The sequence below is a fragment of the Paenibacillus sp. 1-18 genome (assembly GCF_000520755.1).
Lineage (GTDB): Bacteria > Bacillota > Bacilli > Paenibacillales > Paenibacillaceae > Paenibacillus > Paenibacillus brasilensis.
In genome coordinates this window covers 1-51,997 of the sequence record NZ_ASSB01000067.1, presented here as the reverse complement: position 1 = coordinate 51,997, position 51,997 = coordinate 1, and the positions used below count along the sequence as shown (strand labels likewise).

Below are 51,997 nucleotides of genomic sequence, written 5' to 3'. Positions count from 1 at the left end.
CGCCGCTTTTCAGTGTTACGGATGCTTCAGCAGCTGTGTCATCTGCCAAACGGTAAGCCAGCAGTTTTTTCGGACCGCCCAGCAAAGCCAGATACAGTGTGGAATAGGCTGTCGCACCGTCCTCACTGTCGCCGGAGAAGATTTGGTTAATGGCCGTTTCGCTGCAAATATCTACAAACTCACGTACAGGTCCCCAATTCGCCTTGACGGGTACAACCACCGTACCGCGTGAGCCACCTTGGATCGCTGAAGCTGCTGCTGCCTGAAAGTTCATATACAAACCCGGTAATACCGGTTTATTCGTGTTTTCCCATGTTCCGCCTGCCATAATTAGTCCACCTTCGCTTTCATAAATTGTTCGATTTTAGTGTGTGCTTCTGCTACCGTGAACAGCTTGTCCTGTGCGCCAAAAAAGGCGCCTGCCAGCACCTCTTCCTTCACGGAAAACAATGGTTCCGCGTGTTCCTTCAGCTCCTCCAGCGTATAGCGGGGGCCGCCTGCTTCCTGCCCGGCATATAGCGGGGACTTCTCGTTTTTTTCCAAGGTCAATCGGACCTCCTCATTTCAAAATAGGATGAATTTCCACTCTGCGGATCAACGCCGCTTCCTCAGCCGGGCGCATACGTCGCTGTACCAGCGTCAGCCGGAGCTGACCGTCTAAAATCGCATCCGCCTGCAAATCGGCCGAAGCTTCGTCCGTAGACATATAACGGCCTTTGTCCTGATCCAGTGGAAGCTGAATTTGAGCGGCAAAGCCCTCGACCAGCGCGGAAGCTGCGCGGTTCTCCTCAGCGCTGTCTGGAGCAATAATATGCCCGATGAACCGTTTACGTAGCTCATACATGGAGGCTCCCGCCATCCGGGTTTCGCAGCCGCTCAGCCGCCATAGAACCGCGTGTCGTCCCGGCTGTGCAGGCCATGCATCGGCATATACTGACCACGATTCGCCCAGTTGCTTCTGCGCCCAGCGGGTCAAGGCTGCCAGCCATTCATCCGGCTGTGCGGCGCTACTTGTCGGAATGACTGAGCTCCCTGCCGTTTCAGGCACATACACGCCAAAACGCAGCGTTCTATACGCTTTGCCCGTGACGGTGTCCAGCTTTTCTGCATCTCGCACGCCCAAATAGTGGGCGGTAAAAGCCGACGTATCCTCACCTTGGCCTGTCACCGGTTCCCGGTGCAGTCCGGCAATCAGGGCATTCGCCCATACATCGGCCTGCGCCAGCCCGGCTTGTCCTGCGTATAGCTTGATACGTACAACCTGCCGATAGCCAGCCCAGGAAGACTTCCAGATTTCCTCGCCCAGCGCCATAACAGCATACGGCTCCTCTGCCGTCTGCGACGGTGGCTGAACATCGTATACACGCCCTTGCAGCGCCGGAACAATTTCAATGAGCTTTTGCTTAAAGGCTTGTCTCATCCTGCTGCATGCCGCCTTTGCGTATCCTGCACTAGCATATTGCGGCTACTTATCCATGCTTTTTTCCACTTTCGTGTTCTCATCCGGCGCAGCCTCATACTCATGCATTGCAGCATCCCTTGCTTAGGCAACACGACTCCTCCTTTCTGTAGAACGATTTCCCGGGAATCAACAGAGATAATCACCGCATAAAAAAACCGGCCCTATTGGCCGGCTAACATTTGACTGTGTGTGTCTTCGGTATGCTCTCTTGTCTTGATTCCCGATGATATAATCTTACACCCTAATAACGAATGCGTTGCCGAAGAAATGGACGATAAAAGCAGAGACCGGGGATGAAGTTAGGCGGTTTTTTGAGAACACATGTTCGTATTATTGAAACTGCGTTAAATCTATCTAATGGTTGGTGTTGCAAAAAAATAACCGCCCTCTAAAAAGGCGGTCAATTAGTTTTCTTCAATGAATTATAAATATGTACAGCATACCTGGTGATCGCTTCATCGTAATTCGGATACTTATACTCGAGGCTGCTTGCCACAGCCTTGGAGTATTTTCTAAACAATTCATAACAAGCAAATAAAGACTGCCACATTTCCGGATAGCCATTTTCAGAGTAGGTGGATAGCAATACTTCCCAATCCTCTTTGGGAAGATAACGATTTATAAATTTGTAATTCTTCCCTACGCTAAAAGTATAGCCTTGCTCTGAGCCAATTTGCCAGGTCATCATTCTGAGCAAATTAGGTCGTGCAATCTCATGTAAATGGTCAATCGCAAACAGGATTTCTCTTCTCGCCAATCCTTTGACTACGTAGGTGGAAACCATCCAAAACTCATTGCAGCAATCATCAAATTCCCTTGCGGTCGGCTTTTTAATCCAATATTGGCGGTCGTTTGCGATCACCTCATTTTGGATAAGAGCGTCCTTATCAAGCACAACCTCAACTAAGCCGTCGCTATTTTTAAAATAATCCTCCATCTCGTTCATGGGGATCAGTGTCAGATCTAATTTATTTCCATCCTCAAAAAGAATGATATATGAAAACCAGTTACCTAGTTCTGGTGGGAAAAGCTCCATATCCTCGGGTGTTTGCATCATAAGCCTATTCCCAAAAATATGAAGCCATTGATCGCTTTCCTTGAAAGAATCCATATCTGTTACAAAGTAAGAAATGTCATAATCCTGGAATGTATCGGGGGGAATATTTTTGTTCGTACGTGATCCTTCCAAAGTAACCAATCGTATTCTATCGTCATTCATGGCAAAATCTACAAGTATATTCATCATTTCTTGTTCACTTCTCAAGACTTCATTTCTCAATGCAGTAGTCCTCCGTTCCAGCCTTTAGTCATGAGCCTCATTTTCTTGTTCAATTCCTATTCGTCGTTGTATTTCATACTCCCTGCTGTCCAAGTTAATGGAATCAAGGCTATGACCCCTAATTTCAGGAAATCAGAGCCTTTTAGAGGAGACGTACTGTAAGCCATACTATTTACTAACCGAGCTTTCGATCCGCGCCCTTCTGCAAGCCTGCCAGATTCAAAACGCCTTGGTCTGCCAGCGCAAGCGCCATTTTGTAAAAAGCACGTGTGCGAAGCTTCGTATACGTATCCTTGCTGACCGGCGGGTCCAGTACATAATTGTAAACCTTGTAATCAAACACATCGTCATCCTTTAAATAACGCTCACGGATGAGCAGCTGTTCGCGCTCATTCAAGCGACTGACTACAGCATCGACCATTTCGCAGTAGGCCAGGCGGGCGGCGGGAGCATCTACATTATATACGGCAGTCCGGGCCGTCGGATCGCTGGTCACATTCGTTGGTCCGTTCGGTCGATCCGTATAGCCAGCCGTAATAAAGCTTTCCCGATCCATAAAGGTTATCGTTTTATAAATCCGGTACTTCTCAAACACGCCCTCCAATGCATTCTGCGTTTTTCGACGATCCAATTCAGGTAAGTTATTTTTCATTTACAGCAGCACTCCTTATCTTATGCCTTTTGACAATGATGTAATTTTTAGCGATCACAATTTCTTAGTTTACATTTTGTTCGTGTTTTGTTCGCATCTCGAGTATAACATAACATTATTTAGGATATCTATCCATCGTCAAAAAAAGCGGTAGGGTCCCAAAAACAGGATGTTCGCTTTATTTTTCTATGCCTTTTGGCATATTACGTGCTTTTCCTCTTTACCTAATGGTATAATGGAACTAATCTATGATTCTATTGCAGAAGGGAGCCTCCTTTGTGGAACAGCCAGCATTCGGAACCTACTTAAAGCAGCAGCGCGAACAAAAGCAATGGAGCATCAACCAATTGGCAGATGCCGCAGGCATTAGCAATTCGCAAATTTCCCGCATTGAAAATGGGCTGCGCGGTATCCCCAAGCCCTCTACTCTCCGCAAAATAGCGGACGCACTCGGCGTATCCTATACCGAAATGATGAAAGTCGCCGGCTATTGGGGAGACGACGATTCAATAGAGCAACATTTACACGAACCTGATCGTTCTACTGTGCCGGAATGGGCTACCTCCAAGGATCGCCGGGATTTCAAGAAAATGCTGGAGGAAGACGACGAATTAATGTTCGACGGCATTCCGCTGGATGAGACAGACCGTCAGCGCATCAAGGATGTGTTAACAGGTCTGTTCTGGGAAGCCAAGCAAATGAACAAGCATAAGAAGCCGCAAAAGCCCCGGGCGGGCAGAGATCAAGGATAGCAGGTGATCGTATGAAAGAACTCATTCACAAACTCGTCCGAAAATACCGTACCAACTGCCCCTTTGATATTGCAAAAGCACTGGGTATCCATATTCGTTATTCCGATCTGGGCTCCACAACCAAAGGGCTGTATTACCACAAGCTGCGCAGAAAATTTATCGTCATCCACGATGGTCTTACACCGGAATGGAAACGGTTTGTTTGTGCGCATGAATTGGGGCATGACCGACTGCATAAAGGCATTAGCCGCTTTTTTATAGAGGAGCATTCCTACTTTTCTCCAGGAAAATTTGAACAGCAAGCCAACCGTTTTGCTGTACTTTTGCTGAGTGAAGGAAAACCGCCGCTGGCTGACGAAACGCTGGAGCACTATTTGCCCCGGATTGGGCTGCCCAAAGAGACTGCTCTTTTTTTTAACCACAAAACAGAACATTAGTTCTTGTCTCGATTATTTACTGTTTATTGCTTCCTCCTCAATATAGGTGATTTGACGACGGCTTTAACAACCGATATATCAAAAATTTTTAGTGCTTTGATATAAAATAGAAGTTATTTTTACAATCATCTGATAAAATGTGGACGTAAGCGTTTGCTCTAATTCATTCATTTTATAGGGGGTTGAAGGAACAACATGAATTCATGGAAAAAAATCTCGTCACTCTTGACGACCGCTGCGCTTCTGTTCGGATGTCTTGGTACGGCGGCAGCAGACCCGGCAGCCAATGCGGGAACAGCGAATACGGCTACTGCTCCGGTCAGCGGCAAGCACATCACCATCCTACATACGAATGATACCCATGCCCACGTGGTCGCAAACGACAAGGAAATGGGCTTCGCCAAGCTGGCGGGCATCATCGACCAGTATCGCGCTTCCAATCCCAATACCTTGCTGCTGGATGCCGGGGATACCGTTCATGGAACGACCTTCGCTACTTTGGTTAACGGTGAGAGTATTGTGAAAGTGATCAACAAGCTGCGCTATGATGCAATGGTTCCGGGCAACCATGAGTTTAATTATGGCTGGAAGCATCTGGTTGAGCTGAGTAAGGAAATTCAGTTCCCCGTGCTGAGTGCCAACATTAAGCAAACAGACGGAACACGTTTGTTCAAACCGTATGTCATTAAGGAAGTGGATGGCGTTAAAATCGGCATTATCGGTCTGACTACGCCTGAAACAGCATATAAGACCAATCCCAAAAATGTGGAGGGGATTCAATTCACCGATCCTGCGGCTGAAGCCAAAGCAGCTGTAAACGAAATCCGCAGCAAAGTGGACGTCGTCGTAGTTCTTGGTCATTTGGGACAGGATGCATCCAGCACGGACACCAGCCTCAAGGTCGTTAAAGAAGTGCCAGGCATTGATATTTTCATTGATGGACACAGCCATACCGTACTCGAAAAAGGGCTGGTCGGTGACAACGGCACGTTGATCGCTAGCGCAGGCGAATACACCAAGTATCTGGGTGTTGTGGATCTATGGGTCGACGGCGGCAAGGTTACCCAAAAGCAAGCCAAGCTGATTGACTCGACTCAAGCTGCCGATGTTCAGCCCAACGCTGAAATTGCTGCATTGATCGCCTCCATTCAGAAGGATCAGGAACCTATCCTCAAAGAAGTTGTAACGCAAACGAGTGTAGATTTGGAAGGAGCGCGTGAAAAGGTACGTGCGAGCGAAACCAATCTTGGCGATTTGCTCACCGATGCCATGCGTGACGTTTCGGGTGCAGACGTAGCTTTAACTAACGGCGGCGGCATCCGGGCTTCCATCAAGACAGGAACGGTAACCAAAGGAGACATCATCACCGTGCTGCCTTTTGGAAACCAGATTGTTACCCTGAAGGTGAAAGGCTCTGACATTCAGGCAGCACTTGAGAATGGCACAGCCTCCTATCCGGAGCCAAGCGGAGGCTTTCCGCAGGTATCAGGTATCTCGTTTAAAATAGACACCTCAGCAGCCAAAGGAAGCCGTGTTCATTCCGTTCTGATTGGCGGCAAGGCGCTTGATCCTGAGGCAACGTACACATTGGCCACCAATGACTTTACTGCTGTAGGCGGTGACCAATATACGATGTTCGCTAAATATCCGCAGGCAGGTATGTTCGGATCGCTGGACGAGGCGTTAATCCGCTATATGCAAAAAATTGGCTCCGCCAGCCTGAAAGTACAAGCAGACGGCCGCATTCAAGAAGCCAAGGCAGACGTGAAAGCCACCGTCCCTGCCACACAGCCTGTGCCAGCTGCACCAATCGCAGCACCAGCACCTGTGCAGGAAAAACCGCAAGCCGTCTCTACACCGGCTGCGAAACCAGCACCAGCGAAGCCGGCACCGGCAAAGACCCAACCAGCCAAGCCACAGCAGGCCTCCGCTTCTGCCCAGGCTGCTCATAGCCATGTGTATGTTGTAAAATCCGGGGATACGTTATATGACATTTCCCGCAAATACGGTACCACCTGGCAACAGCTGGGGAGGTTGAACAAGTTGAAAAATCCTCACCGCATTTATCCGGGACAAAAGTTGAACCTCCCGGCCTAATTTCAACAGTTTGTCAGAAGATTTAATGTATGCGATAGTCCAAGCTTATTTGGACATCGCATATTTTTTTATAAAGCAAGCCTTTAAACCGCTGACAAGTTGTGGACCGAGAGGTATGATGGAGAAGAGCCATATTCAAGCAGAGAACATTCATCCCGGTATTGATCGGGACCAGTCAGGTGTGTGGAAGGAGTCCAGAAATGCAATACATTATTTATGATCTTGAATTTACCGTTAGCCGTAACGCCAGATATTCCTCTGAAATCATTGATATCGGTGCTGTCAAAGTCGTTCAGGGAGACGACGGTCTATACGTTGTAGATACGTTTCACAGTTTTGTAAGACCCTCAAATCGACCTGTACTGTCCACGGATACCGTTCAGTTCACGGGCATTACTCAACGAGATATTGATGCCGCCCCGCTCTTTCCCGAAGCTGTGAAGCAATTTGTTGCCTGGCTCGGTACGGATTCACCCTATTATTTGTGTGCATGGGGGCCGGATGACCGTCAAAAGCTGGTATCCCATTGTCGTACCCATCATGTAGATCTTGGATGGATTCATAATACGAATGATATACAGAAGCAAATCTCCCGTCTGTTTGGTTCGGGCGGTAAATACCGTCAGCTGAGTCTGTCTCAGGCGCTGGAATTGTGCCACATTGACTTTGACGGTCAGCAGCACCGTGCACTGGACGATGCCATTAACACCGCTCAGGTTTTTATGCATCTTTTTGATCGTATTTCATTAGTGAATAACGCTGCTGACGATGAGGAAAACCGAGGCTCAAAGCTCGTATATTCCTCGCCGGAGGAAGAACAGGAGCATTACAGTCCATTTGGCAATCTCGCCAACCTGTTTAAGGACCATTAAGCAGATAGCTCCCCGGCCCGTTCCGGGGGATCTCCCCCTGTTATTCTTGATTTCCTGCCTTTTTATCAAAATAAAATGCCCCCCAGGTCCGCAGCATTTCCTGCATTCGCTTGCGGTACCGCAAAGGCTCCAGAATCTCAGCCTCTGCTCCATACGAGGTGAGCCAATCCAGAAATTCACGGTCATGATTGACCGTCACCTCAAACAACAAGCTCCCATCCGGCAAATCCTTGAGTAAAGGCTTGATGAATAATTCCTCTTCTTTGACCCGATATACAGACTCGGCAGAAAATCGCACCACAAACCGAATGTTTTGATTTCCTTTGGTAACCGACCAGGTCCCTTTAAAAAACATTTCCATCTCTGTCGTATTCTTTTGAAACGTATACGGCAAAATTCTCATATTCCGAAAGTGGCTGATCCGAAAGGTTCTCATGGCGGATTGCTTATGACAAAAACCAAGCATATAAAACCGCCGATCCTGCGGAACCAAACAATAAGGATCTACTTGAACCAGTGACACATCTTCATTTTGAGGTGAGCTGTATTCCGCTTCAATCGTCTGCTGCGTAAGACTTGCCAAAACAATCAGCCTGAGCAGATAGGGCTGGTTTTCCCGATCAAGTGTCGAGCCGAGCCGAATGATATTTTTCATCTCCTGCGCGAAGCTCGTCTGGTCTATCTTTTTTTTCTGACTAGAGGCCATCACTTTCTCATAAGCACTTTCAAAAGCCGGCGGCAAAAGAGGCTTCACCGTTTCCATAATATCTCCCAGCTTGGCAAAAGCCTCTGCCTCTTCTTCCGTCCAATTCAGAGGATACAAAGCAAAATTGCTTATAAATATGTACCCTTTGCCATGCCCCATGTTCGTAATTGGAATATGCATAGCACTAAGCGCCTCCATATCTCGGTAGATGGTACGTTCTGATGTTTCGCAACGTTCCGCAAGCTCTCTTGCCAATATCCCCGGATTTGCCTGAACAATAGTAATAATCCGCATTAAACGTATCAACCGATCAGTCAAGGAAGTCTCTCCTTTACAAAAAAATAGTAAATTAGACTCACTACGTTACACAAATAAACTAGCATAATCACCTATTTCATAATATTAATTTCGTTTAACTAAACGTTTACTACCGAATCCGATTGATCAAAAAGGACTTTAGAACTATGATAATGATTTGATCCAAAAGTCCCGTTCCATTTATTACGTATGGCTAGAAGTAACTCAGCTTCCTTCAGGTAATCCATATCATCGGTTCTTGCTGCTCGTATTAGCAATTCGTCTGCTTGTCTGTTAAGGATAAACGCACCTCGCTCATGATCACCTTTCTCGTACATACGCAATGCCTTTTTTACAATCATGGACGTCTCATTCAGCTTTATGTATTTTTCCACCATCGGATGGGGTGGAACGCTCAGCAGGCCCAGATGATGCGTGTAATTGATGTAGATTTGGTCCGACCTAACCAGCGTTCGCTTTTCCTGAGATGGCTTACGCCAGCTCCACTCCATCAATCCAATGGTATGTCTTCCGGATGAGTGAGCCGGTACAGAGAACGTCAAGGCAGCCTGTCTGTAGTTTCCCCGCCGCACATCCCCACAGTGGATGACCATGCGATCTCCGTCTTCTGAGCGTTTGAAACCGAGTCTCACCCCTTCGACTTTTAGTAGACTTACCCCGTTTTCGGGAATGAACTGGAGTTGAAGGTCACACCCCGCTGTTTTCAGGATTAGATTCCCTTTTCTTTTACGAATAGCTCCATAGCCCCATTCTATCAGTAGATTTACTTGTTCGGCCCCATTCGCTGATATAGACTCTTTTTCCCATGTGTACGTTACATTGACCATTGACTTTACCACTGGTAATTTCCCCCTAAAAGAACATGTAACTCTAAATTAACAGTGTTATCTGACACTATACTGTCAGGGAACGTACGTTTGCTTGTGAAAATTATACATGGTAATCTTTATGAAGGGGGACCTGCTTCGACAAATAACAATTTAAGCCATTAAAATTGCATAAAAACGCAAAAATAGCCCGACTTATGCCGAGCTACATTATAGTCTGCTTCCATATTTTATATCTTACGAAATTGTAGTTTCTGTTAAAGAAACTTTCGTCTTTTTGTAATTTTCGGGTATAGGTGCAAACGTAGTGCTATCCACTATGAGTTCCTTTGCTAATGGTTTTCCATTGACCGTGATCTTTAAAATTTTATAATCTTGCTCTCTCTCGTTCATCTTTCATTTCTCCTTCTATAAATCTACTCTTCCTATATTTTCGGTTTGATATACCCGTTTTGAGGTACACTTAACCTATATATCGACTTTTTTTGAGAATATTTTTCCATAATGATCGTCCGTTTATTCTGAAATCTGCATCCTAATCCGTATACTGTACGTAACCATGAGATATGGGTAAATGATGGGTACTATCTTATCTTGGTGTATCAGAAGGGGGAACGTCTTTTGACACGACAAACCTGTCGCATTGCTTTCTACCGCCGTGTTGTTTGCACGGCTATAGCGCTCCTGTTTATTTTTGGGGTAACTCGTGTGCCCGGGGCATATGCTGCCTATTGGGACGATGTATATCAAGGCTTTGAGCAATTTTCCCGCCTGCCCGGCGATGTATATCAGCTCAAGGAAGGCTACCGGCAAACGCAGGAAGTGCTGCAAAAGGCCCGTGGCAGTATAGAAGCCTATCAAGAGCAAAACGCCCAACTGCTGGAGCAAAATCGTAAGCTGACCGACACCGTTACTGAGCTAAAAAACCTTCAAGCCCAGCGCGATCAGGCTTCACACCGAAATAAGATGCTTTTGATCACGGCTGTAATTCTGCTGGCTGGCTATTTTATAGGCATCCGCCTGTTGCGTTACGGGATGCGTCGACGTTCGGGAAGATACTAGCTGCCTGAAAGGATGAAACGTCTGAATGGACATACAAGCAGGACATTACCATGATGAGAGCATCGGTTCGGTTGTAACGCTCAATCTAGCGGAAGGAGAAAAGATGCACGTTCTGCATCCGCAGCAAATTATCGCTTACCGTGGCCCCAGCTCAGGTCGCAGTGACAAGCTGATGAATATAAAGGGCATGTATCGCAAGCACAAGCTGATTCAGGCCGATTTCACAGGGGCTTGCCGTTTGATTGCCGCACTTCCGCCCGGCTTTAGCCTAAAAATGATTGAGCTTGAAGGAGGCGATGATCTGCTATACGATTTTCGCAATTTGTTCTGGTACAGCTCTGGAATCCATATGCGTACCAAACTGCTGAGTATGAAAAACATGCTGTTCAGCCGCGATGTTATTAAAATGAAATTTGACGGTGTGGGTCAAATTGGTCTTTTGACTCAGGGTTTGGTATGTCAGGAGCAGCTTCATCCGACAGAGCCGATCTATGTCGATGCGAGCAGTGTCATCGCCTATCCCGAAAACGCCAATCTGGAGCTGACCGTGTACGGCAACCATCTCGCCAGCCAGCATATGAACTATCATTTTAAAATGACTGGACAGGGTACTGTGCTTTTTCACGCCGGGGAGCATCATCGACGTCTCCAGCAGGATATGAACGACGATGGCATCATCAAACGATTTTTAAGGGAAGTTATTCCCTTTGGCGGAGTGTTTATCAAATAGCCCTGCCATGCTATAATGGCAATGCTATTAGCAAAATAGTCGGTCCCTGTGGCCAACACTATAATGAAGAAAATCCGTGCATCATGCATGGGAGAGGTTCGCGAACTCCCTCTATAAAAAACTAACGATGCTTTGTCCTCCGCATGAAAAATGAACTCGCGGGGCAAGGCCTGTTTTTTGTTGAAGTCGGTTCAAGAACTCTCCTTCTTCCAAGTGACAAGACTCTGCGTCTTACACGATTCCAAGAAGATCGAGAGGTTTTTTTATGTTTGCAAACGAAAAAGCGGTCGTCGTATTCAGCGGCGGTCAAGACAGCACAACCTGTTTATTTTGGGCAAAAAAACATTTTGCCGAAGTAGAAACCGTGACGTTCGATTACGGTCAACGCCACAAGCAGGAAATTGAAGTAGCCGCCGGAATTGCTCACAAGCTGGGTGTTCGGCAAACGGTGCTGGATATGAGCCTGCTCAATCAACTAGCCCCTAATGCCCTCACGCGCACCGACATTGACATTACGCAAGAGGATGGCGAACTGCCTAGTACATTTGTAGACGGTCGCAATCTGCTGTTCCTAAGCTTCGCCGCAGTACTCGCCAAGCAAAAAGGAGCGCGCCACATCATTACTGGCGTTTGCGAGACGGATTTCAGCGGTTATCCTGATTGCCGGGATTCTTTTATCAAATCACTGAACGTCACACTCAACCTTTCGATGGACTATCCCTTTGTGATTCACACCCCACTCATGTGGTTGAATAAGGCTGAAACCTGGAAAATGGCCGATGAGCTGGAAGCTTTTGAATTTGTAAGAACCCGTACACTAACATGCTATAACGGTGTCATCGGGGATGGCTGTGGCGAATGCCCTGCCTGCAAACTTCGCCGCGCCGGACTGGAGCAGTATCTCGCGGTTCGCGGAGCTTCATCCCAAGGAGCTGAAGGCCATGCGTGAACCGGGTACCTTTCATATTGTCGACAAGCTCCAGCAGTTCGGGACAGATATTGAACACGCTCAGCTGCGTTATCACCGCAAACGTGTACTGGTCAGCAAACAATTTACGTTTGATGCAGCACATCATTTGCATTGCTATGAAGGCAAATGCAAAAATCTGCACGGACATACCTATATTGTAGTTTTTGGCATAAGCGGCATACCGGGCGAAACAGGCCTAACGCTGGATTTTGGCGATATCAAAACAATCTGGAAAGAACGGATCGAGCCTTATTTAGACCACCGTTACCTGAACGAGACGCTGCCCCCAATGAATACAACGGCGGAAAACATGGTCGTCTGGATCTTTGAACAAATGGAGTCCGCCTTGACCTCGGAGGCATACCGCTCCCGCGTGGAAGGTGGACGCACCGAATTTGTGCGGCTGTTCGAGACACCTACCAGCTACGCCGAATTCCGACGGGAGTGGATGCTGGATGAATAATAGTACCGTGACAGCTCACCAAACAACAACGCCCTCTCGTGTGACCAAAACAGCTCCCATCCCCGTACTGGAGGTGTTTGGTCCCACCGTTCAGGGCGAAGGCATGGTCATTGGGCGTAAAACGATGTTTGTTCGTACCGCAGGCTGCGACTACCATTGCTCATGGTGCGACTCTGCCTTTACCTGGGACGGCAGTGCCAAGGATCAGATTCGTCGTCTCCATGCCGCAGACATTTGGCAGGAGCTGAAAGCGATCGCCGGTGAACGGTTTTCGCATGTGACCCTTTCCGGAGGCAATCCCGCCCTGCTGCCACAGCTTGGGGAGCTGGTCGCCCTGCTGCGCAGTCAAGGCATTGCCACCGCCGTCGAAACACAAGGCTCCCGTTGGCAGGAATGGCTGTACGATATCGACGAGGTGACCTTATCCCCCAAGCCGCCCAGCTCTGGCATGTCGACCAACTGGGACGTGCTGGATGGTATCGTCGCCCGTCTGTCGAATCGGAAGAGGACTGATGGGAAAACGGTTGGAGAGTCCAGGTCTACGACACACATCTCAACCGCAGCATGCACAGAGGAAGCCGCTAATGAATCTGTGAGAACCTACCATGGAGCATGCAGCTTGAAGGTCGTCATATTTGATGACACCGATCTCGCATATGCACGCACCGTTCACGAGCGCTACCCGCACATTCCTCTGTTCCTCCAGACTGGCAATCCAGACGTGAACACAGAGAACACCGAACAGATCGCGGAATCCCTACTCCATCGTTATGAGTGGCTTATCGACCGTGTCATGGACGATTCCCAACTTAACGACGTAAGAGTACTCCCACAGCTCCACACCCTTGTATGGGGCAACAAACGCGGCGTATAGCACATAAATGTAATATATTCCATATGACCTGTATGTGATACACAAAATACGCCAATATCTTTGAAGCGTACTTCGACATCCAAGCTACAAAATAAGAGAAACCCTCGTCCGTGAGGACGGGGCTTCTCACAAGATGAAGCTCCTTCTATGAAGGAGCGAACTTTTCACTTCTGCCCATCCCACATGCAAACGAGTAGGGACTTTAGGGTGGTAACGGCGGTCGGAAGCGGAGCGGAGGATTTGAAGCTGGAGAAGCGTTAGCGTTCGCCTTTGAAATGGGATTCTAACCTATACATCTGTCAATTATCAGAAAGAATCCCATTTCAACAGCGATCGGAAGCTCAAATCCTACGCGGAGCGACACGAACCTCCCCACCACCATAACTCCCATCTCGTTTTCTTAAACTAATCTTAAGGAGCCTAACCCAACATGACCGGAAGAAAACCCGAAGAAATGACCGACGTTACCCTGCTTGGCAACCAAGGCACACAATATACCTTTGCCTATGATCCTGCCATTCTCGAAAGCTTTGATAATAAACACCCGTACCGCGATTATTTTGTAAAGTTCAATTGCCCGGAGTTTACCAGCCTGTGCCCGATTACAGGACAGCCTGATTTTGCAACCATCTACATCAGCTACATTCCCGATATTAAAATGGTAGAAAGCAAATCCCTCAAGCTGTACCTGTTCAGCTTCCGCAACCACGGCGATTTCCATGAGGACTGCGTCAATATCATCATGAATGACCTGATCAAGCTGATGGACCCGCGTTATATCGAAGTGTGGGGCAAGTTTACGCCACGCGGCGGTATTTCCATAGACCCGTATACCAACTACGGCAAACCGGGAACCAAGTATGAGCAAATGGCGGAGCATCGCATGATGAATCATGATATGTACCCGGAGACGGTAGATAACCGTTAAGATTTTTATTCTCGCTACACTTACTCATCATTAAACAATGAAGTGCACCTCCAGAATAGGCACTGGATAACCTCATGGTTGATCCGGTGTATTCCAAAGGTGCACTTTTTAATCGTCCTGTTTGGTTATTTTGTGAGCTTTAACTGAGCGCTGTCCGCTTTATAGATAATCTTTACTTTATATTTACTTGGCAAACCTACTGTTTCAATGGAAGAAAATGCTCCATTTCTTTTACCATAGGTTAAAATTGTGGCACCGCTAGCCGGTACAAATTTGTTAGAGAAATTCAGACGTAATTTTCCGTTAAGCTGGGCTGTTCCCTTAATATTGAGCACGTCATTTTTACTGTCCAGGTTGAGCTCAAGTGATCCCTTGGCTGTTTGCTTGTAATTACCGCCAATAACGAGCTTGCCAGAAGTATTGGTACGGAGAGTGCCTCCATTATTCGTAACATCACCCCTTCCGAAGGCCGTTTCAGAGTTCCCCTCCAGAATGCCTTGCTCGAGCTGTGTACCGCCGGAATACGTATTGTTGCCCATGAGCTTCAGCGTACCTGTTCCCTTTTTAGTCAGCTTTCCAACGCCGGAGATATTGTTGCGCCAGCGATCCAATGCATTGAAGCCGCCTTTGGAGGAATCCATAGTCACGGTAACATGATTGGCAAAAGCACCATAACCGTCCGCGGCGGAAAACAGATTAAGCCGTCCCCATCCCTCGGCATCGTCAAGCACGGGGGAACCGGAAGGAAGACCTGTAGTAGCCAAAACCCAGCGGCGTTGTGTGCTATCAAGGTAAGGCAGACGTGTCTCCAGCAGCACCTCCGCTCCCTTAGGCACCGTCATTGGCGTAGTCGTCGGATTAATCTGGCTAAATCCGTATGTCAATCGCTCGGTGTGGCTCTTTTTGTTGGCAGCGTAATTGTTGAACCGGTCAGGCGCTGTACCCTTTTGCGTTAACAATTTGCTGTGAGCATCCTGATAAGCTGCTTTCTTCAAACTGCTATTGGCCGGATCAGACAGGATGGCAGCCGCCGTCGCCGTTGCCATGACACGCCCTCCCATCACATCAAATGGCGAATGCATACCAGCAACAATACGATTGTTGCCCAGCTCCGAAGCTCGTGTAAGCAGTTCCTGGTAACGCTCTGGTACAGCATAGGCTATAGCGATAGCGCTGAGATACGCAGCATTGGTATGACCACTAGGAAAGCCGCCATCCTTGCTCGGGTCCGGATTTTGAGCTGGCAGCAAAGTCGGAACTACAACTGAATTATCGCTCCAGCGAAACGGACGAGGGTAGCTAAAGTACGCCTTAGCTGAGCTTGTCGAAGAGTAATCCCCACGCAAGGTATTTACCAAATTCACGATATTGCCAAGACTGGAGCTTGTACTGCCTGCATTGGTTCCCTCATCTTCGTATTTTTTAGTCAAGGCATCTGCCGGTATGTCGTTGATTGTTGTAGTTGCCCCCGCGTTCTTTCGATATACATCGGTAAGCGAACCCAGACCGTAGAGCTTTGTTTTGTAAAACAAAGGTGCAACCGTTGTTTCAGATAAGCTGATAACGAAAAAGGCATCTCAAAAGCCGATTATGCGACTCTTTGAGACACCCTCTTTGGAAGCGCCATTACCTCATACAACATGGACCTCCAGGAAAGTCATGCAATGAAGAGTATATAGCAGCATGGGTTAGCAGTACCGAGTAAAGGCAGGTTTCCCCCCCCTTTCAGCCATTTGCTGCAAACGGATCGCTTCCTATATCTTAAAATATACATACATAATTGGAGGTTGTCATGACTACTAAATCTGCTACAAAAAAAGAAGCGGGTCAATCGCTCCCTCTGCCGGGACCCCAAGCGAAGGGCACCGTTTTTGCGATTCTGATTGCGATCAGCTTCGTTCATCTGTTCAATGACTCGATTCAATCGGTCATTCCTGCGATCTTTCCGATCTTAAAAGAATCCATGAGCCTGAGCTACACGCAGATCGGCTGGATTTCATTCGCCATTAATTTTACAGCTTCGATCATGCAGCCGGTCATTGGCTTGTTTTCAGACAAGAGACCTACGCCCGCGATCCTTCCGATCGGCATGGGCTTTACGCTGACAGGCATGCTGCTGCTCGCCTATGCAGCCGATTATAAAGCGGTGCTGCTCGCGGTGATCTTCGTCGGTCTGGGATCAGCCGCCTTTCATCCGGAAGGCTCGCGAGTATCTCATATGGCGGCTGGACCACGTCGGGGGCTGGCTCAGTCCATTTTTCAGGTTGGCGGCAATGCGGGCCAGTCGCTGGCACCCATGCTTACGAGCTGGATTTTTATCCCGTTAGGGCAATTTGGCGCCATCTGGTTCACAGGTATTGCTGCAGCCGGGATTGTGGTCCAGTCATTCATCGCCCGCTGGTATGGTAACGTCCTGCGCACAGAAGGCTATGCGCGCAAAAAAGCGGCAGCTCGCCGCATGAAGCCCGAAGTACGCAAACGCATTATGTTTGCCATGATTGTTCTCATTCTGCTGGTATTCGTGCGTTCGTGGTACTCTACCTCCGTCGGAAGCTACTATTCGTTTTACCTGATGGAAGTGTTTAAAATGCCACTGGCTGATGCACAGCTGTACATCTTCCTGTTCCTCGGAGCTGGTGCACTAGGCACCTTCTTTGGTGGCCCTCTGGCGGACCGTTTTGGTAAACGCAACATGATTTTCCTGTCCATGGTATTGGCCGCGCCTCTCGCACTATTGCTGCCTTATGCCAACCAATTCTGGACTGCTATCCTGTTGCCGATCATCGGATTTATTATGCTGTCGAGCTTTTCAATTACGGTCGTATATGCCCAAATGCTCGTACCCGGCAAAATCGGAACCGTCTCCGGTCTGATCACAGGCCTCGCTTTTGGCCTTGGTGGGGTAGGTGCGCTCGTGCTCGGGAACTGGATTGACAAAGTAGGCATCACGAATATCATGTTCCTGTGTGGCTTTTTGCCGCTGCTCGGGATTTTGACCTTTCTGCTTCCTACAGATAAAACCCTGAACCGCTGGGCCGAAGAAAATGGAGCCGAAGTGTAACAGGCAAGCGAAAGCTGCTACGTATATCACCATCTGCGAATTCGTGTGGCGGCCATCCCGGCCGCTTCACACCTTCGTAGTCGCATAACCTGAATCCCCAAGCAACCAAGATCATACTCTCTTGTATCCCAAATAATCCAGTTAGCTCTCTTTTTCCGCCAAACGCATCAGAATACGACGCTTTTTGTATAGCATTTTACCCGCCTCAGCTACGTCACGAATGGCGCGCCTCAATGGTTTTCAGCTCATGACGCAATAGATCCTGACTTTCACGATATGGTTCAGCCCGCTTCATAGAAGTACACGTCTCCTTTTTAACCATGCTTGTTTATGTATGGGTTATACATAAGTAAAGTGAGTTCAGGTTTCTCTTTTTGTACATTTTTTAAGTTTAGCTTGTATAGCCCATGAGATGTTATAGTATGTTAAAAATTATACGGATCGGAGTGTAACCATGAATAAATCCACATACACCTCACAGGCTGCTTCTACCACTGACGTAGAGCTTGTTCCTTACCATTGTAAGCATGATGCCATTTTACATACGTTTTATCTGCCTGAGGAACAGCGACAGTTTACGGGAATGCCGGATGAAATGCTGGCACTGGCCAAGCAGGACCCGCACCGTCATCCTGTCGTCATTACGGCTAACGGAAGACCTGTTGGATTTTTCATTTTATACGATGGAGACGATCTGGCGGATTATACGAATACTTCCGAGGCTCTGCTGCTGCGTGCTTTCTCCATTCATTACGCAGATCAAGGACAAGGGTACGCTAAACATGGGCTGCTGCAACTGCCCCAATTTATTCTCAAGCACTTTCCAGATGTTCGTGAAGTTGTACTGGGGGTCAATACCCGCAATCGGCCTGCTCAAAAGCTTTATCTCATGTGTGGCTTTCAAGATGAGGGGGACACCAGGATGGGGCTGCACGGATTGCAGCATATTTTGAAAATGAGTCTGCATCGCTAACCTCTATGCGCCCTCACCAAACAAAAAACTCTCGGTGCTAGCACCGGGAGTTTTTATCATTCGATTTCTCCTAACGAAAAGCTCAGCTTGTAATTACCGTACTGCGTCAATTCATCCAGCATGGTATTAAGCTCTGACTGTGACGACATGCGCAAGCGCATCCAGTAACAGCCCTCCCCACTAACCCGGTGAATTTCAACAATAGAGGGATGCTTCCGAGCAAAAGCCAGAAAAGCACTATGAACGGTTCCTGAATTCAAAAATACCGTAATAAAGGCATGAATGGTCTGCCCAATTTTTTCAGGATTCCAGCGTAGAGTATAGCCTTCGATGATGCCCGCATCTTGCATTTTTCGAACACGCGCTCCTACCGCTTGACCCGTAAGATGAACGAGCAAACCAATCTCCTTGTGCGATAAAGAGCTATCTTCAATTAGGTGATGAAGAATACGCAGGTCGATCTCATCGGGCACAAATAGTTCCATAGCCATTTTTCCTTTCATCGTGAAACGAGAATGCTTGTTTTCCTTTCAGCAGGCCATAGCCTGCATCTTTTACGTCAGATATGATTGTAACAGAAAGAACGAACTGCCGAAAATATCCGGCTAAAAAATTCTTTCGATTATACAAAAGGAGCTATCCATATATGAAAATCACACTGATCCGCAATGCAACCCTATGGCTGGAATATGGTGGGGTAAAATTTCTGATCGACCCGATGCTGAGCGAGCCTGGTGTAAATCCACCTGTTCCAAATACGGAGAATGAACGTCGCAATCCGCTAGTTCCTTTGCCTCCACAATGGGAAACGCTCGGACAGCCAGACGTTGTGATCGTTACGCATTTGCACCCGGATCATTGGGACCCGGCGGCTGTACAATGGCTGGACAAGCAAATTCCCGTCTTCTGTCAGCCCGGTAATGAAGAGCAAATTACTGCTGACGGTTTTACACAGGTGAATCCGATTTGGGTGGTTGGGTCTATGGGAGAAATTGAGATTATCCGCACAACCGGACATCACGGTACTGGAGAAATCGGGGAACAGATGGGCCAAGTATCAGGCTTTGTGTTTCAAGCTCCAGGTGAGCCTGTCGTCTATGTGGCCGGAGATACGATCTGGTGCAGTGAAGTCGCGGAAACACTCGACAAATACCGTCCTGACTGGACGATTGTGAATGCTGGAGGAGCACGGTTTACGGTAGGTGACCCCATTATTATGACTGCCCAGGATGTGACGATGGTAGCGCAGCACGCCCCTTACACACAAATCGTGGCTATTCACATGGAAGCGATCAATCATTGTCTGCTATCTCGCTCCGAGCTTTCGGAACATATCAACCGTGAAGGTTTGAGGCAGCGTGTCCATATTCCAGCGGATGGAGCGACGATTTCAGGATAGTCACCGTTTGCGCCCATTTCGAATATATTGGGTTTCAAAACGCCTAAAGAAGGGATCAACAATGAATTTGCAATATCCTTATTACGGTACAGAAACCCAGTGTAAAGAAGTACCGATTACTTTTCCTCCCCAGCATCAATACAGACAGCCGGGATTCGAGTACCTGATGGTTCCACGACCTATTTTTGATAATCCAAAATATATCGGCACGGGGAAGCTTCAGGATCGGGTAGCTATTATTAGCGGCGGTGACAGTGGTATTGGTCGTGCGGTTGCAGTGGCCTTTGCCAAAGAAGGGGCCGATCTGGTCATTGCCTATCTCGATGAACATCGGGATGCGATGGAAACCCGCGATGTGATTCACAGGCTTGGCAGACGCTGTTTGTTAATTCCGGGCGATCTGAGGCTAAAAAGCAACTGCTGCCTGGTTGTCCAAAAAACGATGGAAACCTTCGGCCGTATTGACATCCTCATTAATAACATGGGGGTTCAGTTTGTGCGCGAATCGTATCTGGATATCAGTGAACAGCAGCTTCGTGACACGTTTGACACCAATATAATTTCCTTCTTTCATATGACCACAGAAGCATTGCCATATATGCGGGCAGGAGCCAGCATTGTCAATACAGCTTCGGTTACAGCATATGTCGGGCAAAAGAATCTGATTGACTATTCAGCTACCAAAGGAGCCATTGTTAGCTTTACCCGCGCTCTGGCTAATCATCTGGTCGATCAGGGCATTCGTGTGAACGCCATTGCTCCTGGTCCTTTCTGGACTCCGCTGAATGCCGCCACACAGTCGCCTGAGGCAATTCGCACCTTTGGCACCAATACGCCGATGAAGCGTGCCGGGCAGCCTTATGAATTGGCCCCTGCCTATGTGCTGCTGGCTTCGGATGACGGCTCCTACATTACAGGCCAAACGCTGCATGTCAATGGCGGACAAATGGTAACGACCTAAACAAGGAACCTCCAGCATCCGCATTTCGAGTGGGACTGGAGGTTCCTTTTATCTGTTTACACATGAGCTTTAGCGATAGCCAGACATGGAATTCTAAGCCGATCTTTTGTTTTTGTTGTATATATCGAAGGCAACCGCCAGCAGCAGCACCAAGCCCTTGATCCCTTGCTGCCAGTCAATTCCCAGACCGATCAGAGACATGCCGTTATTCAGTACGCCCATCACCAGACCACCGATAATCGCTCCAAAAACGGTTCCGATCCCACCGGATGCCGAGGCTCCGCCGATAAAGCAAGCTGCGATGGCATCCAGCTCAAAGTTCGTACCTGCTCTTGGCGTAGCCGCATTCAGACGTGCAGCGAAGATCAGACCGGAAATGGCGGCCAGCACGCCCATGTTCACGAATACCCAAAACGTTACTTTTTTCGTTTTGACACCGGACAGACCCGCTGCCTTTTCATTCCCACCCAGCGCATACACATGACGACCCATAACCGTACGATTCATCACGAAGGAGTAGACGACAATCAGAATGAACAGCAATACGAGAATGTTCGGAATTCCCGCATAGCTTGCGAGCATAAAGGTGAACAGATTGATGATAGCAGCCACCACAATCAGCTTGAGTACAAATAAAGTCTGTGACGGAACCTCAAAACCGTATTTAAGCTGGGAACGGCGCTCGCGAAACTCATTAACGATAAACCAAACCGTGAGCGCGATGCCGATAATGATGGATACCAGATTATAACCGGAGGATGCAAAATCCGGCAGGAAGCCTGAACTGATTTTTTGGAAGCCTCCCGGAAAAGGAGAGATGGATTGGCCTTCTAACACAATCATCGTTAATCCGCGAAAGAGCAGCATCCCCGCCAATGTTACGATAAATGCCGGAATCCGTACATAAGCGACCCAAAACCCTTGCCATGCGCCAATTAACGCCCCGACCAGCAAAGATGCAATCACAGCGATCCACGCTGGAAGCTGCCAATCGACCATCATAATGGCTGAAACCGCGCCAACAAAAGCGGCTATTGAGCCGACAGACAAATCAATATGCCCCGTGATGATAACCAGCACCATCCCGATGGCCAGCACAAGAATGTAGCTATTTTGCAGAATCAGATTCGTAATATTAATCGGCTTCAACAGCAGGCCGCCTGTCAGCACCTCGAACAGGATCATAATCACGACCAGCGCAATCATCATGCCATACTGGCGGATGTTATTTTTAAATAATTTAGTTATGGTTTCCATGCTTCACGCCCCCTGACTTGGTCATATATCTCATTAACGTTTCCTGCGACGGGTTTTCACGGCCAACCTCTCCGGTGATTCGTCCTGCATTCATGACGTAAATCCGGTCACACAAGCCCAGTACCTCTGGCAGCTCGGATGAAATGACCAGTACGCCCTTGCCTTCAGCGGCAAGTCGGTGAATAATTGTGTAAATTTCATATTTGGCACCCACATCAATGCCGCGTGTCGGCTCATCGAGAATCAGAATATCCGGCCCGGCAAAAATCCATTTGCTAAGTACCACCTTCTGCTGATTGCCACCACTCAGATTGCCCGTTTTCTGTAAAATGCTCGGCGCTTTGATGTTCATGCTTTTTTTCATATCCTCGGCAACGACGCCTTCCTCCTGCTCATTGACGACAGCGCCCTTCGTCAGCTTGTTCAGGCCGGTCAGCGAGATATTGCGCTTGATATCATCCATCAGAATGAGGCCGTATTCCTTGCGATCCTCCGTCACATAGGCGAATCCGTTGTTAATCGCGTCCGTAACCGTGTTATTCTGGATCGGCTTGCCGTCTTTAATCAGTTGACCGGAAATGTTGCGTCCGTACGACTTGCCAAAAATGCTCATCGCCAGCTCCGTCCGTCCTGCCCCCATTAATCCGGCAATACCGACAATTTCACCACGCCGGATGTTCAAATTCACCTGATCCAGCACCTTGCGTTCCGCATGATGCTCGTGATAGACCGTCCAATCCTTTACTTCCAAAATGACCTTGCCAATTTCAGCATGTCGCTCTGGATAACGGCTGGTCAGATCGCGTCCAACCATCCCGCTAATAATCCGGTCCTCGGTGACCTCATCCTTTTTCATATCTAGCGTCTCAATCGTCTTCCCGTCCCGCAAAATCGTAATCGAATCCGACACCTTAGCGACCTCATTCAGCTTGTGGGAGATGAGAATGCAGGAAATGCCCTGTCTTTTAAATTCCAGCATCAAATTAAGCAGATTTTCACTATCATCCTCATTCAACGCCGCTGTCGGTTCATCGAGAATAAGCAGCTTTACCTTTTTAGAGAGCGCTTTCGCAATTTCGACCAGTTGCTGCTTCCCGACCCCGATATTCGTAACCAAGGTATTCGGATTCTCACTCAAACCGACCTTGGACAGCAGCTCGCGTGTGCCGACAAAAGTCTCTTTCCAATCAATCACGCCGCCGCTGGCGCGTTCGTTGCCGAGATAAATATTTTCCGCAATCGAGAGATACGGGATGAGCGCCAGCTCCTGATGAATAATGACGATCCCCAATTCCTCGCTTTGCTTGATATCCTTGAATTCACACGTTTTTCCCTGGAAAACAATATCCCCATCGTAGGTTCCATGCGGATATACACCGCTCAGTACCTTCATCAGCGTCGATTTGCCAGCACCGTTCTCACCGCACAGGGAATGAATTTCGCCTTCCTTGACCTTGAGATTTACATTTTCCAATGCCTTCACGCCAGGAAAGGTTTTGGTAATTCCCTTCATTTCCAATATGATTCCAGTCATGGGATACACTCCTTTCGCTTTAGATGGCCTGCTCTTATTTCAGTCCAATTTGCTCTTTGGTGTAATAATGGCTGCCGACAATATCCTTTTCGACATTCGTACGATCCACCGAGATTGGATCAAGCAAATAAGCAGGAACTACCTTTTTCCCATTGTTATATGATTTAGTGTCATTCACTTCTGCTTGCTTGCCCTGTAAAATGCTGTTGGCCATCACAACCGTCTGCTCTGCCAGCTTGCGAGTATCCTTGAATATGGTTTGCGTCTGCTCTCCGGCCACAATCGACTTGATCGAAGCCAGCTCCGCATCCTGCCCTGTAATGATCGGCAGCGGTTTGTTCGCTGATCCGTAGCCAACCCCTTTGAGGGATGAAATGATACCGATGCTAATTCCGTCATAAGGAGATAACACCGCATCCAGATTGGCCTCCGAATAGTAGGCACTCAGCAGATTATCCATCCGCGACTGGGCCAAGGCTCCGTCCCATCGCAGCGTAGCGATCTGCGCCATCGTCATTTGCTTGCTGCGTACGACTAATTTGCCTGAATCAATGTACGGCTTGAGAACCGACATCGCGCCGTTAAAGAAGAAATAGGCGTTATTGTCATCCGGCGAACCACCGAACAGCTCTATATTGAAGGGGCCTTTGCCTTCCTTAAGTCCCAGCTTCTGCTCAATATACGCCGCCTGCAGCACGCCCACTTTAAAGTTGTCGAAGGTTGCATAGTACGTCAGATACGGCGTGTTCCGAATCAGACGGTCATAGGAAATCACCTGAATCCCCCGGTCATGTGCCTTCTGGATAACGTCCGTCAGCGTGTTTCCGTCCACTGAAGCAATGACCATGACATTGACACCCTTGGTGATCATATTTTCGATTTGAGAGATTTGGTTTTCCACCACGTCCTCGGCATACTGTAAATCCGTTTTATAGCCTTGCTCCTGAAACAGCCGGACCATATTCTCCCCGTCTCCTACCCAACGCTCGGACGATTTGGTCGGCATGGAAATACCCACATAGCCCTTTTCCTTGCTGCCCGTTCCACTCTCCGCCAAATTACAGGCCGAAAGCATTAAGGCTAAAACCAGAAGCCATATAGCGACAGCTCCTTTTTTCATGTGAAGCTCCCCTTTCCTCATGTGATGCGGGTCATTTTGAAGGTAAGTGCTGATTAGAGTAGAAATTAGATAGCGCTTACAATGGAGCGGCGACGAACGCCTCTCCTTTTCTTATGTGCAACCACATGGTATCATTCCAGCCCGGGAAAGGTCTTTGCTGGTTTTGAACCTTTTTTATAAAATTTTAACCTTTGTGTGGGATGAGAAGGGATGGATTGGTTAGGATGGACCATGGTAGGGTATGGAATGGAATGCAGGCAAATAAAAGAGCTTTACCAGGTTAGATCTGGTAAAGCTCTTTTATTCCTTCCTTTTCTATTTTATCTTAATGACAAAGTGACTTCTTCAGTTGACCGAATCCGGCCGATTCTCGGAAAGATGTATTTACAAACATAATCGTGCTCCTCGTTCGTCGAAGCTGTCATGGCATCCTCCACAAAAATCTGATGATATCCATGCTGGTAAGCCTCTCTTGCTGTAGTATCCACGCCAATGGAGGTAGAAATACCACACAGTACAATGGTGTCAATTCCACGACGCCGCAGCTGCAAGTCAAGATCAGTACCAAAAAATGCACCCCATTGACGCTTGGTGATGATATGGGCATTTGGGGTGTCGGCTATTTCAGGAACCAGACGATCCCAGCCTTCAGGCCATTGCATCTGATTCATTTCCATATCTGTATTTGGCTTTAACATATCCTTCCCATCCACCGACGAAACTCGCACCAAAACTACAAATGCGCCTTTCTGCGCGAAGGCTTCAATTAATTTGCTTGCTTTCTGAACAACCTGCTCCCCCGTATAAGGGGCTAGCAAACGACCGCTGTTTGCGATCCCGGTTTGCAAGTCTATAACTACCAGTGCCGTCTTTTCTGCGTTTAGCTTTTCCGCCTCCGTTGATTTTACATGTTCCATATTTGTTTTCTCCCTTCATCTAGTCTGCATTTTGGCCTAACGCCAATTCATGGTTATTAAGCTTTTGATATACTTTAAAATAAACCCAGACCGCATTGACCAGTAACAACACACTTGTAATCCAAAATACAGCTCGGATCCCAAACCAGGCTGCCACCTGCCCGCCTAAAATAGAGCCTGCGAATACGCCCAAATACCCTGCCGACATGTTAAAACCAAAAACTCTGCCTGTCAGAGCATCCGGTGTAATCTTTTTGATCAGGATATTAACGGAGGGAATCAAGCCGGCCGCTGCTATTCCAAATAAAAATCGAAAACCTATAAACTGCCAGCTATTTTGTGCCAGGGCTTGCGGGATAAAAATGAGTCCTGCCACTATAAGGGCTGCTAATATCACTTTATGTGCCCCTATTTGATCAGAGAGCTTCCCAAGTCTTGGTGCTGAAATGATATTCGCCAGTCCTGATGCCGAAAAGGCCAATCCAGCTAGCAAAGCGATATGACCGGTATTACCAGATAATTCTGTTATATACACGGTTATAATAGGTTCTACCGAATATAAGGCCACTGTTAATACAAAAAAAGTGACGAACATCGTAAGCGTCAAACTCTTTTCAGGAACAATGCGCCATGTTTCCTTAATACCAAGCGTTTTTTGGTGCTCACGGACAAACGTTTCCTTTACAAATAAAAGGGTAGTCAAAAAGGCAACCAGCAGCAGCACACCTGTGATAAAAAATGAATCTTGTAATCCAAAGTGCTCCGCTACAAATCCGCCGATCGTAGGTCCAAGCAAAGAACCGGCAATATTGGCAGTTGAAAGTGTACCCAAGGCCCAACCTGCGTGCTCCTTGTCCGTCTGGATTGCAATCAACGTGGTACAAGCTGTGCCATAGCCGGTAATAGCACCCTGCAATATTCGAAGCACGATCAGTACATATACATTGTGTGCAAAGCCCATGCAGCCTATGACTACAGCCATCCCAAGACTTGCCCGCAATAGCATAGGCTTGCGCCCGAACCTGTCAGCGGCCTGCCCCCAAATGGGTGAGAAAACAGCTGAAACGATATAGGTAATCCCAAACGCAATTCCGGAAAGTTGTGCAATTAAGGCTGTATTATGAACTCCCAGCTGCTCGATATAAAGCGGCAATATCGGTGCAACCTGGCTCATTCCAACCCCGGTTACAAACATTCCGAACCAGCAAACGATTAAATTCCGTCTCCACATCGGCATGAATATAACCTCCCCTCTGCCATATGCAAGTGTCCTTGTACAACAGTCATGAACAATAACACCCTTATATTAGCTTGCAGTTTGGCCTTATACCATGCACAATATTAAACTCCATGGACATTTTTGCTGTAATATTCTGACGGGCTTATCCCTTCCATTCTTTTAAATAATCTGCTGAAATAAAATTCATCCGTAAATCCAAGCGCCTGTGCCACTTCCTTTACTTTTTTATCTCCTTCAATCAGCAGTTCTTTGGCTTTATCTATTTTAATCTTGTTAAAAAATTCAATGACAGCATACCCTGTCGTCTCCTTAAAAGTCCGGGACAGATAAGTAGGTGATAATTGTACCATCTCCGACAATTCGGTTAAGGTAATCTTACTGCTTACATGCTGATGCATATATTGGATGATTTTTTCCATTTTTCGAGAATTGGAGCCACTCCACTGTTGCTTTCTTACGCTTTGAAAAATGGCAATCCCTAATTGCTGAAGCAAGGTTCTGCTCATGAGTTCGTACCCTGGAAGCTTTCCATCCCAGCAGTCCACTAATTTATGAAAAAGATCCTGGACAGAATAAGCATCCTTTAATTCTTGGGCAGCATGCAGGGGAAGCATTCGAGGCTCGTCTGTAATGTCCCATTGGCCATCATTGAAATTCACTTGCGCATAGCTAAAATGTACGGTTAGGAAACAGGGAGGATCCTTCGGATCCGGGTCCAAAGAATGCATTACACCCGGGCTAATGTAGAACAGCATTCCTTGTTTGAGCGGATAGGTTTTCCCCCCGATGACGATATTACCCGCCCCTTCGGTAACAAGGACGAACTCATGATGCGAGAGGGTTCTCGTGAACTTTCTCGGGTATCTTCCAGTTTCTTTGAATTTACTGCTATTGCAGTAGTGAATGTGAAAGAAAAGCTTATTGATATTCATCCCTGTTTATATTCCGCTGGGTCCAAAATGCGCGTGCTGCATTCCTTGCCCTGAGCTGTAATCAGGTGAGGAATCTTATCACGCACCAGCTTGTTATAAGTACGCATATGAAATGCACCCTTTCTGCTATAGAGTCTTTAAGCTGTAACCAATATCTCCCTTTTCGCTATTATACTGCTCCGTTGGATTAGCTACCATTCTCCGTGATAAGCGCTTTAAAATATGGTCCGTTCTATTAAGCAGCCTGTCTACCTCCTCCGGCTTCACCGTCCTTTTAGATGCACCATCGTCTCGGGAAATAAGATAATGGACTGTACTCATAAACAGCACGATATCTAAACTCGACTCAGCATCCATGTGGATTAACCTGAGCAGATTGCTTATGGATAGGTTAAAGGATGAAGGAATGACCTGATTTCGATGAACATAAATGGCCTTCGCCATAGAAAACATCGCTCGATCACAAAGAACGAGGCAGTTATCAAACTGATTATGATTGCGCATCATCTGTGCAAGCTGTATTTGATATTGGGCAAGCTTTTGAAAATCCATGATGCAATTCAATATATTGGAGTCGCCGTAGGTGGGGAATGTGAAATCTGGATCACTATGTAAGCGCGGGCTTAAGGAGTAATTTTTCATGGGAATCAACTCCTGAATATAAATTTCATAAACACTGTGAGCAACATAGCATAGTTATGAACCATTAAAATGTATAATTTTCTAGCTAATCGGAAAAGCTTTATAAAAAAATATTACTACATAGTAGTCTTTAAATCAATTTACTTACTAACAGTTATTAATTACATGTAATACTTTCTCTACACTTCTAACTAAAGAGAGGTGTAATCATGTCTGAACTCCTAGAATTGGTCGGTACACGCATTCGCGATATTCGGAAATCCCAAGGGCTTTCTCAAGAAGCCTTAGCCGAAAAAGCAGGATTCAATTCAAGTTATATCGGTTTTATCGAGCGTGCAGAGAGAAATATATCTTTGAAAAATCTAGAAAAAATAGCGAAAGCATTGAACGTGAGCGTTTATCAATTACTTACATATGTGAAGGAAAATGATGAGCTTACCGAAGAAGATTTGAGTATCAAAAATATTTTGACTCTACTGAGAACGCGTGAAGCCAAAGATACGGAAATGGCATTAAAAATTCTTACGGATATATTTATAAGATTCGATGAACGTTGAGTTATCTTGGAAACATTAATCGAGAGTGGTGACAGCCACTCTTTTTGTCATGAATGAAATGAGATAAAGTCATCAACAAGGGAATATTTCTGAAAAATGGATTGGTAGCTTCAAAGGATAGCCGAGAGTTAGTTAAGGACGATATCATCATCTTCTCCCGACATGCAAGAGAAAGAATTGCCTGTCCGAGTGGATAAATTGCCAAAGGGAACCCTACCAACTTTCGATAGTATATTACTTGTTATTCAATTAGTAATTGAAAGTGATATTGTGGATCATCAGGCGGAATGGAAGGGATTCACAAACCTTACCTACACATTGATTCATACTGGATATGGAGAGAAATTTAAAATCTCGGTATCGTTTGAGATGGTTGATCGAGAACACATTAAAGTCATCACAGTGACTAATGAACATATAAGTGAGCTTACAACATCGCTAATGGATACCCCTGAAATTAGAAATAAACTTAGAGTTTTTCAGCGAGAATTATTGGGCTTGGATTCCTGATCATGTTTATAAGCTATACCGATGTGCTATAATATTGTTATTGAATAAGGAGGGGTTGCGATGGCTATCGTTGCAGATAAGATTCGTTGCAGATGCGGAATGATGATGGAAGAACAAATGAAAAACATCTCTTGGAGCGAGTCTGGCGGAAACAACTATGTTATTCGTAATGTCCCATTCCTATTATGCCATAAGTCAGGATGCTCTGAAGAGTATACTGCTTCTAGCGTGCAAATGAATGTTTCGATTCTGGCTGATGAAATGAGAAAAGGAATGTTACCATCCGTTGTGGAATATGAAAAGCGATTTTAAATTTCTTATTTGGAATTGAGCCGATTAGACTACGTATTAGGTAGTTAAATCGGCTTTTTGTTCCAAAAAATGGATTCACATATACATAAAAGTCATTTCTGAGATAAGAAGAAAAAGAAGCCGTGCAATCACACGACCTCTCACAAAGCAATTAATTACGGACGAATAGTTCCAAAACAAATCGCTATTTTCTATCACTCCTACGACAACGCCAGCATCGCCTTCATATCTTCCTCCGCTGTCGTAATCAGCTTCAAGCCAAACATCTCCACAAGTACATCCAACACACCCGACGAGATAAACTCGGGCGGTTTGGGTCCGATGCGGATGTCCTGAATGCCAAGGCTGAACAAGCCCAGCAGGATCGCCACCGCCTTTTGCTCAAACCAGGACAACACGATGCTGACCGGCAGCTCATTCACTGTACAGCCAAAAGCATCAGCAAGCGCCAAAGCAATTTTCACCGTGGAACCGGAATTGTTGCATTGTCCCAGATCAATATAACGCGGAATGCCAGTATCTCCAACTGTGCCGTAATCCACATCATTAAAGCGGAATTTACCGCAGGATGTGGTCAGAATGACCGTATCGTTCGGCAAGGATGTGGCCAGCTCGCGATAATAATTGCCACCTTTGCCTGGTGCGTCACAGCCTGCAATGACGAAGAAACGGCGGATATGTCCATCTTTAACCGCTTGAATAATCTCGGGAGCCAGCCCGATGACCGTCTCATGATGGTATCCTGTCGTAAGCACCTGTTCAGACTCTACATCTGCGGCTGGCAGGGCCAACGCGCGCTCAATCAGTGGAGAGAAATCATCATTCACAATTTTGGCGACACCCTCCAGCCCGGCTACTTCATAAGAGAAGAAGCGGTCTGCATACGTGCCTTTAATCGGCATGACACAGTTCGTCGTGGCAAGAATCGCACCCGGGAACTCCTCGAACAATCTGCGTTGATCGTACCAGGCCTTGCCGATATTGCCTTTGAGATGCGCATATTTCTTCAACGCAGGATAACCGTGGGCTGGGAGCATTTCCGAGTGGGTATAGATGTTGATACCCTTTCCTTCAGTCTGCCGCAGCAATTCCTCTAGCGCATACAGATTATGTCCGGTTACGACAATGCATTGACCTTCGATTTTATTCTGGCTGACGGTAATCGGCTGTGGAATGCCAAAACGATCCGTATGCGCACGATCCAGCACATCCATGATCCGTACAGCCGCATTTCCGACCTTCATTGCCATTTCCAAATGCTCTTGTACATTAAAGTTAGAATTGGTTAAGGTCATATATAGCGCTTCGTGCGTGATACGATCCACCTCGGGGTCGCTATAGCCTAGCTGTCTGGCGTGGGTCGCATAAGCAGCAATGCCTTTTAATGCAAAAATCATCGTATCCTGCAAGCTTGCTATGGTTTCATTTTTACCGCATACCCCAACGACAGTACACCCGCCACTTGGCGTCTGTTCACACTGATAACAAAACATATCGTTTTCCTCCAAATATTGATAGATACTTATTCGTTATCCTTAGCGTAACAGAGCCCCAAATGATAAGGTGTGATTACACACACATTTTCAGGTCACTCCTGATCCGACACGCTGACCCCGATTCCACCACCTTTTCGGTACTGCACCGGGGAAACACCCATGGCCTTTTTAAAAGCGGTGCTAAAATAGTGCTGGCTGTCGTATCCGGTGCGCTCTGCTATATCATAAATGGACAGCGTTGTCGAGTCCAGCAATTGCACCGCTTTGCGGATACGGGCACGCGTGACGAGGGTCACGAAGCTATCGTTAAGCTCCTTTTTGAGCACACGACTGAGGTACACAGCGGATACCTGTAGACGCGAGGCCAGAGCCTCCAACGTCAGCTCCCGATCGGCATAGCCTTCCTGAATAAGCTGCTGCGCCCGGCGCACCAGTGGAGATAGCTGCGATTCGCCGTACACACAGTCACGGCACACCCGGAACGCGTCCACCGCACCTTCCAGCCCCCCGGCATTTGGCTCCACATGAGTATGAACCGCTATATTCAGATAGCGCCCCATCGCCTGCTCTATGGAAGCGCCGATCGTCTCTGGTGCCTCCCGCCACAGGCATATACCAATCAGCCCGTTCGCATCGCGAAACAGTACATGTGGCCGGTCCTCCAGCAGCTCGGCAATGATATTTTCTGCGGCAAAAAGAAACAACTGGCGGTCATTTTCGCGCATAATCGCTTGTCGTGTCTCTATAGCAGGCCACCGCACCACACCGATCTGAACAGGCGCCTCGGATGGAAGACGTAAAAACGCCAGCTGCTCCATGACGTCTTTCCCCGTGTGCTGCCCTTCCAGCCATTCCAGACAAAAGAGCTGGCGCAGCAACGGAATATTTCGCTGTATCTGCTCGGCAGCTTGCTCTACATAAGCGGCACGCTTGCGATCTTCGTCGAGCCGATGACCGAGCCGTGACAATGCAGTATGAAGCTGCTCCGCATCCACCGGCTTCAAAATATAGTCTTCTACACCAAGCCGCACAGCCTCCTGTGCATAAGCAAATTCATCATGCCCGGAGATGATCAGGCAGCGGCAATCCGGACGTTCTTCCCGCAGATGCCGAATCAGCTCAATCCCGTCCATGATCGGCATATTCATATCGACCAGCAAAATGTCGATGCCAAGCCGAACCGCCAGCTCCAGCGCTTCTTCACCGTCCTCCGCCTCATCTGCAACCTCCATGCCGAGAGCCGCCCAGTCTACGCAATCCCGTATCCCTTCACGGATGATCGGCTCATCGTCTGCAATAAGTACCCGGTAACGTTTTTCCGTGTTACGTTGTTCCGTTTCTGTAGTCATTGAATTTGTCATCCTGATCCTCTCCTTTTTCATGAGGCTTCCTCAGTTGTCCCATATCCCGCAGCAACGGATGAATGATTGTAACGCAGGTCCCTGTTCCTACTTCACTCTCCAGTACAATTCCATATTCCTCGCCAAAGGATAATCGGATGCGCGCCTGTACATTCAGCATGCCGTAGCTTCTGCCGTTCACATTGGATCTGCTTTTCTTCTGCTGTTGTTCCATCGCCTCCAGCGGCATTTCCAGCAAATTCTGCAGCTCACGCAGCCTTTCTGCCGTCATGCCTGCACCATCGTCACGAACCGTCAGCAGCAGCTTGTCGCCGTTAGCTTTCGCTTCCACACGAATTGTACCGGGGCCGCGTCTGGCCTTGATGCCGTGATAAATGGCATTCTCCATCACAGGCTGAAGAATTAGCTTTAGCACAAACAGCTCCTCAAGCTCCTCGGATACGATCAATTCCCAGCGAAGTCTGTCCCGATACCGGGTTCGCTGGATTTGCATATAGCTTGAAATATGCTCCATCTCGGAGCGAAGCGGAACAAAGTCATCTCCCTTGCTCAGTCCGAGGCGGAACAATTTTGACAGCGCCCCGACCATGTCGGATACGCCGTCTGCCCCATTTTTTCGGGCCATCCAATGAATCGTATCTAGCGTATTGTATAGAAAATGCGGCTTAATATGCTCTTGAAGACTACGCAGCTCGGCATCTCGTTTTTGCCGTTCCCGAAGCTCGCTGAGCGACATGAGACGGCGAATTTGCTCCAGCATCCGGTTAAAGCTCCGGCCCAGCAATCCGATCTCATCCCCGCGATCACTCCACTGACGAACCGTAAGATCTCCGGTCTCTGCCGTCCGCATATAGGACATCAGCCGGAATATCGGCTGCGCAATAGAACTCGATAAGCGCAAGGATGCCGTTAAGCCAAACAGACATACAATGAAAACAAAACAGACGACGTAGAATTTAATTTGCCGCACCTCCAGCGTCGATTCCCCTGCCGGGAATACCCCAACCGTTCTCCAGCCTGTAAATTCGGAAGTACGGAACATAAACAGCAGCTTCCGACCTCCGGCTTGACGGGTAAACATCCCGCTGTCACCTGACCCGAACCATCCCGGGGGAATACGCTCAATCAGCGGCATATCCGGCATATAGACGCTGCGTCCCTCGGCATCTGTTACCATTAAATACCCTGTTTTGCCCAAGGTCACGTCTCTGGCAGCCTGCGACACAGCCCGCAGCTTGAGATCAATCATAACCACGCCCAACACGCGTCCCGTCTCCGAATCCGTGACCGAACGGACGACAGATACAATTTCACTGTCCTTATACCGGACATGAGTAGTCACATTACGGTGGCTCGGCTGCCCCAGCACGGTGAAGATACCGGCATGCTGCGCTGCCTGTTGGTACCAATCCTCTTCGGTCAGGCTGCGCGTGCTTCGGGCATACATTTCGTTGCTGATATAGTCACCGTTCTCGTTCACAATTAGAATCCCGGCAATCTCGGGATATAAGGTAGTAAAGCCCTGCAGAAATTGTTTCATTTCATATAGCGTATCCTGTGCCTGTACAGAGCTTGCTGCCTGATTGGGTAAGGTAGCCGAGTTCTGCGCCCGTCCCCTCTGCTCTTCCGGTTTTACTGCACTCGTATGATCGACACGACCTGCATGGCCGTCGGCCAGCGTCCGGCCTTGCCAAAACTCCCCGATATCCGGGTTAAAACCAATCAGATACGTCATGTTCTGCAGATTTTCCATTTTGGTATCTAACGCCTCGTTCACCTTGCCAATCAACTGCATCGTATGGTCTTCCACCTGCCGCTCAATAATCCGTTCTACCGTCCAGTTGACGAGCAGACCTAATCCCAATGAAGGCACGATGCCAAACAACAGAAACAACAGCATCAGCTGATATCGTAAAGGCATATTGCACAATCGCAGCTGCTGCATCCTTTTGCCCATTTCTGTGTGGATACGCTTCCATATTTCAGAAATCAAGCTTTGCTTTTTCCTCTTCTGTCGATCGTCATTTCGCATAATAATCATCTACATTCTTCCTTGTAACAACGGAAATGCCTGTATCCACCCGCACGGGCAGCGGGGCGTTATCACCGGAGGAGGAGGGGGCCGGAATCGTCAAATGATGGTGCAAATGGAATAGATATTGAAGCGACCAATACCCCATATTCCATGTTCCCTGCGCAATTATCGCCGAGATTGTTCCTCCACGAATCATATCCAATGTCGCCTTGTTCGTATCAAAAGAAATGATTTTTAGCGGATGGCGGTTCTTTTGGCTGAGCACCGCTTCACCCACCCCTGTAGCTCCCGTCGCCTCGGTTACAAAAATACCCGCCAGTTTCGGATAAGCCTTCATCAATCGAAGCGACTCATTCCGGGATACCAGCGCGTCTGCGTGACCATCTGCTACTTCTACCACCTTCATGGCAGAATACTGCCGCTGAATGGTATCACGAAAGCCTCGCGAGCGTTCCTCATGGTTTTGCTGACCAGGCAGGGTCAGAACGGCGACTTCACCTTCCCGTCCCAACAGCTCTGCCATTTTATCCGCTGCGGTTACGCCCGCCTTATAATTATCCGTTCCCAAAAAAGAATACGCCCGGCTGCCCGGTGCTCCTGCATCAAACAACACCACAGGAATGCCCGCATCCAGTGCCTTATTAATCGCCGGGATCAGGGAGTGAGGATCAATCGCGGAAATCGCAATCCCTGCTGGCTTACGGGCAATCGCCTGTTCAATGACAGTCGTCTGTTCCTGAGCATCATAACCGGTAGCTCCTCGATACTCCACAGTCACCCCCAAGGCATCGCCAGCATCCTCAAAACCCTTGAGACCGCTTTTCCAATACTCCAAGCCAGACTTGAACGTAATCATCATATAGGTTTCTCCGATATTGCCTCGGAGCCCTTTTTCCTCCCAAGCTCCCTTCAAGGGCCCCGATTGTTCATACCTGAACACATAGAGCGCAAAGACCGCAATCAGCAGCATATATACCAGCAGCGTTTTTTTCATTTGCCCACCTCTTCCGTACGGTTCCTCAAGTTGTGAATTTTCTGTGATTTCAACTAGATTGTAAACGCAATCATACCAAATTGGAACCACTTCCACTCTTCCAACTTTCAGGTAACGTTAATCCTGCACTAATGTTCCTGCGTTACACTACCTACAATTGTGTTATTGACCCTATACGATTCTTTTGGAAAAGGAGTGATATAGATGAGCAAGCCGCGTATCGCGGAGTGGACAGAACTGCGGGGTCTTGCCTACCTCGCTGTCGTGCTTCAGCATTGCATTGGCGAATATATTTATCGCAGCGACATTCAGCAGCCAGATTCCGTTATGCTCGCAATGCTGTACCATTTGACACGCTTCGGTACACCAACGTTCGTTTTCCTGTCTGCGGCGCTGCTTTTTTATAATGGTAACAAACCGATTGGCTATTCCCGTTACATTGGCAGACGGTTTCGAGATATTTATGTTCCATTTCTCTGCTGGACGGTCGTTTATTGGCTATGTACTCAGAACTGGTCGACTGCGCAGTGGGGAAATATTTATTTTTACAAAGGCATGTTAAAGGAAATGATTATACCTGTCAGCGGATATCATTTGTGGTTTGTGGTGATGATTTTTCAGTTTTATATTTTGTTTCCCTTATTTGCAAAAGCGACCGGGCAGGTGCAAGCGTTTCTACGTCGTTATAGCATGAAAAGACGCAAGCAGCTTGTTTTGGCTGTCATGCTGGTAGCCGCTGCGGCCTATGCACTGCTGTTACAGTGGTCCTACTATGACATGTCTGTATGGAGTACCCGGTTGCCGTCCTTTTGGCAGGCCCTGCTAGATTACCGGACCTATAACTTTGTCATGTACTTTTTCTATTTTATGCTGGGCGCAGTGTGCGCCTATATGACGGACACGTGGCGGGGACTGGCCCAACAGACGTTACCTTGGAATGTATTTGTTTTTATTGGCTTGTTCATGCTCATGGGTCACACCATGCTGATCCAGTCAGGCGATAAGATTAATCTTAATATCTCCACCTATCTTAAACCGAGCACCTTTGTGCTGATTGTCTCGCAGCTGCTTTTGCTGTACGGACTACTGCTCCATTTGCAAAAAGACAAGCGCTCCGAGCCGTTTCTCCGCATGCTAAACTGGATCGGACGTTATTCCTTCGGCGGATATCTGGTACATGCACTCGTGCTGTCCTTCATATCCTATTACACACGCCCGCTTTCACTGGGTGATCATCATTTTACAGCCACGCTGATCACTTTTATTGTCGTGGCAAGTGCTTCTCTGGGTATCAGCTGGCTGTTTGCCCATCTGCCGGGAGGCAACTGGATTGTCGGCTCCAAAGGTCGCCAGCGGTTGAACTGGCGCTCGCCTCGGTTCCAGTTTCCTTCGTCCAAACGTGCTTCCAAAGGCACGCAGGAGCTTGGCTGATCTATAAGGGCCGTTTTCCAGTTCGGAGTTCTGATTCAATCAAAATCAAGACTTTTGCAGGGCTCTCTTATGGAGCTCTGCTTTTTTGTCGGCTTGGTCTAACACGCCATCCCCCGGCTTATTAACATTTTATGACATGAACATGTGTTTTATTTTAAAATAAGTCATTTTATACAATAATCATAAACGTTATGTGGGAGAAGTCACAGTTTTGCATAAAAGGAATGGGGGATGGGAAACCTACACACAAAGAAAAAGGAGTCAATCGGTCGTCTTCAAAATATTTGGCTGAGAAGCTAAAAAGGCTTATGCGCGAGTATCCAACAGCCAAGCAAGGCGAATATGCTGAATAGCTCGGTGTATCCCAAGGGCGTATTTCCCAGCTTAAAAGCTGTTATAGGTATCGCTCAACTCACATTCCAGCAAAACTAAATAACCAGTCGCTCGTTGATCTCAAGAGACTGGTTATTCCAACTTTTCATTAGTAGGAAGGACTATAGCATTTTTGCGCGCCGCCAAAATCCGTACTTTCATATAATTTCTTATATTTCTTACTTGGCCAGCTCACAAGGGCGTTTCCGGATTACTCCAGAAAACGCCTACCTTTTGTTTGCCAATTTTCCTCACATGCTTGACCATAGCTCAAACCCACCAGACATCCCTTTTTAGTCTAGTTTTCGTGAACCGAGGTTGAAGGTGTCCCTGACTCCTGCTTCAATTGAGCTTCATGTGGAGACCCGGACTTACGGTCAAATGTAATCGGGCCTTTACGGTTAACGAGTCGTTTCAGATCGACGGTCATTTCATTTTTCAGCTTATCAATGAGCTGCTCCTCTTTGATTCCTTTGCTTTTAGCGATATCGGCCAACGATTTCCCTTGTCTCAGCTCATTTTCCAACTGGGCAGGAGTGATGCCCAAAAGCTTGGCTACTTTTTCGTTCAGGTGATGATTCCAGCCCCCAGGCCGTTTCCCATGCCCATGCTTGTGAGCATGCCCTTGTCGATGGCAGTCCTGTGGCTCCGTGTTCCCTTGACCATCCTTACCTTGAATCAAGTTGTTGGGAGTAAGAGCTTGCATCTGGAGACCCGTTTCTATACCAGAAGCTCCGGCCGTCCCCGCACTACCATACATCATCACTCCTCCATACAGAGTAGCAGCGATCAATTTCCATTGTTTTTTCATGTTGCATACCCTTCTTTCATTCTTTTTCATCTAATATTTTCTCTTTCCGCTATTTTTATTCGTTTTCACGCCTGTTAAGTAACCATAAAACGGTAAAAAAACGATCTCATGCAAATTTCTATCATGATTACATTTCTTCAATCTACTCTGGCTCCTTGTCATGGAGAGTGAGCAGGAATTAAATCACTAAACTTTTTACAGTAGAACTTAAATTTTTGCAGGTTAAATATTAAGGAAGCTATGATAAAATATTTTAGTAACAGCTTACAATTAAATTTATGGAAGTAAATGATGCATTTTGGTTTACTACGGGCTGCAAAGCATCATAAATTTGTTTCTTGCTTACATTGCCAGCGGTAACTGAACAGGCGGCAACAACGATCACCTCAAATCAAAGTGGTATCCAAGACGGCTACTACTATGAGTTATGGAAGGATTCCGGGACCACAAGTATGACTCTCGATAGTGGTGGCACGTTCAGTGCCGACTACCAACCAAACGGCAATTCGTATTTATGTGTCTATGGGTGGACGGTTGACTCGCTCGTAGAATATTACATCGTCGATAGCTGGGGCAACTGGCTTCCGCCGGGAGCAACGTCAAAGGGCACCATTGCCGTTGACGGGGGGACATAACACATCTATGAGACCATTCGAGTCAACCAACCTTCCATTAAAGGCAATACAACTTTTAAGCAGTATTGGAGTGTCCGGACGTCAAAGCGCACGAGCGGAACCATATCTGTTAGCGAACACTTCAAAAAATAGGGAAACTTGGAAATGAAAATGGGTAAGATATATGAAGTTTCGCTTACGGTAGAGGGATATCAAAGCAGTGGAACTGCTACTGTGACTAGTAATACAATTACGATCGGCGGCAACTCCGGCGGCGGAACTACTACTCCTCCAAACACAAGTACGAAAGTGGAAACGGAGAGTATGACCAAAGGTGGTCAGTACACCGGGAATATCAGTTCGCCGTTCAACGGAGTCGCTTTATATGCCAACAATGATTTGGTGAAATATACGCAGAATTTCTCCAGCGGAACCCATAGTTTTTCACTCCGTGGTGCTTCGAATAACTCCAACATGGCCAGAGTCGACTTAAAAATCGGTGGACAGACAAAGGGCACCTTCTACTTCGGTGGGAGCAATCCTGCGGTCTATACCCTAAACAATGTCAGCCATGGAACCGGAAATCAAGAGATTGAACTCGTTGTAACAGCCGATAACGGGACATGGGATGCTTACATTGATTATTTGGAGATCAACTAAAATCCCGAAGCACTTTATATATTTTTTGCATACTCCTTATTATAAAAATAACAACATCTTGAAAATTGCAATCTGTTATACAATGGCAGTTAACAACTAGAAATCGCTATAAATATATCCATAAGAGATGCAGGTGATAGCGATGGAATGGTATTTTGCGTACAAACAGGAATTAGAGGACGTGTTTCGCCAAGCGGAGGAGCGAACAGCTGCGTTTCCTGCTCCGTTTCAGCATCAGGGTCTTGACTATCTGGCTCGTTTTAATCCATTGCGTGAAGACAGCACACGGAACTACATATGCTACTTGCTTCCCTTTTGGCTGCAAGAAATCACCGGACTGTCTCCCGAAATATGCCGAAAGCTCTCACTTGGCAACGTGTTTGTCATGGCTCACTATTTAATTCAGGATGATGTGATGGACACAGCAGCAGACAACTGTAAATCGCAACTCGCCTTAAGCCAGCTATTTTATACCGAATGTCTAAGCATTTATCGGGACCTTTTTCCCGCGTCCTCTCCTTTTTGGTCACATGCCCAAACCTATGTCGGAGAATGGGCCGTTGGTGTGACATCCGAGGGAACAGAGGACCATTTTCAAGGGAATCGACATCGGGTGGCGCTGAAAGCAAGTCCGTTAAAAATGGCCGGAACAGGCGCTTTACTGCTGGCAGGCCGTGGCGACCTAGTCCAGACCATTACAGCTATGACGGATACGGCACTGCTTGTGCTCCAAATGTCGGATGATTGGGCTGATTGGTCGGAAGACTGGGACGAAAATAGCTACAATTGCCTATTGTCCCATATCAGTGCCGAGCAAAAGAAGGCTTATCGTGACGGATTGAATCCAGAAATGATTCAGGAAGCGATATATGTACGTGGCATGCTTACCAGTTATGCAGGAGTTGCTGATCAGGCAGTCCAGCAGTTGGAATCTATGGAGCCTCCCATCCCCGGCCTGCGTATGTTTGCACGTTCCATCGCGGAAGAACTGGCCGAAGAAGCCGTAGAAATTGAAAGCGGACGCTCGCATTTGAGAAGAGGCGGACTCGATTTTTGGCTCTCCAGAAATATGAAATAATTCTAGATTTTGATGAGTCTTTCGTGGTATACTGACTGGGTAAATATAACCAATTGAATGAGAGGGTGATTTTTGATGGCTACTGAAGTTCTTCAAACACAAGTCATTCAAAAAGCTTGGGAGGATGCCAGTTTTAGAGAAAAACTAATGACAGATCCCAAATCTGCAATCCGTGATGTGTTAGGGGTCGTGATCCCCGATCATATCCAAATCAAAACGTTAGAGGAAACACCTGATCAGTTTTATCTGGTCATCCCTCCAGACCCTTCCGGCGTACTTGCTTCATCCCGGAAACCTCGCTCGATGTGGTAATTTGATTTTCGTAACATACTCGTATTACAATTATTAATCACACACGGGTGGGTTCAGCAAGCTTCCTTTCGTTTTCTCCGAACGCAAAAAGCCGGATATTATCCGGCTACGGGGAAGCGGATGGTCGCTTCTGTTCCCACCCCTTTTGCACTTGTAAAAGATATTTTACCATTCATCGTTTCAATAATCCGAAAGGTCACCATCATCCCCAGACCCGTGCCTTTTGTCTTATTCGAAAAATAAGGCTCACCTAGTCTGGATAAGGTCTGAGCATCCATTCCTTCGCCATTATCCCGAATATGAATGACAGCTTCTCCATTATCCACATAAGCCCATATATGAATATGACCCTGATCTCGCAGCGCTTCAATGCTGTTTTTGATAATATTGATGAACGCCTGCTTGAACTTGGAGGAATTCCCACGTACTTTGATTTCCTGGGGAATATCCAGCGAAATTTTACCGCCCTGCAAATTAGCCATCGGACTAATGATTCCTTCAATATGCTTGAATTCATCTAATATAGTCAGCGTTTTGGTTTGTTCAAATTCCGGTTTGGCAAAGGTTAGAAAATCGGTAATAATCGCGGAAGCCCTATCCAGCTCCTCCAGCGCAATATGCAGATAATCTTTGTTTTTGCCATCCTCCTGCTTACTCATGAGCTGGAGAAATCCGCGAGTCACTTGAAGCGGATTACGTACCTCATGCGCTACAGATGCAGCCAGATCGCTGATGATCTCCATTTTCTCCGAACGTTGAAGCTCATTATTGAACATCTCCAGCTCTCTGGAATAGCGAACCACCTGATTATGCTTTTCTGCCAGTCTTCTACCCAAAATCGCAATCAACGCCAGCACAAAGCCGAACACGCCCCATTTCCACAGGAACATATTATAGTGCCCTTCCCGGATGAAGAACCAGGTCAGTTCACCAACGGAGATGACAGCGAAAAAAGCAAAGCCTACCGATAAAATAATCGCTTCATGATCTCCCTTAAGCGCCATACGAACCGAAGCAAACACTAGCAGTGCAAGTAAAGCCACGAGCAATACGCTCAGGACGGTTACACTGAAAAAATAATATACATCGTTTAACCGCTCCTGTGCACCCAAATTCACAATCATCATGGTAAAGCAGAACAAGGAGTAAGCAGTTAGAACCTTTCGAAACTTGCGAATCAGTAGAATCGAACTGATATTTTGTTCAAAAAAATACGCTAATGAAGGCAACAAGATGAACATTCCCACATCAAAGAGCTGTAAATACAGCTTGCCATAGCTGCGATAGAACGTATACAGAAAAGGCGAATACGTCACAATCATCAAACCAATGGACAGTACAATTGCGCTGAGGGACAGCCACATGGCCATGCTCGGACGGAACAGAAAGAAAGAACAGATCAACAGTACGAGAGCCATGAATATGAACGTGCTGCCCAATACGATATCCAAAACATCCATTCTGACCAAAGTCCCCAGCAATTTACGATAATCACCAGTGATCACATTTCCGATAATACCCAGTCTATTATGGCTGCTTTCCGTCCATATGTATAATGTTTTACCGCTATCTTCCGGTTTCAACGGAATCAGAATACGATTATTTTCATAATTGTACCCACGGTAGGATTCGTAAAAATTGATGCCATCCTTATACAGCGTAATATGCCGGCCATAGATATTTTCAAAAAGCACCGCTGGCGTTTCATCATTAAGTGATGGCAGACGAATACGAATCCAGGCAGAGCCGATATTGCCAGGCTGCTTGGGCAACTGTGAATCTTCCTGAATATGCATCCAGGTCTTGCTAGGGTCCCTTACCTCATCTAAGGAGCCATCCTCCCCTTCCACTCCCCATCTCATATCCCATGAAAGTATCTTGCTTTTTCTTTCCGGGGTCGTTTTTGCCGCAAAGACGGGGTGGCTGAGCGACATTAGCATCACAATGACCGCCAGCAGAGCGGCGACAGCTTTGGGCACATGCCTCATGTTAAGCACCTCAAAGTTACAAAGTAGGATTTACAAATTTGTATGCATTTTTACAATTTTAAACGTCCTGAAATAATATTATTCTATACGATGATGTACATACCTTCTTCAAAAGAAGGGTATCATGTTCTTTTTACTCATTATTTGTAAAATCTTTATATTGGTTAATAATCATTTCTTGCTCGTGGCACTCCATCTGCTTTCTGAGCCCCATGGCTAATCATCGGCCCGGACATGACCATTCCAATTCATATCCCTCCCTCTCCTCTTTATCATATCACAGCGGTTACGAAAAAAACGTTTATCGTGAATGCCATATTCCCTTTCGCATGATTTTAACCTTTGACAGACACACTAACTCAAGGTTTAGCCTTTCTACTGTTTGGGTAAGGTCGAAATAAGCATCAAAAGTAAAGGAGCTGAGCAACATGGCCAAACGTGACGATCGCACCACTGAGCTGCATGACTATAATTTTGAGCCTTCCCTGCAAAACGCGGAAACCAACTGGGAGAATCTGACCGCAGGACCGGATACCCAACTGGAAAATATCCCTGACGCTGATGAACTGACACCAGGCAGTACCGTCGACCCTTCCGCTCCTGCCGAATTCCTGCATGGTACAGATTTGTTGAACGGTAGCGACGGGGATGAGGATTAGATCCAGGATAACGTTTACCTCCCCTCCTAAACAGGTAATAAAGATTAAACACTGGAAGAAGTTGACTGGTCCCTATGTATAAAGATCCAATGTCTCAGGCCGATATGGAGTACCAACGTTACAAAGCCTTAAATCCTGTGGAAGAAGACGATCGCAGGTCTGCGGACAAGACGATTACGACTGATCCTATGCAGGATTTTACCGAAGACAACCCACGAGGAGTCGCATCGGCAAAGCCTGTGCCCAGAGATCGAGGCAGATAAGAAAAAGCGGATAGGGAATGCAAAAAGGGTGCTGCACAAGCCACACAGATGATACTTGGCTTGAGGGGCACCCTTTTTAGCTTCGTATATTACAATGGCAGCAACGCTACCGTCGACTTCGCTTCCAATCTCTCTACCATCTCATTCCATGCTGCAGATTTGGTATGATCATTACCACAGTAAGGGTCATAAATTTCCGCAAACATCCCCGCAACCTGGGCAAGCGCGTGCAGATCGGCCTCACGACGTGTCCAATGAAAACGGCCTATGCCGAGCCGTTGCTGTACACATTATAACCGATTCAAATCAAGGGCGAAAACTGTACCGGATAAACAGGGCTTGCCTTCTGCACCTACTTTGTTTAAAATAAGATTCAAATCTTTTGAATACCATGAACAAAGACATGGACGGAGACAAGTAAACGTCTAACTGGATTCCCACAGAAAGGTACGAATTGCTGAGAGCGTACCGTAATCCCGCGTTGAAATTCACTCCCGAGTCGAGCCTTGAACCGACAAAAGGATTCATTCCTTTGTCCGCATTAGAGGTTTCCGGAAGCCCCCGTTACGGGCATCAAGCTCAGAAGTACTGCCGTCGCCTGAATTGTCGTTGACGACTCGTATGTACACTTCTGTAATTAGGGTGGTACCACGGCATTCGTCCCTTGCGACGAGTGCCTTTTTGTGTTATTTTCTGCCAAAAAGCCTATGAGCTAACAGAAAAAACAAATTTAAATTCGGGAAGGGTGTACTGTATGTCAACCAATGAAAATTCTTTGGAGCTGTTGCGGGAACAGCTCGATGCGACAAACTTGCAATTGCTGGAGCTGCTGTCCCAACGTGCTGAACTGGCGGGACAACTCGGAAAATTGAAGGAAGCGCAAGGGGTACCCGACTTTGATCCGGTACGTGAGCAGCAAATGCTGGATAAGCTGATCGCGGCTAACCGTGGACCTTTTGACGATGCTACGATTCGCCAATTGTTCAAAGATATTTTCAAGGCTTCTCTGAACTATCAAAAAGAAGAGCACAAAAAGCATCTGATCGTCAGCCGCAAAAATCAGCCGGACAGCACGGTCATTAAGGTCAAAGATACCTTGGTGGGCGGCAAAGCCTCCATCATGGTTGCAGGTCCCTGCTCTGTGGAAAGCTACCAGCAAACTCGCGAAGTGGGAGCGGCTCTCAAAGAGGCAGGTGTACCGATTCTGCGTGGCGGTGCGTTCAAGCCGCGTACGTCTCCGTACGATTTCCAAGGGCTGGGCATTGAAGGTCTGCAAATTCTCAAGCGCGTAGGCGATGAGTTCGGGCTGGCGACGATTAGTGAAATCGTCGATCCAAGACATTTGGAGGAAGCCATCCAATACATCGACATCATTCAAATCGGTGCACGCAACATGCATAACTTTGAGCTGCTCAAGGCTGCGGGTGAAACCAGAACTCCGGTTCTGCTCAAGCGCGGACTGGCTGCAACCATGGAAGAATTCCTTCATGCAGCGGAATACATCGTTTCTCGTGGCAACACGCAAGTCATGCTGATTGAGCGCGGTATTCGCACGTATGAAAAATGGACCCGCAACACGCTGGACATTTCCGCTGTACCGATTTTGAAAAAGGAAAGCCATCTGCCTGTACTGGTAGACGTGACTCACTCCACAGGACGTAAGGACATTCTTGCCCCTTGCGCCAAAGCCGCACTGGCTGCTGGAGCTGACGGCATTATGGTGGAAGTTCATCCGAATCCGGCAGTGGCTCTGTCCGATGCACAGCAACAGCTGAACATTCCTGAGTTCAATAAATTCATGTCGGAAGTAAAAGAATCCGGTTTATTCAAAGCATAAAACTAATTTTATGCAAGGATTCATAAACCGCTTTCATTTTCTCTGGTTATGATGTAGAATCTAAACAGGATTGTGACTGATCATGCAGGCAAAACCTAGATATATGTATGCTCCATTTTTTCTGAAGCATATATGTATTTAGGTTTTTTTTATATCCAAATTACGAATAAAAGGAATGCCTACATGGTTATCATCCTCAAAAACATCAAGTAGAAACTCAGAGAGGGGAACAGAAATGAGAGAAAGAAACGGAAGGCTCCGATTTCCTTAAAACACTATTCCTAGATGATGATAAAAGAGATTTATACGTTCAAACTTGGGGTGGAACCAATACCACAGCCAGAGCTCTAAAGTCCATTGAAGACGAATATAAAAATACAGATCAATGGGAAACGATTCAAAAAAAAGTAAGTGATAAGCTCGTGCTGTATATCATTTTGGACCAAGACGATAGCTACAATAACTACATTGCAAAAAATTGGCCTGACATTAGAATTATCAATGATCAATCTAACTTCTGGCATCCCGCCTATGCCTGGAAAATGCATACGGAGGAAGTAAACAGCAAGCTGCATGGAGAATGGAATTTCAAAAATATCCAGGATGGTCACGGCAAGCTGCTGAATATGTACGCCTTGATGGGTGATGGAAAAATCATTAAAGGTGAATTGGATAAAGAACAAAGAGGCAGTGAAGCCTACTTAAAGAAAAATCCTCAATACGACAAGTATGATTTTATTTCGGAAGGGGATTCTCCGTCCTTCTTCTATCTGATTGATAATGGCTTGCGGAGTATGGAAAACCCAACCTATGGAGGCTGGGGAGGCCGTTTTGGTGTCGTTAACGATAAATTATTTAGAAATACGGTACTAGATTACGATGTATATACGAAAAGATTCGAAGCAGAATATTCGCTGATGCGATGGTTCGATGATATTCAAAATGACTTCGCTGCTCGTGCGGATTGGGCGATTGCGTCCGACTACAAAGATGCGAACCACAATCCAACGTTGACCATTAAAGAAGGATTGGATCTTACTGCTAAACCAGGGGAAAAAATCACGCTGCATGCTGAAGGGTCCGAACCGGATGGTAATTCATTAACCTATAAGTGGTGGAGATATTTTGAAGCAGATACGTATGAAGATTCTAAAGTAAAGCCAGCACAGGTTAAACCTGAAATGGCGGGGAACATGCAGCTCGGACTTCATCAAGAAGTAGCGAAGGATGAGAAGTTAAACACCATTGACTTGCAAGGTAGTGACACGAATACAGTAAGCTTTACCGTTCCTGCAGATGCTAAATCAGGAAATACGATTCATATCATTGCAGAAGTGCAGGACAATGGAAAACACACTTTAAAACATTATCAGCGTGTGATTGTAACCGTAAAATAACAGACCGAACGTCCAATACAAAGGCTCATGGGAAGTACAGCTTCCATGAGCCTTTTATTTATGCATATCATTATCATTCTGCGGGTATGCTCTACACGTTCAAGGCTTTTTCTCAGTCATAGGCACATAATATCCTTTACCATTCGGGCCCATGGCGAATTTATTGCGAAGATGGATCAGATTAGGGCCGAACTTGGCCTCCAGCTCTTCACGGAATTCATACAATATTTCCATGATATAAATATCATGAATAATCACTTCCGTAATTGGCAACACAAGGCCAGGATGCAATGACCATGCAGCACGGCTATCGTCACCGAGGGAAAGTATACCCGCTACAACCTCCCGGTCATCTATGCTGAGTACAATCCACCGACCGCCAATTTCAGACGTAATCTCCTCACTCATATCATGATGGTACACGGTAGCGAAATCAAAGTTAAGTTCCCCGTATGCTACAATAATCACTTCAATTCCTTGTTGTGCGGCTTGCTCAAGGGTATCCCTGAACACCTCAGCATCCTCTTTCCAAATTTCCAGCAAAATCCGGTGTTTGGCTCCCTTTACCCCTTCATTTATGCGATTGATAATGGCTTCATAGCCTGATATATTCCAAATATTCTCTCTATTTTGAAACGATGCTGTGTACTGCTCCAAACTCTCCTGCGCCACATTGAAAATCTGCTCTGCTCTGCGTTTTCTTTGGGCAATCAATTCATGCGGCGGGAGCGGCACATAAAGCGGCGTATTTTCTTGACTTACGATAATATCCCCGCGGTTAACCATTCCTGACAAAACCTCATAAATTTTGGATCTCGGTACTCCGGAATTCAATGAAACAGCGTATCCCGAAAGTGGAGAACTCTCCAATAAGGTCACATAAGCTTTGGCTTCATATTCACTAAAATTCAGATCACGTAGAATGTCTAATACATTAGGTTTTGGTTTCATGACGGATTCTCCTCAATTCAATTGTTCATCCCTACTATATCATTTCCCCTTGACAAAATCCGGTATACGCACTATTTTTTTAATAGTAGTTACTTTAGTAGTCACTATAGTAGTCACTATTTCAATTTCACAAGAGGTCATCTCAGGGAGGATTTTTACTTGAACAAGGTCATAGCTAACCACAGCCAAAGCAGCCGAATCTACTATGGTTCTACGATTCTGGCCCTGCTGATCTGGAGCACGTCGTTTATTGCCACAAAAGCGGCCTATATTAGTTTCCCCCCTCTTACATTGGGTCTGTCCAGATTTATCATAGCTTCCATTGTGCTGGGTATCGTATTGCTTATCAAAAAAGAATATGTCAAAGTGAAGCCAAAGGATTTGGCTACGATTTCATTTAGTGGTGTTTTGGGAATCACTCTTTATTTCTCAATGGAGAATATAGGGGTTAGCCTGACTACCGCTTCCAATGCAGCATTGATTGTCGCGTCATATCCCGCGATAACATCGCTGCTTGAACTCATTTTGTATAAAGTAAGAATATCCAAATATAAAATCTGCGGCATCGCACTGGCTATGATAGGGGTATATTTCTTGACCTCGGTCAGCGAAGGCTCGGGTGGAAAAAATCAACTCATTGGGAATTTGATATTGATTGGAACAGGTTTTGCATGGGCATTTTATACTTTTATGACGCGCAAGGTTGTGGACAAATACCCGCCTGTGACGTTATCTTTTTATCAAACCGTTGCAGGCAGTATCTTTTTCATACCACTGGCCCTATTGGAAAAGGATAGTTGGCAGGCTCCAACAACGGCATCGTTAACATTGTTAATATATCTGGGTGTGTTCTGCTCTGTTATTGCATTTTTGCTCTACAACTATGGCTTAATCAAGCTGGCACCGAGCAGCTCCGTTTCGTTGATGAATTTGGTTCCGATATTTGGGGTGCTATTCTCTGTGTTACTATTACAAGAAACAATTACATGGCGCCAAATCATTGGCGGTATGGTCGTCATTATCGGCGTCCTGCTGAGTGCACATCAAATAAACAGCAAACAAAAGGAGCAATGAGAATAAGTCGGTTGCATTTATGCAGTCGGCTTTTTTTCTTTTATATAAAAATGGCGGTTATATTGATTGATGAGGTTATCCAAAATTGCAGACTGTCTAAGCACACTGGCATGGCCGAAGCCATGTTTTGCCTGTAAAACATACAGCTTTTGACGAGCTTTTTCCAGCTTTTGACGTAAAATGTCGTCTCCTATCATAATATATCCCTCCTTGTCATATGATTAGTTTAGTGGGTTATGGATAAGTTAACTAAAAGTAAAGGTTTGGGATAATTATCTATTAGCACAAAAAAAGACCTTATTCTTCTATCGTGGAACAACCACGTAGAAGCTGATATAATCGAATGGAATGGAGATGATGACATGGCTAAAAAGAGAAATTCGTCGATGCCCGCTCCAGCGGCTCAAGACAAGCCTGCTACGTTGAAGGATCTGCTGAGTCAGGATGTGCTGAATAAGCTTAAGGCTCAGGCGAATGAAGCCCAAGCAGAGCAGGACAAGCGTAAGGAAGACGAGCGGCAGCGTGCCCTCGAAGCAAAAAAGGCAGAACAGAAGAAGCTAGACAACAACTTTGAGCATCTGCTGAATAACACCAATTTGGATTGGCACAAATATAAATAAGCCAAAACCACCCCGGTTTTGGCTTATCTCCACGCTCGATTATATTATAGCCAGTCACGGATGTGTTGTACCGAGTACAGCACCCCTACCCAAACCGGCAGACTGAACGCCATCCCCCATATAAGACCTTTAGCCAGCTTTTTGTCTACCTCCACCATAATCCTGCCCCTTTCCTTGGGAATAGCAGCAGTATGGGCCAAGAATACGGTATTCAAACCCGTATTTCCCAAGCCCAACAAAAAAAGGTATGATAGAAAACGGAAAAGTGTTCTGCGCTGCCCCAAACTATAATTAGGATTTTACACATCTAATCTTTCAGGAGGAATTCAAATGATCCGAAAAACAATACGTCCTTGGTATATGCTCTGCCTGCTGGCTACCATGCTCGTGCTGGTTGCCGGATGTGGCACAAAAGCGACAGATGTAGAAGCCGCAAGCCGGACAAGCAGTACAACCCCTGCCGCGACGAAAGACAAAAGTAAACCTGTTTCCCATCCTATCGTTACGATTGTCATGAACGATGGTAAAAAGATTAAACTTGAGCTGTACCCTGAAGTAGCACCGAATACCGTTAACAATTTCATTTCCCTGGTGCAAGAGGGAGCTTACAACGGTACGATCTTCCATCGTGTAATTCCGGGCTTTATGATTCAGGGTGGCGATCCGCAAGGTAATGGTACAGGTGGTCCAGGCTACAGTATCAAAGGTGAGTTCAAGAGCAATGGCTTCAACAACACGCTCAAACACACACGTGGTGTATTATCCATGGCCCGCTCAGCGGATCTGGATTCAGCCGGATCACAATTTTTCATCATGGTTGCCGATGCGGACTACCTCGACGGTCAATATGCTGCTTTCGGTAAAGTGACGTCCGGGATGGAAGTGGTCGATGCCATCGTCAACTCCAAACGGGACAGCAACGACAAGCCGATCAAACCAGCTACGATGAAAAAAGTAACCGTGGACACGCTGGGTAAAAAATATCCGGCTCCAGTCAAAGTAAAGTAAACGAAATAGCAGCAACGACCTTGTGCATACGCATGAGGTCGCTTTTGCATATCACCTGATGCTTTCTAAGCTGCAGTCTCTGTGATGTAGTAAGAGTATATACACAAAAGGAAGCGTTTTCAATCATTATTTTATCCTTTTTTTATCACCCTGGGGCCATTGTCAGCGTTCGACTCTGAATCAACAGCCTCTTGCGCTTCATAAGCTCCTTGATCTGATTCAGTATACCCGGCTCATTCTCCGCTATGACTACGACCTGCCGCGTAAATGGGGTAGCCAGCTGATAAAAACGGCTATGGAGCAAGGACTGATAATGACCTGTGCCGCAACTCGCGAAGGGTCCAGCGACAAATTAGGCCAAGCTGTTTGATCCTGAAAGCCGTATTTGGATACCACCATCATGAGCGCTGCGCCAATCCCAACAATAAAATGCGTGCGTATGCCCGCTTCCTTCATCCGACTTTTCCGTTCATAGCCGATTAACGCGCCGCATAGCCCGGCAAACATGACCCGAATCAGATAGTCCCAATCCCACATACTTAGTTCACTCCACTATATGATAATGTCTTGAAAACAATTCAAATGCACGGCAGATGAGCCGTTTATACAGCTGTTATTTTGTTATTACCCAAATTTTAAGGAACTTCCACCTCATGCTTGGGAAGGTTGCGATGTCCTTTTCTGCCCTTCAGCAGCCACCGTTCCGGTGTGTCCTGCACACCATCAAGTCTCAGGCTGAACGCTCTTGACGGTAAATGGCGTATGTGCAGCAGTAGACGGTTGCCGTCTGCCACAGCATCGACAAGCTCCAGCGGTGTCAGTGAATCGTTGCTCACCGTAACTCTCAGATGGCTAGCTGTGTCAGTTGTGCCTGTTGCGCCCTCCCGACTCCAGAGGCGCAGCTCATCTACAGACGGCGTGGCAATCCGCTTGCTGAAGGAAACAATCAGCTCATCAGCGGCCGTTCGCTCTGCCCTAAGCGGTCTGGGCGGCTCATCATACATATAGCCACCCAGATGATATTCATAGGCGGTCCAGGCAGCGTAGCCGCCCTCCAGCGCAGCAGCTGCAAACCGCCGCGTCCACTCGCGGTCACGAACCATGCGCGCGAGGGAACCGATATCAGCCTGCACCCCGAGGGGCAGGTCAGGATAAGCGGCGCGTATCGACTGCGCAATGCGGGCATAGCCGT

The 51,997-nt window shown here is 46.9% G+C and carries 51 protein-coding genes, 8 pseudogenes, 1 riboswitch and 1 other annotated feature; of the genes and pseudogenes, 28 read left to right on the top strand and 31 right to left on the bottom strand.

The genetic code is table 11. The features are described from left to right. The 6 genes and pseudogenes from L693_RS0104680 to L693_RS0104655 all read right to left on the bottom strand — a co-directional run. Nucleotides 1-328 (bottom strand): annotated as a pseudogene (locus L693_RS0104680) (phage tail sheath protein); the annotation flags it as partial. 2 nt (nucleotides 329-330) lie between these two features. Next, nucleotides 331-549, bottom strand: coding sequence for a hypothetical protein (locus L693_RS0104675; RefSeq protein WP_025716275.1), 219 nt, complete (start codon nucleotides 547-549; stop codon nucleotides 331-333). Nucleotides 550-559: 10 nt separating this feature from the next. Further along, nucleotides 560-1,420, bottom strand: a complete 861-nt coding sequence (locus L693_RS0104670) for a hypothetical protein (RefSeq protein ID WP_025716274.1) — start codon at nucleotides 1,418-1,420, stop codon at nucleotides 560-562. Further along, nucleotides 1,417-1,551: a hypothetical protein gene (locus tag L693_RS31890; RefSeq protein WP_269320822.1), complete on the bottom strand. Its 135-nt coding sequence runs from the start codon at nucleotides 1,549-1,551 to the stop codon at nucleotides 1,417-1,419. The genes L693_RS0104670 and L693_RS31890 overlap by 4 nt, the downstream gene beginning before the upstream one ends. A 311-nt stretch (nucleotides 1,552-1,862) precedes the next feature. Further along, nucleotides 1,863-2,726, bottom strand: coding sequence for an aminoglycoside 6-adenylyltransferase (ant(6), locus tag L693_RS0104660; protein WP_025716273.1), 864 nt, complete (start codon nucleotides 2,724-2,726; stop codon nucleotides 1,863-1,865). Nucleotides 2,727-2,916: 190 nt separating this feature from the next. Beyond that, the gene (locus tag L693_RS0104655; RefSeq protein WP_007429156.1) at nucleotides 2,917-3,393 is read right to left on the bottom strand and encodes an ArpU family phage packaging/lysis transcriptional regulator; all 477 of its coding nucleotides are present in this window, start codon (nucleotides 3,391-3,393) and stop codon (nucleotides 2,917-2,919) included. Between the two features lie 278 nt (nucleotides 3,394-3,671). On the opposite strand from L693_RS0104655, the gene L693_RS0104650 reads away from it, so the two are divergent. The 4 genes from L693_RS0104650 to L693_RS0104630 all read left to right on the top strand — a co-directional run bounded on the left by L693_RS0104650 (nucleotide 3,672) and on the right by L693_RS0104630 (nucleotide 7,551). After that, nucleotides 3,672-4,145 (top strand): helix-turn-helix domain-containing protein, encoded by a 474-nt coding sequence (locus tag L693_RS0104650; RefSeq protein ID WP_025716272.1) that lies wholly within the window; start codon nucleotides 3,672-3,674, stop codon nucleotides 4,143-4,145. 11 nt (nucleotides 4,146-4,156) lie between these two features. Continuing rightward, nucleotides 4,157-4,582: an ImmA/IrrE family metallo-endopeptidase gene (locus L693_RS0104645; RefSeq protein ID WP_025716271.1), complete on the top strand. Its 426-nt coding sequence runs from the start codon at nucleotides 4,157-4,159 to the stop codon at nucleotides 4,580-4,582. Between the two features lie 195 nt (nucleotides 4,583-4,777). Further along, nucleotides 4,778-6,679 (top strand): 5'-nucleotidase C-terminal domain-containing protein, encoded by a 1,902-nt coding sequence (locus L693_RS0104640; protein WP_025716270.1) that lies wholly within the window; start codon nucleotides 4,778-4,780, stop codon nucleotides 6,677-6,679. Between the two features lie 200 nt (nucleotides 6,680-6,879). Further along, on the top strand, nucleotides 6,880-7,551 hold the full coding sequence (locus L693_RS0104630) for a 3'-5' exonuclease (protein WP_025716268.1): 672 nt from the start codon (nucleotides 6,880-6,882) through the stop codon (nucleotides 7,549-7,551). Nucleotides 7,552-7,591: 40 nt separating this feature from the next. Here the strand turns inward: L693_RS0104630 and L693_RS0104625 are convergent, their stop codons facing one another. The 3 genes from L693_RS0104625 to L693_RS30430 all read right to left on the bottom strand — a co-directional run bounded on the left by L693_RS0104625 (nucleotide 7,592) and on the right by L693_RS30430 (nucleotide 9,795). Continuing rightward, the gene (locus L693_RS0104625; RefSeq protein ID WP_025716267.1) at nucleotides 7,592-8,575 is read right to left on the bottom strand and encodes a helix-turn-helix transcriptional regulator; all 984 of its coding nucleotides are present in this window, start codon (nucleotides 8,573-8,575) and stop codon (nucleotides 7,592-7,594) included. A 98-nt stretch (nucleotides 8,576-8,673) separates the two neighbouring features. Beyond that, nucleotides 8,674-9,414, bottom strand: a complete 741-nt coding sequence (locus L693_RS0104620) for a hypothetical protein (protein ID WP_049825051.1) — start codon at nucleotides 9,412-9,414, stop codon at nucleotides 8,674-8,676. 225 nt (nucleotides 9,415-9,639) lie between these two features. Beyond that, nucleotides 9,640-9,795 carry a hypothetical protein gene (locus L693_RS30430; RefSeq protein WP_167518712.1) on the bottom strand — a complete coding sequence of 52 codons (156 nt, stop codon included), beginning with the start codon at nucleotides 9,793-9,795 and terminating at the stop codon, nucleotides 9,640-9,642. A gap of 228 nt (nucleotides 9,796-10,023) precedes the next feature. On the opposite strand from L693_RS30430, the gene L693_RS0104610 reads away from it, so the two are divergent. The 6 genes from L693_RS0104610 to queF all read left to right on the top strand — a co-directional run bounded on the left by L693_RS0104610 (nucleotide 10,024) and on the right by queF (nucleotide 14,429). Beyond that, nucleotides 10,024-10,464, top strand: coding sequence for a hypothetical protein (locus L693_RS0104610; protein WP_025716266.1), 441 nt, complete (start codon nucleotides 10,024-10,026; stop codon nucleotides 10,462-10,464). Nucleotides 10,465-10,489: 25 nt separating this feature from the next. After that, on the top strand, nucleotides 10,490-11,194 hold the full coding sequence (locus L693_RS0104605) for an AIM24 family protein (protein WP_025716265.1): 705 nt from the start codon (nucleotides 10,490-10,492) through the stop codon (nucleotides 11,192-11,194). 87 nt (nucleotides 11,195-11,281) lie between these two features. Next, a riboswitch (PreQ1 riboswitch) is annotated at nucleotides 11,282-11,325 on the top strand. A gap of 134 nt (nucleotides 11,326-11,459) precedes the next feature. Further along, complete coding sequence (queC, locus tag L693_RS0104600; RefSeq protein WP_025716264.1) at nucleotides 11,460-12,143, top strand: 7-cyano-7-deazaguanine synthase QueC; 684 nt, start codon at nucleotides 11,460-11,462, stop codon at nucleotides 12,141-12,143. Further along, nucleotides 12,136-12,627: a 6-carboxytetrahydropterin synthase QueD gene (gene queD / locus L693_RS0104595; RefSeq protein WP_025716263.1), complete on the top strand. Its 492-nt coding sequence runs from the start codon at nucleotides 12,136-12,138 to the stop codon at nucleotides 12,625-12,627. Before queC ends, queD begins: the two co-directional genes overlap by 8 nt. Further along, on the top strand, nucleotides 12,620-13,501 hold the full coding sequence (gene queE / locus L693_RS0104590; RefSeq protein WP_025716262.1) for a 7-carboxy-7-deazaguanine synthase QueE: 882 nt from the start codon (nucleotides 12,620-12,622) through the stop codon (nucleotides 13,499-13,501). Before queD ends, queE begins: the two co-directional genes overlap by 8 nt. A 430-nt stretch (nucleotides 13,502-13,931) precedes the next feature. Next, nucleotides 13,932-14,429: a preQ(1) synthase gene (gene queF / locus L693_RS0104585; protein WP_007429143.1), complete on the top strand. Its 498-nt coding sequence runs from the start codon at nucleotides 13,932-13,934 to the stop codon at nucleotides 14,427-14,429. Between the two features lie 125 nt (nucleotides 14,430-14,554). Here the strand turns inward: queF and L693_RS0104580 are convergent. After that, nucleotides 14,555-15,937, bottom strand: a pseudogene (locus L693_RS0104580) (phosphatase PAP2 family protein); the annotation flags it as partial. Nucleotides 15,938-16,221: 284 nt separating this feature from the next. Between L693_RS0104580 and L693_RS0104575 the strand changes: the two are divergent. Further along, the gene (locus tag L693_RS0104575; protein ID WP_025716261.1) at nucleotides 16,222-17,490 is read left to right on the top strand and encodes an MFS transporter; all 1,269 of its coding nucleotides are present in this window, start codon (nucleotides 16,222-16,224) and stop codon (nucleotides 17,488-17,490) included. A gap of 141 nt (nucleotides 17,491-17,631) precedes the next feature. On the opposite strand, the pseudogene L693_RS32050 reads toward L693_RS0104575, so the two are convergent. After that, nucleotides 17,632-17,721, bottom strand: a pseudogene (locus L693_RS32050) (EcsC family protein); the annotation flags it as partial. A gap of 223 nt (nucleotides 17,722-17,944) precedes the next feature. Here L693_RS32050 and L693_RS0104565 point away from each other — a divergent pair. Next, the gene (locus L693_RS0104565; protein WP_025716260.1) at nucleotides 17,945-18,463 is read left to right on the top strand and encodes a GNAT family N-acetyltransferase; all 519 of its coding nucleotides are present in this window, start codon (nucleotides 17,945-17,947) and stop codon (nucleotides 18,461-18,463) included. 56 nt (nucleotides 18,464-18,519) lie between these two features. Here the strand turns inward: L693_RS0104565 and L693_RS0104560 are convergent, their stop codons facing one another. Continuing rightward, complete coding sequence (locus L693_RS0104560; RefSeq protein WP_025716259.1) at nucleotides 18,520-18,948, bottom strand: Lrp/AsnC family transcriptional regulator; 429 nt, start codon at nucleotides 18,946-18,948, stop codon at nucleotides 18,520-18,522. Nucleotides 18,949-19,109: 161 nt separating this feature from the next. Between L693_RS0104560 and L693_RS0104555 the strand changes: the two genes are divergently transcribed. Next, entirely contained in the window at nucleotides 19,110-19,862 is a 753-nt protein-coding gene (locus L693_RS0104555; protein ID WP_025716258.1) for an MBL fold metallo-hydrolase, read from the top strand. 61 nt (nucleotides 19,863-19,923) lie between these two features. After that, on the top strand, nucleotides 19,924-20,823 hold the full coding sequence (locus L693_RS0104550; protein ID WP_025716257.1) for a glucose 1-dehydrogenase: 900 nt from the start codon (nucleotides 19,924-19,926) through the stop codon (nucleotides 20,821-20,823). Nucleotides 20,824-20,916: 93 nt separating this feature from the next. On the opposite strand, the gene mmsB is transcribed toward L693_RS0104550, so the two are convergent. From mmsB to L693_RS0104510, 8 genes and pseudogenes are all read right to left on the bottom strand, one after another. Then, a complete protein-coding gene (mmsB, locus tag L693_RS0104545) occupies nucleotides 20,917-22,080 on the bottom strand; it encodes a multiple monosaccharide ABC transporter permease (protein ID WP_025716256.1) in 1,164 nt (387 codons plus the stop codon). Next, nucleotides 22,064-23,614 carry a multiple monosaccharide ABC transporter ATP-binding protein gene (gene mmsA / locus L693_RS0104540; protein ID WP_025716255.1) on the bottom strand — a complete coding sequence of 517 codons (1,551 nt, stop codon included), beginning with the start codon at nucleotides 23,612-23,614 and terminating at the stop codon, nucleotides 22,064-22,066. Before mmsA ends, mmsB begins: the two co-directional genes overlap by 17 nt. Before the next feature lie 34 nt (nucleotides 23,615-23,648). Continuing rightward, a complete protein-coding gene (gene chvE / locus L693_RS0104535) occupies nucleotides 23,649-24,734 on the bottom strand; it encodes a multiple monosaccharide ABC transporter substrate-binding protein (protein WP_025716254.1) in 1,086 nt (361 codons plus the stop codon). A gap of 320 nt (nucleotides 24,735-25,054) precedes the next feature. After that, nucleotides 25,055-25,651: a hydrolase gene (locus L693_RS0104530; RefSeq protein WP_025716253.1), complete on the bottom strand. Its 597-nt coding sequence runs from the start codon at nucleotides 25,649-25,651 to the stop codon at nucleotides 25,055-25,057. Nucleotides 25,652-25,670: 19 nt separating this feature from the next. Then, complete coding sequence (locus L693_RS0104525) at nucleotides 25,671-26,888, bottom strand: multidrug efflux MFS transporter (RefSeq protein WP_025716252.1); 1,218 nt, start codon at nucleotides 26,886-26,888, stop codon at nucleotides 25,671-25,673. A 104-nt stretch (nucleotides 26,889-26,992) separates the two neighbouring features. Next, the gene (locus L693_RS0104520) at nucleotides 26,993-27,823 is read right to left on the bottom strand and encodes an AraC family transcriptional regulator (protein ID WP_025716251.1); all 831 of its coding nucleotides are present in this window, start codon (nucleotides 27,821-27,823) and stop codon (nucleotides 26,993-26,995) included. A gap of 2 nt (nucleotides 27,824-27,825) precedes the next feature. Then, nucleotides 27,826-27,930, bottom strand: a pseudogene (locus tag L693_RS28805) (nucleoside triphosphate pyrophosphohydrolase); the annotation flags it as partial. A gap of 19 nt (nucleotides 27,931-27,949) precedes the next feature. After that, nucleotides 27,950-28,465 carry a HEPN domain-containing protein gene (locus tag L693_RS0104510; protein WP_025716250.1) on the bottom strand — a complete coding sequence of 172 codons (516 nt, stop codon included), beginning with the start codon at nucleotides 28,463-28,465 and terminating at the stop codon, nucleotides 27,950-27,952. 209 nt (nucleotides 28,466-28,674) lie between these two features. Here L693_RS0104510 and L693_RS0104505 point away from each other — a divergent pair, with 209 nt between their 5' ends. From L693_RS0104505 to L693_RS0104495, 3 genes are all read left to right on the top strand, one after another. Then, a complete protein-coding gene (locus tag L693_RS0104505; protein ID WP_025716249.1) occupies nucleotides 28,675-29,022 on the top strand; it encodes a helix-turn-helix domain-containing protein in 348 nt (115 codons plus the stop codon). A gap of 162 nt (nucleotides 29,023-29,184) precedes the next feature. Continuing rightward, the gene (locus L693_RS0104500; protein ID WP_025716248.1) at nucleotides 29,185-29,532 is read left to right on the top strand and encodes a hypothetical protein; all 348 of its coding nucleotides are present in this window, start codon (nucleotides 29,185-29,187) and stop codon (nucleotides 29,530-29,532) included. 60 nt (nucleotides 29,533-29,592) lie between these two features. Beyond that, nucleotides 29,593-29,844 (top strand): hypothetical protein, encoded by a 252-nt coding sequence (locus L693_RS0104495; RefSeq protein ID WP_025716247.1) that lies wholly within the window; start codon nucleotides 29,593-29,595, stop codon nucleotides 29,842-29,844. Between the two features lie 200 nt (nucleotides 29,845-30,044). Here the strand turns inward: L693_RS0104495 and hcp are convergent, their stop codons facing one another. From hcp to L693_RS0104475, 4 genes are all read right to left on the bottom strand, one after another. Then, nucleotides 30,045-31,337, bottom strand: a complete 1,293-nt coding sequence (hcp, locus tag L693_RS0104490; protein ID WP_025716246.1) for a hydroxylamine reductase — start codon at nucleotides 31,335-31,337, stop codon at nucleotides 30,045-30,047. 95 nt (nucleotides 31,338-31,432) lie between these two features. Beyond that, a complete protein-coding gene (locus tag L693_RS0104485) occupies nucleotides 31,433-32,689 on the bottom strand; it encodes a response regulator (RefSeq protein ID WP_231503519.1) in 1,257 nt (418 codons plus the stop codon). After that, nucleotides 32,664-34,742 (bottom strand): histidine kinase, encoded by a 2,079-nt coding sequence (locus tag L693_RS0104480; RefSeq protein ID WP_025716244.1) that lies wholly within the window; start codon nucleotides 34,740-34,742, stop codon nucleotides 32,664-32,666. The genes L693_RS0104485 and L693_RS0104480 overlap by 26 nt, the downstream gene beginning before the upstream one ends. Then, a complete protein-coding gene (locus L693_RS0104475; RefSeq protein ID WP_025716243.1) occupies nucleotides 34,723-35,730 on the bottom strand; it encodes a substrate-binding domain-containing protein in 1,008 nt (335 codons plus the stop codon). The genes L693_RS0104480 and L693_RS0104475 overlap by 20 nt, the downstream gene beginning before the upstream one ends. Before the next feature lie 204 nt (nucleotides 35,731-35,934). Between L693_RS0104475 and L693_RS0104470 the strand changes: the two genes are divergently transcribed. Then, nucleotides 35,935-37,161: an acyltransferase gene (locus L693_RS0104470; RefSeq protein ID WP_025716242.1), complete on the top strand. Its 1,227-nt coding sequence runs from the start codon at nucleotides 35,935-35,937 to the stop codon at nucleotides 37,159-37,161. Nucleotides 37,162-37,831: 670 nt separating this feature from the next. Here L693_RS0104470 and L693_RS0104465 read toward each other — a convergent pair. Beyond that, a complete protein-coding gene (locus L693_RS0104465) occupies nucleotides 37,832-38,344 on the bottom strand; it encodes a hypothetical protein (RefSeq protein ID WP_025716241.1) in 513 nt (170 codons plus the stop codon). A 329-nt stretch (nucleotides 38,345-38,673) separates the two neighbouring features. Here L693_RS0104465 and L693_RS32045 point away from each other — a divergent pair. From L693_RS32045 to L693_RS0104450, 3 genes and pseudogenes are all read left to right on the top strand, one after another. Next, nucleotides 38,674-39,618: pseudogene (locus L693_RS32045) on the top strand (glycoside hydrolase family 11 protein). Nucleotides 39,619-39,760: 142 nt separating this feature from the next. Beyond that, nucleotides 39,761-40,696, top strand: coding sequence for a hypothetical protein (locus L693_RS0104455; protein ID WP_025716240.1), 936 nt, complete (start codon nucleotides 39,761-39,763; stop codon nucleotides 40,694-40,696). Between the two features lie 75 nt (nucleotides 40,697-40,771). Continuing rightward, nucleotides 40,772-41,008: an NHLP leader peptide family RiPP precursor gene (locus L693_RS0104450; protein ID WP_025685186.1), complete on the top strand. Its 237-nt coding sequence runs from the start codon at nucleotides 40,772-40,774 to the stop codon at nucleotides 41,006-41,008. Between the two features lie 98 nt (nucleotides 41,009-41,106). On the opposite strand, the gene L693_RS0104445 is transcribed toward L693_RS0104450, so the two are convergent. Then, the gene (locus L693_RS0104445) at nucleotides 41,107-42,996 is read right to left on the bottom strand and encodes a sensor histidine kinase (RefSeq protein ID WP_025716239.1); all 1,890 of its coding nucleotides are present in this window, start codon (nucleotides 42,994-42,996) and stop codon (nucleotides 41,107-41,109) included. A 428-nt stretch (nucleotides 42,997-43,424) separates the two neighbouring features. Here L693_RS0104445 and L693_RS0104440 point away from each other — a divergent pair, with 428 nt between their 5' ends. The 4 genes and pseudogenes from L693_RS0104440 to L693_RS0104425 form a co-directional block, all read left to right on the top strand. Then, nucleotides 43,425-43,655, top strand: coding sequence for a hypothetical protein (locus L693_RS0104440; protein ID WP_025716238.1), 231 nt, complete (start codon nucleotides 43,425-43,427; stop codon nucleotides 43,653-43,655). A 74-nt stretch (nucleotides 43,656-43,729) separates the two neighbouring features. Continuing rightward, nucleotides 43,730-43,918 (top strand): hypothetical protein, encoded by a 189-nt coding sequence (locus L693_RS0104435; protein WP_025716237.1) that lies wholly within the window; start codon nucleotides 43,730-43,732, stop codon nucleotides 43,916-43,918. A 395-nt stretch (nucleotides 43,919-44,313) separates the two neighbouring features. After that, nucleotides 44,314-44,586: a binding site (T-box leader), on the top strand. Between the two features lie 86 nt (nucleotides 44,587-44,672). Then, nucleotides 44,673-45,755, top strand: a complete 1,083-nt coding sequence (locus L693_RS0104430) for a bifunctional 3-deoxy-7-phosphoheptulonate synthase/chorismate mutase (protein WP_025716236.1) — start codon at nucleotides 44,673-44,675, stop codon at nucleotides 45,753-45,755. Between the two features lie 239 nt (nucleotides 45,756-45,994). Further along, nucleotides 45,995-47,152: pseudogene (locus L693_RS0104425) on the top strand (nucleoside hydrolase-like domain-containing protein); the annotation flags it as partial. Between the two features lie 99 nt (nucleotides 47,153-47,251). Here the strand turns inward: L693_RS0104425 and L693_RS0104420 are convergent. Next, a complete protein-coding gene (locus L693_RS0104420; RefSeq protein WP_025716235.1) occupies nucleotides 47,252-48,103 on the bottom strand; it encodes a TrmB family transcriptional regulator in 852 nt (283 codons plus the stop codon). A gap of 159 nt (nucleotides 48,104-48,262) precedes the next feature. Here L693_RS0104420 and L693_RS0104415 point away from each other — a divergent pair, with 159 nt between their 5' ends. After that, on the top strand, nucleotides 48,263-49,177 hold the full coding sequence (locus L693_RS0104415; protein WP_025716234.1) for a DMT family transporter: 915 nt from the start codon (nucleotides 48,263-48,265) through the stop codon (nucleotides 49,175-49,177). A 17-nt stretch (nucleotides 49,178-49,194) separates the two neighbouring features. Here the strand turns inward: L693_RS0104415 and L693_RS0104410 are convergent, their stop codons facing one another. Then, nucleotides 49,195-49,374: an aspartyl-phosphate phosphatase Spo0E family protein gene (locus tag L693_RS0104410; protein WP_025716233.1), complete on the bottom strand. Its 180-nt coding sequence runs from the start codon at nucleotides 49,372-49,374 to the stop codon at nucleotides 49,195-49,197. A 165-nt stretch (nucleotides 49,375-49,539) separates the two neighbouring features. Here L693_RS0104410 and L693_RS0104405 point away from each other — a divergent pair, with 165 nt between their 5' ends. Beyond that, complete coding sequence (locus tag L693_RS0104405; protein WP_025716232.1) at nucleotides 49,540-49,797, top strand: YqkE family protein; 258 nt, start codon at nucleotides 49,540-49,542, stop codon at nucleotides 49,795-49,797. A gap of 44 nt (nucleotides 49,798-49,841) precedes the next feature. On the opposite strand, the gene L693_RS30425 is transcribed toward L693_RS0104405, so the two are convergent. After that, nucleotides 49,842-50,012, bottom strand: coding sequence for a hypothetical protein (locus L693_RS30425; RefSeq protein WP_167518709.1), 171 nt, complete (start codon nucleotides 50,010-50,012; stop codon nucleotides 49,842-49,844). Nucleotides 50,013-50,127: 115 nt separating this feature from the next. Between L693_RS30425 and L693_RS0104395 the strand changes: the two genes are divergently transcribed. After that, the gene (locus L693_RS0104395; protein WP_025716231.1) at nucleotides 50,128-50,805 is read left to right on the top strand and encodes a peptidylprolyl isomerase; all 678 of its coding nucleotides are present in this window, start codon (nucleotides 50,128-50,130) and stop codon (nucleotides 50,803-50,805) included. 312 nt (nucleotides 50,806-51,117) lie between these two features. Here L693_RS0104395 and L693_RS32290 read toward each other — a convergent pair. Together L693_RS32290 and L693_RS30420 are read right to left on the bottom strand one after the other, a co-directional pair. Next, nucleotides 51,118-51,342, bottom strand: a pseudogene (locus L693_RS32290) (MgtC/SapB family protein); the annotation flags it as partial. 98 nt (nucleotides 51,343-51,440) lie between these two features. Then, nucleotides 51,441-51,997, bottom strand: a pseudogene (locus L693_RS30420) (N-acyl-D-glucosamine 2-epimerase); the annotation flags it as partial.

Bases quoted from the DNA above. Each gene is read 5' to 3' on its own strand.
- L693_RS0104670 (WP_025716274.1), bottom strand. From the start codon at position 1,420: ATGAGACAAGCCTTTAAGCAAAAGCTCATTGAAATTGTTCCGGCGCTG.
- L693_RS0104655 (WP_007429156.1), bottom strand. From the start codon at position 3,393: ATGAAAAATAACTTACCTGAATTGGATCGTCGAAAAACGCAGAATGCA.
- L693_RS0104645 (WP_025716271.1), top strand. From the start codon at position 4,157: ATGAAAGAACTCATTCACAAACTCGTCCGAAAATACCGTACCAACTGC.
- L693_RS0104640 (WP_025716270.1), top strand. From the start codon at position 4,778: ATGAATTCATGGAAAAAAATCTCGTCACTCTTGACGACCGCTGCGCTT.
- L693_RS0104630 (WP_025716268.1), top strand. From the start codon at position 6,880: ATGCAATACATTATTTATGATCTTGAATTTACCGTTAGCCGTAACGCC.
- L693_RS30430 (WP_167518712.1), bottom strand. From the start codon at position 9,795: ATGAACGAGAGAGAGCAAGATTATAAAATTTTAAAGATCACGGTCAAT.
- L693_RS0104605 (WP_025716265.1), top strand. From the start codon at position 10,490: ATGGACATACAAGCAGGACATTACCATGATGAGAGCATCGGTTCGGTT.
- queC (WP_025716264.1), top strand. From the start codon at position 11,460: ATGTTTGCAAACGAAAAAGCGGTCGTCGTATTCAGCGGCGGTCAAGAC.
- queD (WP_025716263.1), top strand. From the start codon at position 12,136: ATGCGTGAACCGGGTACCTTTCATATTGTCGACAAGCTCCAGCAGTTC.
- queE (WP_025716262.1), top strand. From the start codon at position 12,620: ATGAATAATAGTACCGTGACAGCTCACCAAACAACAACGCCCTCTCGT.
- queF (WP_007429143.1), top strand. From the start codon at position 13,932: ATGACCGGAAGAAAACCCGAAGAAATGACCGACGTTACCCTGCTTGGC.
- L693_RS0104575 (WP_025716261.1), top strand. From the start codon at position 16,222: ATGACTACTAAATCTGCTACAAAAAAAGAAGCGGGTCAATCGCTCCCT.
- L693_RS0104565 (WP_025716260.1), top strand. From the start codon at position 17,945: ATGAATAAATCCACATACACCTCACAGGCTGCTTCTACCACTGACGTA.
- L693_RS0104560 (WP_025716259.1), bottom strand. From the start codon at position 18,948: ATGGAACTATTTGTGCCCGATGAGATCGACCTGCGTATTCTTCATCAC.
- L693_RS0104555 (WP_025716258.1), top strand. From the start codon at position 19,110: ATGAAAATCACACTGATCCGCAATGCAACCCTATGGCTGGAATATGGT.
- L693_RS0104550 (WP_025716257.1), top strand. From the start codon at position 19,924: ATGAATTTGCAATATCCTTATTACGGTACAGAAACCCAGTGTAAAGAA.
- mmsB (WP_025716256.1), bottom strand. From the start codon at position 22,080: ATGGAAACCATAACTAAATTATTTAAAAATAACATCCGCCAGTATGGC.
- mmsA (WP_025716255.1), bottom strand. From the start codon at position 23,614: ATGACTGGAATCATATTGGAAATGAAGGGAATTACCAAAACCTTTCCT.
- chvE (WP_025716254.1), bottom strand. From the start codon at position 24,734: ATGAAAAAAGGAGCTGTCGCTATATGGCTTCTGGTTTTAGCCTTAATG.
- L693_RS0104530 (WP_025716253.1), bottom strand. From the start codon at position 25,651: ATGGAACATGTAAAATCAACGGAGGCGGAAAAGCTAAACGCAGAAAAG.
- L693_RS0104525 (WP_025716252.1), bottom strand. From the start codon at position 26,888: ATGCCGATGTGGAGACGGAATTTAATCGTTTGCTGGTTCGGAATGTTT.
- L693_RS0104520 (WP_025716251.1), bottom strand. From the start codon at position 27,823: ATGAATATCAATAAGCTTTTCTTTCACATTCACTACTGCAATAGCAGT.
- L693_RS0104510 (WP_025716250.1), bottom strand. From the start codon at position 28,465: ATGAAAAATTACTCCTTAAGCCCGCGCTTACATAGTGATCCAGATTTC.
- L693_RS0104505 (WP_025716249.1), top strand. From the start codon at position 28,675: ATGTCTGAACTCCTAGAATTGGTCGGTACACGCATTCGCGATATTCGG.
- L693_RS0104500 (WP_025716248.1), top strand. From the start codon at position 29,185: ATGCAAGAGAAAGAATTGCCTGTCCGAGTGGATAAATTGCCAAAGGGA.
- L693_RS0104495 (WP_025716247.1), top strand. From the start codon at position 29,593: ATGGCTATCGTTGCAGATAAGATTCGTTGCAGATGCGGAATGATGATG.
- hcp (WP_025716246.1), bottom strand. From the start codon at position 31,337: ATGTTTTGTTATCAGTGTGAACAGACGCCAAGTGGCGGGTGTACTGTC.
- L693_RS0104485 (WP_231503519.1), bottom strand. From the start codon at position 32,689: ATGACTACAGAAACGGAACAACGTAACACGGAAAAACGTTACCGGGTA.
- L693_RS0104480 (WP_025716244.1), bottom strand. From the start codon at position 34,742: ATGATTATTATGCGAAATGACGATCGACAGAAGAGGAAAAAGCAAAGC.
- L693_RS0104475 (WP_025716243.1), bottom strand. From the start codon at position 35,730: ATGAAAAAAACGCTGCTGGTATATATGCTGCTGATTGCGGTCTTTGCG.
- L693_RS0104470 (WP_025716242.1), top strand. From the start codon at position 35,935: ATGAGCAAGCCGCGTATCGCGGAGTGGACAGAACTGCGGGGTCTTGCC.
- L693_RS0104465 (WP_025716241.1), bottom strand. From the start codon at position 38,344: ATGAAAAAACAATGGAAATTGATCGCTGCTACTCTGTATGGAGGAGTG.
- L693_RS0104455 (WP_025716240.1), top strand. From the start codon at position 39,761: ATGGAATGGTATTTTGCGTACAAACAGGAATTAGAGGACGTGTTTCGC.
- L693_RS0104450 (WP_025685186.1), top strand. From the start codon at position 40,772: ATGGCTACTGAAGTTCTTCAAACACAAGTCATTCAAAAAGCTTGGGAG.
- L693_RS0104445 (WP_025716239.1), bottom strand. From the start codon at position 42,996: ATGAGGCATGTGCCCAAAGCTGTCGCCGCTCTGCTGGCGGTCATTGTG.
- L693_RS0104440 (WP_025716238.1), top strand. From the start codon at position 43,425: ATGGCCAAACGTGACGATCGCACCACTGAGCTGCATGACTATAATTTT.
- L693_RS0104435 (WP_025716237.1), top strand. From the start codon at position 43,730: ATGTATAAAGATCCAATGTCTCAGGCCGATATGGAGTACCAACGTTAC.
- L693_RS0104430 (WP_025716236.1), top strand. From the start codon at position 44,673: ATGTCAACCAATGAAAATTCTTTGGAGCTGTTGCGGGAACAGCTCGAT.
- L693_RS0104420 (WP_025716235.1), bottom strand. From the start codon at position 48,103: ATGAAACCAAAACCTAATGTATTAGACATTCTACGTGATCTGAATTTT.
- L693_RS0104410 (WP_025716233.1), bottom strand. From the start codon at position 49,374: ATGATAGGAGACGACATTTTACGTCAAAAGCTGGAAAAAGCTCGTCAA.
- L693_RS0104405 (WP_025716232.1), top strand. From the start codon at position 49,540: ATGGCTAAAAAGAGAAATTCGTCGATGCCCGCTCCAGCGGCTCAAGAC.
- L693_RS0104395 (WP_025716231.1), top strand. From the start codon at position 50,128: ATGATCCGAAAAACAATACGTCCTTGGTATATGCTCTGCCTGCTGGCT.